Raw genomic sequence first — 57,671 nt, forward strand, 5'->3', positions numbered from 1 at the left:
AGAAGCCCACGCTGCATACCCCTGCAGGTCATAGGAGGGCAGGTCAGACGAAGCCGGGCCGAACAGGCCGGTGGCAGAGGCAGAATTGCCGCGCGACCTGTTCTGCTCAGGACCATAACCTATCACCGCCATCGCCGAGGTTGACGCGCCGCCAAACGCCTGGTCGAGACGGTTGTAGACTGCCGAACGCGCATAGTAGCTGTCGTTGACACGTCTGCCCTGCTCCGACGCATAGATGGACGGCGAAAGCTGACGCAGCCCAGATGTCACCGCCGTGCCGTCCGGCGCGGAAAAGTCGAGCGCCGCGAGAAGCGGGTGCAGCCCTATAGCCGCGTTGCCAGCTACTCGATCGAGCGCCGTGCCCACCTGGCGGCTGTTGGCATCGGCTCCATAACGCGAATAGGCATCGGATGGGCGGGACAGTGTCAAGGCGTAGGTGTTGTCGCCTTGAGCCGTGGCACTCGCCAGCAAGGTTGGCGATTGCAGGGCTGTCGTCACGTTCGCGAACGAGCCTGTGAGATTTGTTGCATTCAGCCACTGATCGGAGGAGACGTTAAAGCCGTTACCATACCAGCCACGCTGCGGGGTGATCGTGAGCGTACCGTCGAGCGTTGCATTACCGTTCACGATGAGGCGGCTGAACGCGCCAGCATCGTTTACGGCGACCTGCAAGCGACCGGTCGAGGTTTGCAGGTAGTCGCCATTCACCTTGATGCTGTTGTCAAGGCCGCCGATGAGGGGCGCGACAGCACCGCTGTTGGTGAAGCGACCATTTTCATTGAGCAGATAACTGCCGTTACCTGATAGCGTTGCGCCTTGCGCAACCGTTGCGTCGTACACCTCGTGATTGCCGGTAAAAGAAACGACGCCGCCGGAAACCTGCAGAGAAAGATTGTTGCGTCCAACGATATTACCGTCATAGCGGGCTGCAAAGCTTGCGTCAGGCTGTTGCGTTGAGTGACCGCTCGCGTCAGGCGTCAAACCGAACGTTAATCTGGTCAGACGCGGAGCACCGTTCTCGTCAACCTGGTTGTAATCAGACAGGATATCCCCTGACAGGATTGCGCCACGCATCACATTGATCTCGCCGACGTAACCATTGTTCGACATGTACATCGCTGCATGATTGCCGACCAGGCGCCCGGTCAGATCGAACTTGCTGACAAGCGGACCTGCGATCTCGTTCAGCATGGGGGCCGCGTTATCGCCAATCGTTCGGATATACGAGCCACGATATTCATAGTCATTGCCCATCGCATTGTTACCAAAATCGAAACTTGCCGCGATGCCATGCTCACCGAGAGCCTGCACATCCCCACGCTGAGTCAGTATGTGATCCCTGCCATAGGCGAACATGACGCCGCGCCCATAGGCGCCGTCGGCGTACACGCGGGTTCCGGGCGGGACCGTGATGTGATTGTTTTCGCCGTCGACGCGGATGCCGGCGCCCCCTGCTCCTTTCGAAAGCAGGTCGGCGCGCTGGACCACAGTGTTGCCGCTGCCATAGACGTGCAGTCCCAGTCCGAGCGTAGCTGTATTGTATGTATTTGGCAGATAGGCGGCACCCTCAGCACTGCGAGCGAAGAAGGGATTGTCGTTGACCAGATTCTGGCCGTTTCCGTAGATGGAGTACCCGAACAAACTGCGCCGATCGATACTGTAACCTATATCTTGAAACGCGGCGATCTCCGCCTCCATCGGGGCGGTGTAGTTCCGGTATTGCTGGTGGCTCAACAGGCTATTCTTCAATTCGCTGTGCGCCATAAAGTCCTTCGATCGCAGCGGAATACCTGGCATGGCACCGGCCAGCACTTCGCTCACATGCTCCCCTCTGAAATAGCCTTGATCACGTCGCAGATCGAAAACGTCGGCAGCTGGCTGGTTCGGGCATTGGGAACAATAAATCGCCTGCCCCGGCTGAGCCTGTTTGCCATTGTCATCGTACAAATGACTCGCCCACCGATTTATCGTTTCGGAAATATACAGCCCGTCGGCACGACCAATGAAGGCAGCACCAGTCATACCGAGCAGATGCGCGTTCTCGTGCACGCTAACGGCTGAAAGGTTTGTGCTCGGTGTCATAGACACTTGGGACGGGACGTAGGTGTACGGTGAAAATCCCATCTGGCCGATGCCGATCGCGCCATGAGCACCAGATTCAAGTTCGCCCGGATCCTGACCGGTGAGCGCAGCCTGCACCTTCGTGCCGGCTCCATGAGAAGGGGACACGCCCCAGGCGTTGTTATCGTAGTCCGCGCTGATACTAATAATCGCTGGCGATTGACCAGGGATGACCTTGATGATTTCAGCCCAATACCGAATCCCGGTAAGCACCTGATCTATCTCCCAACGAGACAAATTGCGCGATGAAGATCCCGGATCGGCCTCGTCGGCGCTGAGTATGCGAACCCGCATGAACGGCACACCGTTCGAATCAGCGACATCGTAAATTTCGACGGCCCTACTGGGCGACCTCAGCACCGCTGTAACTGTAAGCACGACGGCCGCGATTGTCTTCGTATTCATACTACCCATTCTATTCGAGGCGTTGATTGCAGCTGGTTGCCATCACACGTTCGACCATGCGCACGCGTGATGCGCTTGAGCAAAGCGCGCCTGCCGTTGATCAAACACTGGCTGTGCGCATTCGCGGCGACAACCTGACGGCCGCACCGCAATATCAAAGGAAGGCTCCTCCCGTGGAGGTGACCTGATGAATCCGGGTCAACTCACAGAGGCGCACTCGCTGATGACGTTTACTTCCATTTCCTGGAGCTCAGTGCCCGGTGCATGAAGTTCGCCATGTGCGTCCGGCTGAACGCGGCCCACCATGAGCGGATATCCTCGACGTCTGCAGCGCAGGCTGCGATCCGTCCTTTAGATTGTGTCGTCAACAATGCGAGCTCATGCTACCTCTGATCGTAGGAAGATCCCTGGGTTCTGCAGCGACATCCCGACAAAGTAGGTGGCTGCACACAATTGGTAAGCAGGGGAGCAAAAGCCGGGCCAATTGCCTGACGCTTTGCGCATACGCGCAGCCGGCTGAACCCTGCGTGCATGCGCGGTCATCTGTGTGAAAGCAGGCGGCTTCTGTTCGGCGCCCACCAATATTGTCGCAAACTCGCCATGCATAGAAGCACAACGAGCGCTGCGCCCGACAATTGCAACGCGCTTGCTCATCTTTGCCGGCGATTGCCGCGATCCGTTCAAGTTTTGAAACGGGCCGCAAGAGGCAGGCATTCTTATTGCATTCATCGTCGTGAGCTTCGTCCTGGCATGCGTCAGGAATGTAGGGCACCGGGACGCGGGCCCAGCCCACCTCAAGCTAGATGACGTGCAGAGCAAGTGAAGTGCAATGCGCCCGACCTCGCTGGTCGAAATGCTCAGGCCGGCGATCGTGCCTCAGACGGATCGAGGATGGGCAAGCAATCTACTCGGCAGAAACCGGAGCCGGTCCTCGTTCCGGCAGACGAACGCTTGACCGGCCGCGCCGTGTTAGGTGCAACGATCGGCAATATTCTCGAATTCTACGACTTTGGGACCTATAGCTTTTTCGCGATCCAGATCGGACAAGCGTTTTTCCCGGCAAGCGACCCGTTCGCCAGCCTCATGCTGTCGCTCGCAACCTTCGGCGCGGGTTTTGTGACCAGGCCGATCGGGGCCATCGTGCTCGGCTCGTATTCGGATCGGGCCGGGCGCCGGCCCGCGATGACCGCCAGCTTTGTCCTGATGAGCGCCGCGATCCTTGTGTTAGCGCTCACCCCCTCATACGGGACAATAGGAGCTGCTGCTCCGCTCCTGGTCATTGTCGCGCGTTTGGTGCAAGGCTTCGCGCTCGGCGGTGAGGTTGGTCCGACAACTGCCTATTTGCTGGAAGCGGCGCCGGCCGAGGGGCGCGGTCTTGCTGTCTCGTTTCAGCCTGCCAGCCAACAAATCGCTGCAACGGCCGGGGCGCTTGTTGGAGAAATACTCTCCCTGACCATGACAAGCGAGGCACTCAACGCGTACGGATGGCGGATCGCGCTCTTGCTCGGCGCCGCTACGCTGCCGTTCGGATTTTGGCTGCGGAGCGGCTTGCCCGAAACGTTGCACCGGCCCCAAGCGCCGACTCCGGGCGTTCACCCTGTAAGAAGATTGCCTGCCACTCGCCGTATCATGAGCTTGGGATTCGTCGTCCTGGCCAGTTGCACGATCATCACCTACGTCACGGGATATATGACCACCTATGCACTGAACACCCTACAAGTTTCCGCGCCTCTCGCCTTTGGCACCACGCTCGTTAGCAATACGGTAGGAATTGCTGCCGCGCTGCTGGGCGGCTGGCTCGCAGACCGCGCGGGCCGCCGGCACATCATGATATGGCCGCAGATCGCTGCGTTGTTGATGACCTATCCGGTGTTCTTCTGGATCTCAGAGAGCCGCAGTGCCCTCGCACTTCTCGGGGGTCTCGGCGCGCTCACACTTATCGGAACGATTCCGTATAGCGCCTTCTATGTGAGCATGGCCGAAGGTTTGCCCAAGAACATTCGTGGTGGCGCCTTCGCGATCATCTACGCTTTTGCGATAGCGATCTTCGGAGGCACAGCTCAACCAGTCGTCACCTGGCTGATCTATCTTACCGGGAGCGCGCTGGCGCCCGCCTGGTACATGCTTATCGCTAGCGCGGCTGGGCTCCTTGCCATGCTCATGATGCCGGAGACGGCACCGCTCAAAATTAACAGCGCTGTAAACAAGCAAAGCCCGCTATAGCGTGGCGAATGCGCTATTTTTCCAACGTGCAGCAGCGCGTGCTGGGGCTCATCTTCGGCAACCCTCAGCACAGCTTCTATACGTCGGAAATCTTTCGAAGCGTCCGTTCCAGCAACCGGCCTTACTTACTATTTGCGCGCCGCTGCAGAGCTTCACAGCGCTTCATGAGCTGCTCAAACGGCTCAGGTTCGCCGAGAAGTAATCCAGCGTCGATCGTCTTTTGATAATCGGCCTCAAGGTCCTTACGCATCTTTTCGTCAGGAACTAACTGAAGCTTGCCGGATACCGCGGCGTGATAGTCGATGACATTGCCGTCGCGATCTTTCTCCCGGAAGAACTTGCTCTTCCAATCGGCGACTTCCTGCGCCAGCACTTTGTCATCGAAGGCAGCTTGCGCAAATCCCTTATCATCGAGCTTCACGAGATCGTACCAATGGCGCGACACACGATCGCCCGCGATACCCTGAGCGCAAAGAACGTGGACGGCCGTTGCTTTCTCCCAAACGGTGCGCTTGGGAAGCATGATTTTTGGGGTCGCTACAGGAAACTCGAGCTCGGGCAGGGATTTCGCCGCATCGCAGGTGATCTCTCTCGTCTCGGACGGCTCACCGGTCGAGCGCGCACCGAATTCAAGCTTGATCCAGGGCGGAACATAGTCCGAGCCCTGGGTCAGCTTTTCATAGTCGACATAGATGACATCGTTCTCACCACGGAACGTGACGTCGACTCCTGTAGCTGCTGCGTGTTTCTGTAGGACAGGAAGGGTCTTGTCTTTGACCCAGGCGGTGAGCCGCTCGCGCGCAAGCTTTGTCCACTTGTCGGCCTCGCTTCGCGAAGCGGGTATGGGTGGGTCGCCCGTGGCAAGCTCAGGAATGATCCGGCGGATATCGTAAGTGAGATCGATATCCTCCGAGAACCGTTCGATGACGTCGTAACCTTTGGAGAGGGACGTACCTCCCTTAAAGACAAGATGCTCACCCAATTCAGAGTCAAAGAGTCCTTGCAGGGCCCAAACGGCCCAGATGTCCTTCTCCAAAAGATGGACCGGGCGGCCTGAGGCGGTGGCGGCGACGCCAAGTGCCTCAGGCCTCTCGTCACGAGAGAGCGTCAGGTAAAGTTCAGCCATGATTTAGAAGGGATTGGCTGACGGATTTCGACATCCACGGAGGCATCGCGCGACGCAGCGCGACGAGATCCTGCAAAGTGTCGTCGGGCAGCTTGCGCTTCAATACCTTAAGAGCCTCGCCCGCCTCTCGCTCGCCGAGCCAGGCAAGAGCCCGGATTGCCTGTCCAGCAATCGAGTCTGTCGGCAGAAGCATCCAGTGCGGTGCATGCCGCATCTCAACCGTCTGTGCTCCGAGACGAAACTGACGATCAGGACCGGAGGTCAAATAGACGAGCTTCGTCGGCACTTGCGTAGTGAGACCAAGTTTATTCGCGGCCGCGGCTCCGTGTGGAACGATCGTTTCCGCGTGCGTGGAAGCCAGCGCTTCGATGACCTTTTCGGCAGCCGGCGCGCGTATGCCAAAACGTGTTTTCACTGGCAGAGCGTAGAGCCCATGGGCAAGACGCATCAACTCGTTGCGTTTGGCGAGACGCTTCAAAGCTTGATCGACCGCAGCACGGCTTCCCAAATGCAAAACTTCCTTAGCACCGATCAAAGTGCCTTCTGGAAGCGCTTGGGCATAACTCAAAATACGCTCGGCGACGGTTTGTATGGCTTCCCTCCGTTGTCAGAAACATATGCCAATTTCTGACAAAACGCAAGGTTTATCGAAATAAACAATAAAAATCAATAGCTTATCCACTGCTTGATATTACTTGGCAGGGGCCAAAATCAGAACGGCAAGGGCATGAAAGGCCATGAGCGTGTGGGGTCTCATTGCTCGGGGCATCGAACGGTGGGCTCAATCCTCAAGCCCTCCGTCGGCAAACGAGATAGAGGCGGCAGAAGCGCGGCGTGGAGGGCCAGGAAAAAACGTGGGATCGGACATCGCGAGCGCGATTCCGGCTCTCCCTTGAACACTCTATTATGGGTGCTGGGTATCGAAGAACACGCACACTGAAAGATTGGCCGTTACACACTTCAGCGGTTAGCAGGGCACAAACTACAGATCACGACTACCTTAGCACCACGCCCGGCTTGGATACTCAACGGAGCCCTGCTCGTCCGGAGGCTTCCGTCCTCAATAGTTCTTCCCTAAGATCTCCGCGCCTACTTCGGCCGAATAGCGGGGCTTTTTTGTCTCATTGGACAACATAGCTTGCCGAAGTTCTTAGAACGGCCCTTCTCCGAAGACCCATCCCTCCCTGAAACCGCCGGCACGGAGCCCTGAGGCTCGACAGCTTCCCTTCGGCAAGCTATATACGAACATACAGCGAACAAAACCCTTCTAGTTGCGAGTGCCTCGCGATACATCTCGACTGAAGTATTTCCCCAGTAGATCATGAAGTTAGGGGCAGGCAGCTCGCCCCTTTTCTGGATGACGCCGACTCTGGAGTGGTAGCGATTGTCCTTGTTCCGTCATTTGCATGACGAGGCTTTTTTGGCCTTCTCGCGCGATCACAAGCACCTGTACGCGGCTTGTCTGCTCGACCTCCTTGAACGCTTCTTTTCAGGCGCGCCGTCGTTCCCGACTCCGCAGCAGGTCGTCCACGCGATCTACGACGTCATGCGCGCCAACCCGACCCTCTGGAGCGAAGGCGATGACTTCGGCACCCTGCCTGAAATGATCTCGGCAGGTCGCCGCCGTATCCGGAAGGCCGACGTCGCGCTCGCGTCCGAGAAGGGCGACAAGGCGCTCGGTCTGGCGCGGCAACTCTACGCGCGGCTGCTCGCCTGGGGTTGGCTTGAGGAGGAGGAATACGGGCTCCGTGTCACGGTCGACATGGCTATGGGACCGCTGCTCGTGATCCAGCGGCTCGCGAGCCTCAATAAGGATCTCTCGCAGCGGTTCGGCGGCTTGATTGTGCAGATACGCCTCAATCTCGAGGCTGTCGAAAAGCTGAAGCCCGAGATCACCGACCGCAAGCAGCGCGAAGCCGCGCTCGCCGTCCGCGAGGCACGCAACCAAGCCGACCAGTTTACCAAGAGCCTGCGGGCCATTCTGGCCGACCTGAAGCGGATCCGACGGACCGTCATGGAATCGAAGACGGTGGCTACCCGGCTGGAAGCCTTCTTCGAGGAGTTCGTCGACCAGCTCCTGCTGAAGGATTTCGAGTCCATCCTCACCGTCAACCATCCGTACCGCTTCCGCGATGCCATCGTCGATCTCGCACGGCGGATCTCCTATACACCGGACACCATGCAAGTCCTCGCCGAGGAGTACACCGCTTCCAGCATGGCCGCCGACGTCGAGGACGGTCGAATGGCGGCGGCGGACGATCTGCTCGCAATCGAAAACATCTTCGAACAGATCGGCGAGATGTTCGAACGGATCGAGGCCTTCCGCAGGCAGCTCGAAGCCCGGGTCCGCAACACCATCAAGTACGCCGAGCGCGGCGGGCAAGGACTCGTCGGCAGGGCCGGCGACCTGGTGCGGCGGCTGGACGCTCTGCTGCGAGACGGCAGGCACGACAAGTCGACCGTCGAGTGGAGCATCGAGCCGCTGCGGTCGCCCTGGTCGGAGCACCATCAGGCGCCAGCCAGGCAGCCGCGCCGCCCGGTCGAGGCAAGGGAGCTCGCCGGCCCGCCCTCGGACCCATTGTACGAGCTGAGGAAGAAGCTCCGTCTCGAGTACATCGCTCGCATCGCGCCCCGGCCCGAGGATGTCCGACGATTCCTTGAGGGCCAGGTGCCGCCATTCGCGACCAAGGAAGCTCGCTTCATGGAAATCGACAGCGTGGACGACTTCCTCGCCTTCGATTGCGCCCGCCGCTATGCGCTGACGGGCGAGGTTCCGCCGCAGGTCGCGGCCGGATTCGATCTGGAGCCGCGCCCAGACACGCCGCCACACGACAGCGAATGGCTTCGTTGCGCGAACTTCCTGGTCAGGCGGTCCGGTAGGCTCCGGAAAGCGGAGGCGCCCCATGCTCAGTGAGTTCGAACACGTCGAGCGCTCCTTCGGTGCGGAAAAGGCGGCCGACCTCCGCAAAGCGCTGCACTTCCTGCTGCGGCGGCAGTTCGTGTTCGCGGGAGATCCCAGAACCGGAACCGTCTACAACATGATCATGGACGGCCGCTTCCGCAATGTGGTCGATGGCTTCTTCGATAGTTGCGGATACCGCCTCCATCGCGATCCGGAGGCGCAGTGGGCCGGCATCGTCGCCATGGACGAGGACGTGCCGCTGCCCCGGATGAAGCTCGACGAAACCATCGTCATTTTGGTGCTGGCAGCGTACTGGCAGCAAGAGGTGAACGTCGGAGCGGTCGAAGACCGGGCCGTCGTGGTCGCCACCTTGAATGACTTGTTCGACCGCTACCGCGAGATGGCGCAACACGGCGGCGGAGGCGCGATCTCGGCCGCCCGCTTCCGCGACATTCTGCGCGAGGCTGCCCAGCGCAGCCTTGTCGAGATCGGCGACTTCGACGACGAGCAGCAGGACTGCGAGGTCAGGATCCGCCCGATGATCAAGCTGATCAGCGGCGGCGACGCCCTGCAACGGCTCGAGCGCTACGCGCGCAGCGAGGAGGCCCGTTTTCCGCAGCCCGCGGGAGACGAGGCATGATGGAGCTACGCCACCTTACGATGGTGAACTGGCACCTGTTCGACGTCGCGGACATCGACGTGACGGGGCACGTCGGCGTCCTTGGCGAGAACCGTTCCGGCAAATCGACGATCCTCGACATGGCCCAAGTCGTGCTCACCGGCGGCAGCCGGCGGTTCCTACGCCTGAACGCGGTCGCCGGCGACAGCGGAAAGTCGCGTAGTGGCTCGAAGCGCAGCGTCGTCGACTACTGTCTCGGCACGCTCGGCGAGGACCAGCGCCGGCGCGACGAGGCGCGCACCTACATCGCGCTCGGTTTTGAAGACACGGAAAGCGCGCGGCCGCCGGTCACAATCGGCATGGCGCTCGAGGCGCGGAAGTCAGACAGCAGGGAAACCGTGCTGGCGCTGTTCGTCACCGTCGGCGCCGTTCTAAGCTCCAAGGACTTCATCGAACAGCGAGGGAAGTTGCAGTTCCCGGCGCAGTGGGAAGACGTGCGCGCCCGGATCGTCGCGGCGGTTGGCGAAGGCAACTTCGTCAACCACCGCGATCGGGCCGGCGACTACGTCCGCGAGTACATGCGCCATCTCCTGCCGCATTCGCCCTACGGCGAGCAGAACGCAAGCGCCCTGCAAAAGTCGATCGTCAATGCGATGACGCTCGATCACAACCAGACGGCCACGCAGTTCGTGCGGAACTATATCCTCGAGGACAGTCCGATCGGGATCAAGGAGCTGCGCGAGTCGATCCAGACCTACCGCAATATCAGCGAAACGATCCGGAAAATGCGCCTCAGACTCGAAGCCCTGAGGGCACTTCGGGGGGTTCTCGCCGCACTCGAAGAGGCGCTCGAGACCAAGTTCAGGGAGGAGTGGATCGCCAAACGCGCGGCCTGGCTCGCGGCGCGGGCGATCAACCTGGACTTTAAGACCAAACGGCGTACCGAGATGGCGCGCCGAGATGCCGCAGCAAAAGAGCTCGAATTCATCGAGGAGGACGTCAAGGCCATCGATCAGGAGATCGAACGCCTGACGGCGGCGATCGCCGAGCACGATGCCAAGACCGGAAGAAAGTCGCTGCAGCAGAGCGCCGATGTGGCCGCGCAGGCGGCGCACCGCGCCTCGGCCGAGTTCAAGGCACGCCTGGATAACATCCGCAGCCTATATCCGCTCCGGGCGATGTGCGCGGACTCTTTCGAAGACTTCGTCCCTGCGCTGGAGCGTCTTCTAACCGCCGCCGTCGGGGCCGACATAGCGGGCGTCTCAGACGAGCTCTCCGCGGCCGAGAAATCCTTCGCGACCAGCGGTGCGAAATGGCTGTCGAAGATCGACGAAGCGCGTCAGGCGATCATCGCGGAGCTTTCCGGGCTGCGAGGCCGGCGCGACGAGGTGCTCGAACGGGTCCGACAGCACGCCTCCGGAGGGGCGCGGGCCTATCTTGGCGACGACACTGAACTCCTCTGCCGAAGGCTCCGGCAGAAGGGAATGGCCCCGCGCGTGCTCTGTGACATCATCGAAGTCGCCGAACCCGAATGGGTGGGGGCCGCCGAGGCGCTCCTCGGCCGCGACCGGGAGGCGGTGTTCGTGGACAGAGCGGACATCAGCGCCGCCACGGCGATGTTCAAGGAAGGCCGCCGCGAGTTTCGCCACGCATCCCTCGTGAGCCTGAACAAGCTCGAGCAGTTCAGGGCCAAGCCGGAGCGCGGCAGTTTCCCCTCCATCTTCCGGAGCCAGGATCCGGACGCGATGGCGTTCATCATGCGCCGCTACGGCACGGTCCGTCTCGCCGACACGCTCGATCAGTTCAATAGGCCAGGCCGGGCCATCATGAAGGACGGCCTCTACGACGATGGACTCGTCAGGACCCATCGCTGGATCGAAGCCTCGCAGCACAAGATCGGAAAGGCGGCCCAGGCGAACGCCCTGCGCTCCCTGCATGATCAGGCCGAGGAACTGGATCGGCTCCTGGCCGACAAGAGCAAGGAGGCCCAAGCCGCGGAGCAGGCCTTTGCCACTCTGAAGAACATCTGTGAGGGGCGTGACGACCTGAAGGCTTTCGCTGCGGCCTTCGCGGCCGCGCAGATCGAGATCGGCGAAGCCCATGCCAGACTCGATGCACTCGATGGCGCGGGCGACGGCGGCCTTCGCGACAAGAAGCGAGCGCAGCAGAAGCTGAAGGACAAGAGGCTCGACGAGAGAAGGACCCAGCAGAAGGCGTTTGGCGAGCATGACGGCGAACTCAGATCGGCCGAGAGGAGGCTCAAAGATGGGGAGAACGTGCCGGGCTCCGAGCTCAACCTGCGGGTCGCCCGATCGATCTACCGCAAGACCTTCCCGCTCTACTCCGCCGCGAAAGGCAGGCTCGTCTACCGCGAGCGCCTCGATGCCGCAGCAAAAGGCGGTTTTGCTGAGAAACACCGTGCCATCGCAGACAAGGCGGTTAAAGATGCCGACGCCTCGGACGTCGAGCGCGTCCGGATCGAGCGCCGGGTTCGCGAGTTCCTCTACGATTACTTCGACCAATTCGGGATGAGCTCGCAAGTTGGCGCCGAAAGCGAGCCGCTACGCGAGGTGAAGCCCTGGATGGAGCAGCTCATCTCGGATATCGAATCCAATGAGCTGCGCCAGTACGAACGGCAGGCCCGAGAAGCAGCAGAAAAGGCCTCGACGCTACTTCGCGGCGAGTTCATCAACGCGCTCACGGCCCGGATCGGCAAGATGGAGCGGGAACTGCAGTCGTTGAACCGTAGCCTCTACGCACATCCCTTCCACAACGAGAGATATTCGTTCCATCGCACCCAAGTGGTGGAATTCCAGCCCATCCTGAAGATCATCGAGATCGCCAAGACCTCTCCGGAGGCGCTCGACATGCTGTTCCGGGGCGATGTGCCCGATGACTTCCCGCACAAGGATACGATCCTTGCACTCGAGGCGCTGCTAGAGGATCCCGACAAGGACTTCACCCAGTTTGAGGACTACCGCAACTTCTACACCTTCGAGATCCACATGGAGGATGTCGCTACCGGCCGCTCGACCCGCTGGGAGCAGCGGCGCGGCACCGGATCGGGCGCCGAACAGCAGGTACCCATCTACGTCGCCATCGGCGCTTCGCTCGCCGCCGTCTACGGCAGCGCCGAGCGTCGTACGGGCAAGCCCGCCGGCTTCGCTCTCGCCATGTTCGACGAGGCCTTCTCGAAAATGGACGGCAAGAACCAGCGGCAGATGATGAGCTTCTATAAGAATCTCGGACTCCAATTCGTGATCGCGGCGCCGTTCGAGAAGCGGGTCGCCGTGCTCGAGCACATGGATACGATCGTGGAAGTGGACCGCATTGGCGAGCAGTCCAGAGCCACCGTGGTGCAACTGAAAGAGAAGGCCAAGCGCGAGCTGATGGCCATCGATCCGGACCTGATGTCCGAAGATGAGCTCGCCAGCCGTTTGGCCGCCGAGTAGCCATGGCGCGGCGTTTCACGGACGCGAACGGCCTCTTGAATGACCTGCTCGATCGCTTCGAGGCCGGTGCCGCAAGCCCGATCGCCCACCCGGATTATACCGCCTTCGCCTCGGTCGTCGCGGCGGACGGCTTCCTCAAGCAGATCAGGGAAGCCGAAGGTACCGGCGCGGTGTCCGTTGGCTGGGGCCGAGGCGCCAAGCGGGATCAGGTCACACACGTGCGGCTGGCCTCGGCGGAGATCCTATACCGATATCTCGACCGCACCCCCGCGTCGCGGATTGCGCAGGACGCTGCGGCAAGGCTTGCCGCCGGATCGGCGCTGCGCGACTCTCTGAAGAACAGCGCTTCCCAAATCGCCGAGGTCTGGGGACGGGGGAAGACGTGGCACGGATTCGCGTCGTCCGACGTCGAGATGCTGCGCGACGCCTTCGTTCTCGCCCAGGCCATCCTGGACAACAAGCATCTCGACGTCGACTACAAGACCTTCTCGCGACGGACGGTGGGTCACAGCAAGACGCTCGAACGCATCGAGGGGGCGGTCGTGCGGCTCCTGGGCGGCATCCTGGAGTTTCCGCCCGGCGCGCGGCCCCGCGAGGCACTGCGGGCAATCGGACTGGAACGCTTCGCGCCACCGCTGCTGGTCGCAGGAAAAATCGACCTCGAGGGAGCCGACCTCTCCAGGATTTCTCCACATTATCTCGGAATCACTCCCAACGAAGCAGATCGCGTCCGTTTTCGGGAGCCGCCGGCGTACATTCTGACGATCGAAAACTTCGCAAGCTTCAACCGGCACATTGCCGAGGCGGACCCCGGTCGACTGGGAACGACGATGTACGTCGGCGGTTACCCCTCGCTCGCCACCCAGCAGGCACTGCGGATGATCGCAGGGTCGGTATCCGAACAGACGCCAATCTTTCATTGGTCGGACATCGATCCCGACGGGACCTGGATCTTCCACACCATCGAGCGCGCCATCGGCCGACCGATCCGCCCCCACCTGATGAGCGCCGAAATTGCCGAGCGCTCGGGACAAGTGCCGTCCAAAAAATCCGCACCCGCCAGATGCTCACCACAGTCCGGTATCGCGCGGCTGGCAGCGTACCTGGCAGAAGATGGAGCCAAGACGCTTGAGCAGGAAGAACTCGATCCCGTTTTGCCAGAGCTTCGTTAGAAAATCCGTGTCGGTGTGAGGCCGACATCGCGCCGTCCGCAGTTCAAGGATCTCGGCCGGCGATGGTTGAACAACACCTGCGATCGGCAAAGCGGACGCCATGAGTAAGGCGGCTGCTTGCCGGGATCGAAAAACGCCGTCGGCACGCGCTCGACACGCCCCCAAGTACCGCCTGCTCTCTGAAAAGATCGCGTCCCCCGTTTTCCTGAGTTGCATACCCACCCTCGTGGTCAAGCGCATGCGCGCAAGGGCGACGCCTGCGATCCAGGTGACGGCGCAGGACCATGTCCATCTCGCCAATGCCCGCGAAGGCATCGTGGCCGATGTTGTCGTCCGGACGCAAGTAATGGGTAGTGGGGCGATGTCTACCTTGTCGACGAGCTCATCAATCGCGGCACATATGCGCAGAATTCCGTCTGGTGCAGCCTGAATTCAGGACGAAGGAGCCTGTTCCGACCGCAAGCCGGCCGATCGCCAATCTTACACCCGCCCCTGCCGACTGGCGTCGCAGATTGGCAATCGGCACCCTGGAATACTTCACGTCTACCGGAGCACAGGGCCCGATTCCATCATAGATACCGAGGATGGTCTCTATGACGTGGGCAGCTCCTTGAACGGCGAAGGCATCTCGTCCGGCGATGCACCTTCTGTGCGGCGTCAACGCGCCGGGCCGATCATTCACTTCGCCTATGTCACTGATAAGCCGCAGTCGGTCAGGTCGACCACGACGTCGCTTGTAGAAACGACGCCCTTGCGGTGAGTGATCGCCAGCACGGTCACATCTTTGGCTAGCGTACGGATATGGTTCATAATGTCCTGCTCGGTTTCTTCGTCGAGCGCGGAGCTGGCCTCGTCAAGAAGAAGGATCGCCGGCTCGCCATAAAGCGCGCGGGCAATAGCAATGCGCTGGCGCTCCCCGCCGGAAAGCTTCAAACCACGTTCTCCAATTGCAGTGTCAAATCCTTCAGGCAAGGCCTCGATCAAGGGGAGAATAGCGGCTTTTTCCGACGCAGCGCGAAGGCGCACCTCGTTGCGGGGCCGCCCTAGCAGGATGTTGTCGGCTAGGGACTCATTGAGCAACATCACGTCCTGCGGCACGACAGCAACTGCGGCATACCAATCCGCGCGTTCGATGCCCGCTATATCGGTTCCATCTACCAGAATACGACCGCGGTCCGGTTCAATCGATTTCAAGACGAGCTTAAAGATTGTCGATTTTCCCGATCCCGATTCACCGACAAGGAAGGTGATTCCACCCCGCCCGGCCACAAACGAGACGTTCGTAACGCCACGACCGTTGTCGTAGGCATAACCAATGCCCTCGAAAGAGAGCTGGCCAGCGGAGGGCGTGAAATCTTGAGCGTGAGATGGTCGCCGCTCTTCGGGTGCGGCCCATAGTCTAGCCAGAGGGATGAGGTCGGCTCGCGACCGCGCCGCGTCAGAGATGGCACGCGCAACCATCTCGAATGGCATATTGAGCTGAAGTAAAAGCGTGTTGAATAGCACCATATCCCCGATGGTGACCGCCCCGACCTGGTATTCAGGTATGAGAAGGAAAAACGTGACCGCAAATTGTAGCGCGACGGCTGGGCCGAGCACGGCGATGTAGGCAACGCGTTGCAACACATAGGCGCGCCAGTTATCACGCACCTCCCGCGCCGTTATCGTAAAGCGCTGGCTCATCCAGGAATGACTGCCGAAATAGCGCAGGGTGTCCATGGAGCTCATGACGTTGCCAACGAAACGCGCATTGTCCTGTCCGGCTTCTCTGGCTCGTTCCAGGAACACGTACGCCCGACGCGTGGAACTCCACGTCAATGTAATTAAGACTGCCCCATAGATGACGACGATTGCAGCGATCTGGATATTGAGGAGCGCGCCGAGAGTAGCGAACGTAAGTAGAAGTTGTGTTGCAGCAGGGATGAAGACGACGATCCCAAGCTGGACCAACGCCGTCAGGGCGCTGCGCCCGCGCGCGGCCGCATTCTGTATCTCTACGGGATTGTGCTCAAGAAAAAAGGCTGCGGTTTTCCTCAGGATGCGATCAAAGAAGCCCGTTGCAGCGATGAAGCCCAGGTTCTCGGCTGTCATGAAGGACAGATACTGCAGCATGCGCTGCAACGCGGAGGCTACCCCGAGTAGGACCGCATAGCCTGCGAACCCCCACGCAAGCACCGACATGTCTTGCTCGCGCGGGAGACGGTCAATGAGACATGAAAATACATAGGGCGCTGCGACGCTGGTCGCGCTTGAGATCAGCACCACTGCGACAACGACGAGAAGCAACCACCGATCGGAGCGCCAGTACGCATGCAAAATTTCGGAAACCGGTGATAACGTGCTGCCGTTCGACATATCTAGCGGATAGAGGAAATGCGCTTTGCTGAGGCTGAAAGAGCCGACATAGCCCTGTTCGCACGATGATTCCATGCGAGCTCACATGAAGATGCTCGATGAGGGCTCGCAGGACTTTCCTGTGTATCATTGCTTGGCTTCAAATCAATCGATCCAGCACGGTCATCAACTCACCAAGGCTGGTAGGTTGTCGTCCGCCTTCTCACATGAGAGATCATTTTTGTGGCGGGGTGGCTGAACGCCAGCTGCGAATTTTGCGATTCTTGTTTGGCGATTGACAACTCGACGGAGCGCTATGGATCTCACCTCGAAGCGCGCCGAGGCGACATTAGGCAGGAGGTCTGAACTCAACGATTTTACCCGCGTTTTAATCTCGTCCCGGCCTTGGTGACAAAGCGGAGCTCAGCAGTGCGCGTTGCCTGATCGTTGTTAAGCACCCGGTCCTTATCCGCGCGATCCCAAAGCTCCTGTGGCGAAACTTGAACAGCTTCAGAGACCGGAACGCAACGGCTTTGATCAAATCGCAGTTGGCTTGGCCTTTGAACATAGCCGGACGCACACATGTGCTCGGTAAGTCTTGATCTTTACCGGCAGGTGAGCCTTGGAGGCTTACGGCGAGATAAATGTATTCGGGCGTTCTGAAGTTCGCGGCTATATTGGAAAGTATTGCACCCGGTATGCTCAATCGCGAACACCGAGTAGCGACGTCCGCCCACATTGTCCGCCTGCCTCTTTGCCTCGGACGGATTTCGGAGTTGTCGGGATGCTCGCACGCACGCCGCGATCCAGCGCACTTCTTTTCCTGTCCGCAGTGCTCCTCACAGACCGGCTGGCCGCGTCATCAAGAGCAGATTCAGCCAGCTCGACCAGGCGAAGCCTCATATGGGACGCGCCGAGTCGCCTGCGAGTCCCAGACCGCGTTCAGCCTCTCAGACGGCTTTGCAGTGCCCGCCGATCGACGACGAAGTTCTAAGGTTCAGGTCTGGCTGCGGACCTGCCGCTAATCGACTGACCAGTGCCCGCGTGCCATCAACCGCGACGACGCCGCAGTCATACTCATTCCTCTGCTGGCTTATGGGCGCGTCTTGCAGGTTGACCGCGACTCGTTCAGCGATCCTGCTGCGTATCATTATATCCTAGAACTGAGTCATAGTGATAGGCAACGAGCCGAACGCGGCGATCCACCAGCAGGAACGACCAATGGGAGCCAAGGCGATTGAGGTCTGTAGCGCTAGCATCATTCACCGGCAAGAACAGGAAGTCGGCTGTAGCCGGAGGAGGAGGACGCGACCGCTGTCCAGCTAGCGGCCGGCGCCTCTATCCTCGTTCTATGCTTGGTTGTCTTCCGTCGTTAGTGCTGCACGCACGAGGGATCGGTCAAACAGAAGAATAAGTCGCAGATACCATCCAACGGGTCATCCGCGCATTGAGGATATGACGTATCGGCTACCTGCACCTTGGTGGCGACCGGTTGGGCGGCAACCTCAGCAACAAAGGTCGGCACCGCCGCCGTTCCAAGCGCGAGGGCGCTCGCAGTCACAATCACGAATTTCTTCATTCTAGAGTCGCTTCCCTAGGTTGGCCCCAGCCGTCCGCCACGTCTATATGACCTCACCGCAAGTGGTAAAATTGATTTTCTTGATTGGGTCTATCTACGGAATGGATACGTTTGGATATCTCGGCAGGGCCTCGCCTTAAGTCAATCGGAGTCAGCGGAGCCGTTTATGCTCGAGCTCTCGCCCAGCCATCGAAGCTATCGATACATCTGTCGAAGCAATCGAAGCATTGATCCTGGTACAAGGTGCGTTGCATTGGTTGGGACTGCACGGGGTTCCCGACGGCCCCTGCGTCACTTTCCGGATGAGCGTATACGCGATTTCTTCACCGCCGATACGACCGATTGCGGAGATCGCTCTACTAGTTCCTTTTTCTTATGGCTGCGCTGCAGGCCACACCGCAAGGCTTTCGTCAATGCAGAAATGGAGCCATCTTGGCTTTGATGTGATGAGCAACAAATGGCTCCATGAGGGACCGATGGATCTAGACCTTACGTGCCCCGCCGGCGGCTGGATGTTGTACGTGAAAGGCCGACGTGATTTCGATCCTCCGGAGGGCATGAATGTCGAGTCCATGGGGGATGGCATCGTGGTGTCCGTAACCTCCGAGATTTTCTCAGATGCCCAGCCGGAGCACGTCGACGCAGCAAATCGGCTGAACGAGGCTGTTGTTTCAGTGCGGACGGCGGAGAATGAATTAGCCTCCCAACCGGACAGCCGGCGGGTCAGTCCTATCCGGTGAAAAAAAAAGCGTCGGCACCCGCGAGTTTGCGGAACCTGCCCAACCATGTAAGGGGCCAAAAAGGGCCAAAACCGCGAAATTTTAACCTACTAGGCCTCCAATGATCGACTAATCGAGAGGAAAGTCTATATTTTGTCGATGGCTTACGTAGCAACCGAGGAGCACAAGACTAGTACGGCCGGGGGCATCTCGGCCGTCGACAAGGTTGTTTTGGCCACGGTCAACGCACCGTTCAAGCGGGATATCAGCGCGGCAACGCTCCAGCACTGCATTGCGCGGGCGGAGCTTCGCGAGTGGCCAGTCCACGTCGCGACGTTCTTCACCGACGTTTCGCCGCACTTGATTTTGAGTTTTGCTGCCGGTCACGGTATCTCCAAGTCCAAGCTTGCCGAAGCGTACGTGGTCATGAAGACCAAAACGGGCGAGCAAAATCTGGATTTGGAGAGCGATCTTGTCCCACTGGCGGCTGTTGCTCGATGGAGCAATTACCGGTTTAGAGCGCTTTCGATCCAACGGACAGCCTGTTCCTGATTGGGTGCTTGGAGGCGGTACCGCTCTGATGATTCATAGCGCGCACCGCCTCAGCAAAGCATTTGCGCTTGGGCTTGCCGTCGAGGACAGCTGAACGATCTCGATCGAACCGCAACACGCCATCTTGGCGGCGTCCTTGATGTTGGCCTGAGGCCACGGCAAAGGCGCTGCCCGACGCCGTCCAGGTCGCCGAGCCCACGCGAATCCTCGCGCTCCGTCAGGAATCCCAGTAGAGCACAATGTCGCTTCCACGCAACGCCAACCGGTCACGAGCCCGATGGCTGTGACAAGATCGGCTATTCCGACCAGAGCCAGCGTCTCGAGCGGCACGTTCGGGCATCGATTCACGATCGATGCAAGCCTGGCTCGGCAGCCTTCCTTACGCAACTCAAGCTCAGGATCGTTGCGCCTCCGCCGGGCTGCGTCTGCCAGACTTTCGCACTGCTGGATTTAGCGACGATGGCGCCATCTCGCCAAAATCAGCTCTGCGATGAACAATGGACGGCCAGCACAGTCGCAAGTGCTTCAATTTCTTCAAGCGATGAAACTCGTCAGCTGATCGACAGCTAAACCCTCTAGCAATGAGACCGTCTATATCCGGACAAGGCTGGGCTTGATGGGCTCAAAATCTGGAACAGAAGAAGGAGCGGGATCCCCTCAACATGCCGCCCCGTCGAGAACCAGATCCGCTCCATTTTATAGCCGTTTGTGCATGTCTCGGTTTCCGACCCTCGCGGCTCGCTCAAATCGGATCAACTTGTCCGATTGATATCGACAAGGCTACCAAAGGGAAAATGGAATGAACCCGTTTGACAATATCGGCCCGTCTGCGGCTTTTACGAATTGCGTCGAGCAGCAACCAGAAGAAACCGGGCAAGCAGACTTTGAGCAGCGGCTTGGAGAGCCTCAGCCGAGCCTCCAAACATCAGATGCGTCCGGGGCCGGATCGTCCCGGACTGACACGGAAGGCAATTTGAGAGCGCAGGCTATTCAGGGGGACGAACGGTGCGCAGCTACATCCTTTATCAGGACGCGCGCTCAGCTTGCCGCGACGCTGACCTGCGCAACCGTTGCGGAACTCAGAAGAGAAATCGAACTCGCTGCGCAAAAATCGGCACGATGGTCGAAAGCAACTGGGCCATCAGCCGGCGGCATCGATCGTGGCCTCGTTTACGACGAGGTGGTGGCATCGTCGTACGCTGAGCTGCAGCGCTTTCAGAATCACGCCAGCCATTGCAAGCCACATGTACTGGACCGTCAAAGCGCGATGGACCATTTGCGTTCCATGGCGGCTTTGCGTTACGACGTCGCCCCCTGGAATATTTGGGGAGGCCAACAACTTGATCTGGGTCGCGCAGCGGCAGCGCACATGAGAGGGGACACCTATTCTTCGCCTTTTGTATCACTGTCCGAGGAGGCCTCACAACTGCTCCTGTCGCCGGACGATGACAACGAGTATGGCGCCAAAGCAATTGCGGAAAGCGCGAACGAGTTGCACACCTACACGGTGCCACGGGTCACCACCTGGACGGCCGAAGAGATCGTCAGTATCCTTGAGGACGGGACCGAGAATGATGAACCCAATCTTGCATGGGTGAGCGATACCCCAACCGAGGAGCGCGAGGTACTGTTTCTGGGCGGGAATCTGGATGACTATCGGACCGCTAGCGAATTGAATCCATACAGAAAGTCACAGACGAGAGGATGAGGCTAAAAGGGTGCGAGAAAGCGCGACATCTCTTGTTGCGCTGCTTGGAAAAATCGGAAGCAGCGTTCGCGGCATCTATAATGCCTGATCGGAGTGGCCAGCGGGGGAGCTGACCGGGTAGCGCACGTCGACCATCAAAGTGTCCGCCGAGATCTGTATCGTCTTCAAACTCGTCGCACTTGTCGTCGGAGGGAAGCGAGGTATTTCGCTCGCCGATAGCCCAATATGGCCCCGTTATAATCGCCAGAGCTCCACGCTCGAGCCTGACAGCAATGCCGGCAGAGCACAACGAGCTTCCCGCCACGCCGACGCGGTCGTGGCCGTCACAGGATCAATGTTTGCAGAGAAGCAGCTCCGCCCTCACCGGCTGGGACACTCGGAAGAACGAAAAACCCCAGCATCTTCTGGGGGCCTGGAGGCCGGAATGCTGGGGCTCTCGTCGCCTTATCCAAGAGAAGCAAACGGATAGGCGGGCTCATTGTGCATTGCGAAGTCGATTCGTCAAACCAGAGCGCATAGTTTTCTTTTGGCATGCCAACCATCCGAAGCAATCCCTCTGGAGGTTTACTTGTCAGTTGGCGGCGCACATGCAGGCCTTTCGCGACGAGCGCGACGACATCCGGCCGTATCGTCTTCGGGATCACGCACATGTTTCTCCGGCTGCCGCGCTCAGCGGCTGGCTTCGTGCCCACGCGCCGATCTTCGGCGTCACCAATGGCCTCATAGAGAGCTTACTTGCCCGTGATTGGAAATGATCCGGCTCTCCGGCCGACGAGCGTCTCGTGGATTTGGTGCGTGTTCTCTTCCTCCGAGCTCCATCCTTTGGGAGATGGAGCCTGAGGAGGCCCGGTGCGGCTCAGGTAATCCGCCGAGCCGACTTGGAGGCATGAAAGCTGCCATCGAACGGCATGCTGCCGCAAGACAAGAAGCTCACTAGATTCCCAGTCGCCCTATCTGCGCTGACACGTGCCCAGCGTCGGGAAGGTGGTACAACGCCTGGCCACCGGCTGCGGTGCTCAACAAGGACTTGCAAAACGCAGGTGTGAGCTTGCCGCGGTGGATCACGACGTTGTTGTGCCCCTCGGCGGCTCGAGCGTTCTGCCAGTGCCGATTATAGCCGCGCTGTTCATCGGACTTCACGTGGCAAGCGGCGAAGTCACGGTCCCCCAGCATTGGCAATTGCCAGGCATGTACCGGCCGCTTGGTATGGATGTGCACCCACATCGGGCTTGGCCTCGCACCACTGCTCAGCGCCTTGGGCTGCAGCTTGACCTCGAACAGCTTCCCTGGCTCTCCCTGCAAGGCTCGCGGTGGATCGACTGGCGCCAATTCCCCCTCCGCCCGCAATTGTTCAAGGTACCTTTGCGACGGAAACGCATAGGTCTTCATGCAATCGCTCGTGATTGCCGCCTTTCGCCCGCTCAATGAGTTTGCCTGCCCCTGCACCTCGGACCACATCGCCCTGAGCCGCATTATTTTTTCGTGCACTTCGGGCAGTTGCGCCGGCGTGAGCAGGCCCCGGCGGCGAGGCTCCTCCAGCGCGACTACACAGGCCTCAATCTCGGCCGCCTGCGTCTGCAAGCGCTTACTGACGAGATCCAAGACGTGGTCGGCGTCCTCGGGCTTCATCTGGCGCGCCTGCGAGACGGCACTTTGCTGAGCCCGCAGATCGAATTGCAGCAGCTCGTCCAGTCGCTCGAGTAATCCCGCCAGCGCTTTCCTGGAGGGCGGAGCCTGCCACATCTGGAGGTGCTCGGTAGCAGAGGTTGACGCGCTCGCCCGTGCCTCCTCCGCGGTCGCGAGTTTTTTGGTACCGAGGTCCGAGAGCACGATAACCTTGCCGGTCGGCGCCGTGGCCGCATCGGGCCTGGCGAGTTGCGGCTCGGGCGGGCGCGCCGTCGAACTCCCCTCGCCTGCGGCCGCTGCGCGCCTTCCTTTGCCCTTTCTGCGCGCTCTGCTGCTTTCGCCCACCATGGCGGTATTTTCCGGCAACGCAGCCCAAGCCGGCGGTTCAATTGTGGCTGCCAACTTTGGCTGCACTGCCAGCAACCGCATGACTTCGTTCGCCGTAAGCCACGCACCTTCCACGATCTGGTCCAGCAACTGCAACGGAAGGTCAGCTCCTGATCCGGCTTCCCTCAGCGTGGCAACCATGGAACTCACTCCTGAAGCGAATTCCGAAAGCCGCTCCATGACACCTTCCAGAACGGCGCGATGCTCGGCGTCGAGCGATGCCCCGTTGCTGTACATTACGGCATGGCCGGTCGAGACGAATGCTGGAAAAACATCTTCGATGAAGGTCCCGAGCAGATGCACCCGCCCGTTCTCGTCCATGAGGGCTTCGTGCGCGTCTGGCTCCAACGTGCTCGCTTGCGAGTCAATCAAGAGCTCTGCGAGAGCTATCCGGGTTTGCAGATACATGCACTTCGTATTGAGCGCATGGCCGGTATGCAGCCTTAGTGCGGCCTCTTCGGCCTCGCGCATCGCGGGCGTAGCGCTTGGCAAGTCCGCAGTAGCCGCGCAGACGGATTGCATCCGCTCCAAGCGCAGTGTCTTCTTTCCCCACCACTCCATGTGGGCCGCATAATGTTCCGCCACGCTTGCAACCGAGCGGCTCAGCTGGTGGGGCGTAGCGATGCCTTTCAACCTCTCGAGGCATCTCAACGCTTCTTTTCTCTTCGTCTCCAGTTGGTCAACAATCTGCCTGGCCACGGTGTTACATTGGGTGGCTGCGTCAAGCACGTCATCGCGGAGAAGGCGGGCCCGATCGTCGGGCAGAATGCGACGCGCCAAATTTGGGGGCAGATCGGCGTAGTAGTCCAGAGCTGCTGAGCCTGCCCTGACGACTTGGTCGATCAGCTCTTGCGCCTCGGGCAAGTCCCGGGCGCGCATGGCCGCTCGACGACAAGTTTCAAGCTCCTCAAGCAGGCTCTCCAATCTTTGCCTTGCTGCTCTGATCTCGTCCCGCGTTGGCACCACCACATCTGAATCTGGTGGCTGGTGCGCGAGTGGCACGGCTCGCTCCTGAGGCCCGGAGCGCATCCGCTCCACGACGGCGTCGAAGGATCGACTGCGTTCTCCAGGGAGGACGCCGAGTTCCACGGTGCTGTCGGCTGCTGCCGCCCCAACGTGCGATTTCCCGGATCGGCCAATGCCCGTCATGCTTTATCTCCGATTAAGTCGACGATGTGCAGCCTGTCTGGATAGACCGCTTGGCTGACGAGTAGCTGACCAAGAGCGTTCTCCAGGGATGCGCAAAAAAGCTTATGTGGCCTGTGGCTTCATTTCCCGTCGCAGCTCCTATGTTGCTGAAGTGCGGGGATGACCGCGTAGGTTGCCGAATAATCAGCTGAAGCACATGACCGCGGACTGACCTGTCCTGGTCGTGATCTGCTTTTCCGAATGCGACAGTACCGGCCGCGAGGCGATCCGTGATCATCCTGCCTCCAGAGCAGTGGTGTGTTCACACGAACTGGATCCAAATGCTGGAGAACACCAGGCAACGACTGTGGTCAGGCAGAAATTGGCCAGCGTAGATCGATCAAGATCTACGACCCCCGCACGCGTCTCACTATCCGGCAAGGAGACTTCGAGAAGAGTTTACGAAGCCAATGGCAACGCACCGACCGTGATGAAACGTTGAAAGCCGATCAGCAACAACATTAGCCCCCGTGCGAAGCGAGCAGAACCGACGTTGCGCAGGTCCCTTTCAAACTACATCTCGCCGAAGCCAGCACCCATCCAGGCTCAATCAGAATACCCTCATAGACATATGGCAGCGAGCGTACCAAGCGCACCGAGCATCAGCCCGATCAGCGAACCGGTTGTCGGAACGTCTCTAAAGAGGAGAAGAGTGAGTATCGGCTCCACCACCAGAATAGCTCCCACCGATATTGCGACAATGATCCAGATATTCTTCAGATGCATGTAGCCCAGCGCGTATCCGAAAACGAGAAGGATGCCACCGAAAGATATCAGCAGAAACATCGGCAGGAGCATTGTCACATCCCCGCCGGCTTTTCCAAACCGCCTTGAGGCAATCAACTCGGCGATGATCGAAATCGCTTCTCCAAGGAAAATCGCTGCCACCGCTACAATCTTCAATATGAAGCTCATCGGCCTTTACCGTTGCAGCTATCCAGGAGGCCCGGAGATAGGGCATTTGGGGGGCACCGTTGGCGTTGCCTTTTTCGCTTGTCCGGCGCCTGCACGGCGCCGGGCCGGCTCAACTGTCGCTCCTTACACGGGCTCGTCAACGCCCGCCTGATTGCCGACCGGCTCGCGACATGCAGCGATTGTTTGGCGCCGATCAAGCCGCTTTCGCTAGCGGCGTCAACGAATGCGGTTCAAGACGAGCCCAACCGCACCGCGTGCCGCCTGCCGCCGACGCGATCAGGGACTAGGCTGCAATCCGCACTGGGAGTGAGGAATAGCCGTGCACGAAATTAGATGCGATTCGCTCGGGTTCGCCGACAACGCTTACGTCTAGCCCTGCACGCAATATTTCGTCCCAGAGGATATTCAACTGCAGTTGTGCAAGATGCCGACCAACGCACCGATGGATACCAAATCCGAACGATAGATGCTGCCGCACATTCTTGCGGTCGATCACAAAGCTGTCGCCATTCTCGATGACTTCTTCATCCCGGTTGCCAGAGATATACCACATAACGACCTTGTCGCCCTTGCTGATCTGCTTGCCACCCAGAATGCAATCTGCCGCGGCGGTGCGGCGCATATGGGCGATCGGTGTCTGGTATCGAATAATCTCCGACACGGCGCTCGACACGAGCGCAGGGTTATCGCGCAGTTTTCGCAGCTCGCCGGGGTACTGATTCATGAATAAGACGCCGCCGGTCATCGAGTTGCGGGTGGTGTCATTGCCTCCGACGATCAGCAGGATCAGATTGCCGAGAAACTCATCCGGCTTCATATGGCGCGTGTCGGGCGAATGTGCCATCAAAGAAATCAGGTCCAGGCGCGGCTCGGCATTAATGCGCTCGTTCCAAAGTCGCGTGAAATACTCAAGACATCCGGACAGGATTGTCCTTCGCCTTTCCCAGCTATCGATGGGATGGCCGGCTCTCGGAGGTGTGACAGCTACATCTGACCAATAGGTCAGGAGCCGTCGGTCTTCGAAGGGAAAGTCGAAGAGCGTGGCAAGCATCTGCGTCGTCAGCTCGATCGAGACCATATTCACCCAATTGAACGGATCATTGCGCGGCAACCCGTCCAGAATCACCCTGACCCGCGAGCGGATCAGACTTTCAAACTTCGCCAGGTTATCCGGTGCAACTATCGGACTTACGGTATTGCGCTGCCCGGCGTGTTTTGGAGGACCCATCTTAATGAAGCTCGGGGTCCAATGCTCGTCAGGCACATCGACGATCGTGACACCCTGTTCTGACGAGAATGCCTTATGGTTTGTATCCACCGCGACAATATCGCGGTACTTCGTGACGGACCAATAGGGGCCATAGCAGCTGTCTTGGCAGTAGTGAACGGGATCCTCCCTTCGCAGCCGCTCGAAGTACCCCCATATGCTATCATCCTGAAAGCGCTTGGCTTCGCTAACATCCAGCTTGCTCAGCGGGATACTCGACGCCTCATCGGCTCTACGTGCCGATCTCGCTTTCATGATGGTCTCCACAGATTTTGTTCATTCGAGAGCATACGGGTCCGCATAGTCGCTCTCCACGACCGCCCTGATGTGTTGGTTGCGAGCGTGTCCTCGCTCCAACAGAGTATCTCAAAGCGCGAGCCGGCCTCTCCTACCATTTCTGGCAGGACAGATCGCATTGACTTTCCAAGTCGATCCAATCCAGTGGACCTTAGAACCATCACGGCAACGCTGGCATCGCCTGAGATCGGCTATATCGTTGCTCGAAATCAAATAGCTGACATGCCACCACAGCTCTCCAGGTCTTGAAGATCTCAAATGCGAACCTCTTTGGCTCCTCACGGCCGCATTGAAGCTATTTTTGGGCCGCAGCGCGTGCGGCGACAATCATTAGCGCTGCTCATCCTCCATGACACCACTTAGCCGCAGCACCACCGAGAGTACGCAAATGTTCTATTCGACCCGACAAACGCCTGCTTGATCCAACATCCTGGCGGGCAGCCCAGCAACTGAACGAGACAGGAGCTCTCGAGGACGATCGTCTCCAAGGCTACGATGCTCAATCGCTATCCACCCAGTTCATGGCCGCGGAACCATTCGCAAGGGCGATGGCTTGCGCGACAAGTAAAAGGGATGGTCCGGACCTGGCACCGTCATCGGCAGAACTCCAAATAGCCGTTTCGCCCGGCCAGCTTCTGATCAGCATCGCCGCTGCTCGGCAAGCTCTGCGCAGACCATTGTGACGAGGAGGCCAGGCCTGGCGCCCGGCTCACGCGAAAGCTAGACGAGGATGTCAGTGACAGCGAACGGCACTATGCGCAGTCAGCACGTAGAAAGCGGCATTCGACCCCGAGAGATCGGCGCCACGTTCAGCAAACGCGTTGTTGAACCCGGCGCATTGCCGACCGCCCCTTGCTCTCCTTCCAGCAGTTCCACCTGAAAGGATCAAAGAGAATGACGGCATACCCGACGACGTTGCAGAATCTGCGCGCGGCCGATCCTGGTAGCAAGATATTGGAGATAACCACGACCACCGGCTGCATCGTCAGATGTTCTTATTGCTCCCAGGACAAGTTTGCAGATCGCCAAAGGCTCGTATCCCAAGCCAAGCATCTGGGTGTTCAGGATTTCAAGCAATGTCTATCACGCGTACCGACAGCTACCGGCATTAGTTTTGCCGGATATTCGGAGCCCTGGTTGCATCCGCATTGCAGCACGATGGTTGAGCATGCTTACGCACGCGGCCACGACGTCCGGATCTTCACGACCCTTGTTGGAATGAACGGAACTGACGTTCGGCGCTTGCAAGTGCTCCGGTTCAAGACTTTCGTCGTTCACGTACCCGACGACGGCACCTATATGAACAGCCGCCTCGTCGGAAAAAACTACATCAATGTCATGCGCCGACTGATTGAGGCAAACATTCCCTCGATTCAATTTGTGGTCCTGGGTAAAATCCATCCTGATCTAGCCGACGTAATCCCCGCCAAAATGCTACAACGCTTGCGACCGCTGAGTAGCAGGCGAGGACGTATAGATCCGAGAATGATCACCTCCCGGCAGCCGATCGGCGGCACTCTGACATGCAATGGGAAACAGCAGCATCGGAATGTCCTTCTTCCAAACGGCGATGTTACTTTGTGCTGCATGGATTTTGAGCGGCGTCATGTCCTTGGGAATCTTTTGTGCGACGAGTACGAAGATCTGTTCGAAGGCCGGATATTTAGCGAAATCGCCGACCGCATGAACGGTACGGATGGCTTTCTGCTTTGCAGGACGTGTGAATTTGCCAAACCGGAGCCGGAATGCTGTAGGACCCCCGCCCGCGCGCTGTGAGGAATGGCCATACCGATGGAAGCTCGCCGCACCAGCTGGACTAGTACCAGAAGGCGGATCAGAGCCGCGCTTCGGCGAAATGCACGAGCCGGGACCTGCCCGTAAGAGAGCTCAACTGGTGCGACTGGAGGTGGTAGATGCTTTTTCCGCAAGATGCGCGGACGATTCGGCTTCGCCGTTGATCTCGTGCCTCTCGATCGATCCAAAAGCCCTTGCCGTCTTCAGTAATTCCAACGAGCCGCTCTCAAATGGGAGTTCGAGCGTACAAGAGAGCGTAACGGGCCTGACCCACATGCCCGCCATGACGAGACCAACGTTGCGCTTGCAATTCAGCGAGGTGAGTAGCTGCAGAATATTCCATCCACGATCGATTACAACGACATCGACTTGCCGATCTTGCCAGGAAAACCCGCACACGGCGGCGCTGGTGCCCTCCCACAAACCATGCGACAGACTCGTTCGCCAGGAGGTCATCACCTGCACATCGTGAGAGCTGCTGCAGAATCAACTGCGACATTGTGCGCTGATCTTTTAATTGGACGCTCATAACGCAAAACGTTTTGTGCCGGCTGCCGTTCTCATGAGGAGGGGACTATCCAGCTGCGTTGAAGGAGCTATCCTCCGATCGATCGAAAACTCGGCCAATAGCAGACCGATCATCACGATGACAGGCGCGGGATCGTTGCGATCGCGAGCTGAGCGTTGGCTGGAGATCCTCGTCATCGCATTGCAGCTCCAAGTTTCGTTGAAAGGTTTGTCATCCTGCGCTCTCCTTTCGCGGCACGCGAACACACTGCATCGCGTTGGGTAACCGCCCTTGCTAGCTATCATTCTCTGTCTTGCTTGCGGGCCACGTCAGGTTTTGGACAGCTAACGTTAGTAGCGAGCTAGCTACCGAGACCGATGCAGGCGAAGACGCGGCCATGGAGCGATTCAACAACATCAACCCTACCGACAATCGTTCCGCTGTGTCCGAGACAACCGTGGAACAACCGCAACCGCAGCAGGTCCACTTTGAGCAGCAACTGGCAGACGTGCAACAACTGGGGCCAATATATGCTCACAGGCAAAAATACGATGTCAGTGAGGAAGACGATAGCCTGATCCAGGCAGCGTCTGGCGCCGCCCTCGAGCAAAGACTACCGCCGAGTTCGGCAACCATCGAGATTTACGATCGCCGCCTTCGCAAATTGGCTCAGGCGCTGAAGCAGGATGGCAAATCAATGGCGGCGCTCGATGATGATACGTTGCTCGATTGCGCCAAGAAGCTCTTGCCAACGGATAAGGTTATCGCCCCAGCATTGTTGATGGTCAGCCGCTACCGCGAGCCCGGCGCCACCGCTCGGATCACCACGACACATTACCGTCCATCGAACGAAGACGAACGCCTCATTAGGAAGGCCGCCGAGGCAGGCTTCGGTCGAGGGATCGATGCGAAAACGGCCGGAAATTACGCAAGCAGCCTCCGGAAGCTGGCAACAGCTCTTCGTCCCCTATCCATTGCCAGGCTCAGTGCCGACAAGTTGCGCGGTCACGCCGATACCTTGTTCCCGGGTGACAAGAGATTTCGCTACGCCTTGAGCAGACTCCGTGACTATCGCGCGATCATCGTTCAGGACAATTTGGAAGGACAAGGAGATGGCTCGCATCCGCCAACACAGCCGGCCGCGCGTTCGTCCATGCTGACTGTCGAGAACCAGCCTTTGGGGAATGCTGCGGATCAGGGCGTATTGCTGGCTGGCAACTTCAATGCTCCGCAGATTTGGGGTGAAATGGATTTGGCCGCTCGTTCTCCCCTACAAGGTGTCGCGCAGGATGTGCTTTTCGACAACGCGGCGCGGAGCGGAGAGCTTGCGGTCTCCGGCTTCGATGCACCGTTACTTTGGCAGGGAATGCGCGCCCCCGCTTTCTCGTCCGTACAGAGTTTTGCTCAGGAAGAGCTTTTCGATGCTACGGATCGCGAGAGCCTGCTGGCAGCCGCGCCTTACGATCGATCGTCGCTTTCGCGAGCGATGAGCTCAGCCTCTCATTCGGACCTGCAAAGTGCCGACCAGGCGGAGCTTTTCCAGGGCATTGATCGAGATGATCTGCTGCCAGGGATGACCTTCGATGCACCGGAACTGGCATCGCGGGTGAATCCGGTCGTCCCTTCGTCCGTGCAAAGCGTAGCCCAGGAAGAGCTTTTCGAAGCCGCCGGTCTGGAGGGCTTCGCGGTCGCGGACGATCTTGTCGTTCCGGAGTTTTGGCGGGAACCGGACTCTGCTGCCAACCTGCCCATTGAGAGTGCCGGCCGAGAAGAGTTTCTCGATGCTGCAACCTCACCGCCGAACCCGCGATTGCAGAACCTTGCCTCTGAACAGTACTTCCCACGGATGATGGACCAAGGCGGTGCCGCCCCGGCCACAACGCCACTTCCAGTCAGCGAAAGCTTTGATGCTTCTTTGGTCGTTCCAGATGACTTCTCCCACGGCAACCAGCCCGCGCCGGATATGATGCGCTCCAAACTGGGCCATTGGGGTCTGTTACCTGACGCGACGCAGCCGGTGAAGACCTACGACATTCACGGTGAACCCTATACTGCTGTGTTAGGACCCGGAGGGCGCAATGATATTCAGCTTATTCATCTGCGCTCTCTCGCCGTCGGCGACACGTTTGATGTTTCATTCGCCGTGCCGAAGGACTTTTCCCATCACACCCAGCCAGCTCCAGACATGATGCTTTCTAAGTTGGGTAATTGGGACTTCTTGCCTAATGCGGAATATCCGGTGATGAACTATGAGATTGCCGGTGAACGCTACACGGCTGTATTGGGACCGAAAGGGCCCAACGACGTTCAACTTATCCACCACCCTAGGTTCGCTTTGCGGGGTGAAGCTGCCCTTGCGACGCCGACGGCGCCCCTGCATACCTATGGCGGCCCTGTACCCGGGTTTAATCCATCCGCCACGCTCGAATTACGAAAGGACGCCCCTTCGGCACCGGGGCCAAACCTTCCACTTCCGTCTGCGGCTTCGGCATGGAGCCATCAGCCAGCCCCGCAAGTGCCTGAACTTGGAGAGTTGTTCGGCCAAGACTGGAGGCACGGCCCCCGAGAGGCTTCGCCTCTCGTGATCGACATGCTCCAAGACCTGGGCCTTCTGCCGAGCCAGGGCGTCCCCATGACCTGTTTTTTGATCCACGGTCAGCCCTACACGGCCGAAAGCCTGCCCGGAGGCCGCATTCTTCTGTTTCATCGGCCGCAATTTGACTGAGTGAGGTGCTCGTTGGCACCTTGCACGGCTACTCAGGCCGCCGAAACCACATCGAATCGTTTGCTTTCAGAGAACTTAAAACGGCAAGCGCATCAGAGGAGAGCTCGGCAAACTTGTCTCCGCGAGCGCGGAGAAGACCTTCAAAGACGCCGCTGGACAGCTTCACCTTCAACGTCGGTGACGGCCAACATGTCCTTCATATTGAGAATGTCGGCATAGAGATGGACGCCGTCCACGCGGTAGGCGATGTTCGTCGACAGGTTGGCAAGGTTGGTGTCCCGGACATACTCCTTGATTTCGATATCCTTGAGCGGCAACGCGTCGATCTTGGCGCCAATGCGCTTTGTCGCCCGATCCTTATTCCAATTGCGGCCTGCCTCTAAAGCTCCTGTTCAGCGCCGAGCGCCCTTTCGGTAATAAAATCAGATGCAACCGCAAATGGTGTGTCCCTGGAAGTTCCGCCAGCCTCGAACGGGAACAGCTTTATAGAACATATCAGGAACTCACGGGAGGCCCTGGCTAGCGATACCTACCAAGATCCGGGTCGTCGGGTGGGCTCGCACGTTAACTAGATTATTCTCATCATTTTTTGACGAGTAGCTTGCAGATGACGAGGATACCCCCATAATCTCTTCATAGGATGCAGAGATTATGCCGTATATTCACAACACTCCCGGCTGGCCCAGCTTCAACTGGAACGTTCAAAGCATTGCTGATCGGCTCGCCGCAGTCCGCCACAAGCAGGGGCGCCTCATAGGCCGCATGGAGCGCCTAGGCTTCCCACTTAAAGCAGAAGCAACACTTCAAAGCCTCACCGAAGAAGTCGTGAAGTCCAGTGAGATCGAAGGCGAAGTCCTCGACCGCAACCAAGTGCGCTCGTCAATTGCTCGCCGATTGGGCGTGGACATCGGTGCGCTTACACCGGCTGACCGGAATGTCGAAGGCGTCGTCGAAATGATGCTCGATGCCACAGAAAAATATGCCGATGAGCTGTCAGCCGAACGCCTCTACGCTTGGCATGCGGCGCTCTTCCCCACCGGACGAAGCGGCATGACCAAGATCGTGGTCGGTGCCTGGCGCACCGAGAAGTCCGAGCCCATGCAAGTCATCTCTGGACCCATAGGGCGAGAGCACGTGCATTACGAGGCTCCCGCCGCCGCACGGCTCGAAAATGAAATGCGCGCCTTTCTGGCCTGGTTTAACAGCCGGGCTGACATGGACCTCGTTCTCAAAGCCGCAATTGCCCATCTATGGTTTGTAACCATACACCCTTTCGAGGATGGAAATGGACGCATCGCGCGAGCCATCGCCGATCTAATGCTGGCGCGTTCCGAGAACATCACGCACCGCTTCTACAGTATGTCGGCCCAGATCGGTCGCGAAAGGAACGATTACTATGCGGTTCTCGAAAGAACCCAAAAAGGCGACCTGAATATCACCGAGTGGATTAAGTGGTTCCTAGATTGCTTGGGCCGTGCCTTTGACGGGGCCGCGGTGGTCCTCGCCAGCGTTCTGCGGAAGGCTACTTTCTGGGACGAACATGCGGGAAAGCAACTCAATGAGCGTCAGCGGGCCGTTCTCAACCGGCTTCTGGATGGCTTCCATGGAAAAATGAGTTCATCCAAGTGGGCAAAGTTGACAAAGATTTCCCAAGCCACGGCTTCGAGAGATATTGATGAACTCGTTGCACTCGGCATCCTGAAGAAAGACGCAGCAGGCGGCAGAAGTACCAGCTATTCTTTGATCGAGCCGATGGTAGAAAGCTCATGAAGGACAATCAAGAAAAAGCCTTCGAGAAGACTCTCTCCACGCAACTTGTCCGAACCATCGATTTCGTCAAGTTCGCCGAAATCAAGAATGCCGCCCTTCTTACGTTCTCCTCGGCTTGGATCATCGGCACGATCAACTTGCTAACGAGCCAGGCCAGCTTGCCACTGGGTTACAACGTCGCATTCTGAGCGGCGCTTCCTCTTCGCTGTGGGCGGTCTGGTTTGTATTCTGTCGTTTGTCCCGCAGGTGTTGCCTCAGTTTTTCGAGACGGATGACGACTCCATCAGCTTACTGTATTGGGGCGCCGCGCCGGGCACACATTCAGGCGCTGCCTTTGACCTTATTCCATATGCGAGGCGCTCCAGACCCTGAGGACCCGGGGTGCCAGTCTGGTATCGACGAGTTTGCTCCAGGACTTGCCTACTTCGATCCAGCGGCATTTTCGCGCGGGCAAGGTCTCCAGCACTTTTTGGGCAATAGGTGCGAGACTCGCAGCTTCGGAGGTTGGGTCAAGCCCAGCATCTGCAAGGATTTTTAGGGCTGCCTCTTTGGATCGCATCCACGCCGCTTCGGTGAACCTGCTCTCCGAGAAATACTCGAAACAGGTGCGAAACGTCAGAGCACGGCCGACGACCTTATGGTTTGGTAATCCCGTCTCACTGAGCCATCGGCGCAAATGGTCGCACCATTCCTTGTTGCTGAAGTCGAGAAGATTGCCACCTTCGAAAATCAAAAGCGCCGCCATGCCGGCGATCTCACATCGCACGTCTTCATCTTGTTTTTCGAACCAGTCGCGGATTGCTTGCAAGGGCGTCCTCGGCATCTCGGCCGCGCCGGTCCGCTTGAACGGGACGACGTTTTCCAGTGGGGGCATGCGCGGCCAAGGCTTCCCGTTTGCGTCCCATAAGACCCAACGCTCTGCGATCGCTTTTGCTTCTTCCGGTGACCTGGTCCGCCAAAGTTCCTTGAGCGCCTCGTCGACGTAATATGAAACATCCGCCTTCAAGCCACATGTACGCGCGATTGCTGCTAGGCGTCCGGCGTCAAGGAGCCGGGCCGCGAAGTTGTTCTCTGCGTTCATTTTCCGAGGTCTTTCGCGCCCTCTCCAGCGCGTCCCGTTCATTCTGCTCTAAACGCGCCACTAACCCGCTATTCACGCCGTTGAAAGTTAGCGGCGACGTGACAAGACGCCCGTCGGTATCGGCCGAGCAGGCGCCGTCTGCCTTATGTCACGCGCCACTAACTTCAGTGGCCAGCCACGGCCGCAACTTGCGATGGTAGCCATGCCCCGGAAAGCTCCTAGGCACGGCTAGGTGTGTGCATTCTTCGTGCCAAGCAATAGTCGACAGTTTGGATGACGTTTGTGCTGGGTTTGTCAGCTTCCCGACATACTAAGGTCTCGATCCTAGCAGTAGAGTTTGTCCGCAGCGGGCTCAATCTTGATGCTGCCGTCTCCGCAACCACGCGAGCGAACCTCGCTGGTGGATCAAAAAGCCATCCCGTTTTCGCTATTGGCGCTTTAAATTGGCACCCCTGCAGCAACGCTGGGCTCCCTCATGGTTAGTTTAGTCCGTCCAGTTCGTACAAAATTCCTGCTCCAAACTGGTTGCGGTCACTCTTTGACACACAACCTGCGTTCGAATCATCTCAATAGCAGTCTGGCCATTGGTGATTTGTGCTTTCTGTCTCAGGCGTCTTCAAAATCTTTCGACAACGACGGCAGTTTAACGTCGCCGGCACGTGCATACGAGAGAGATGCACTGATACTCAGTTAGGACAATTTTCATTCGTCGAATTTTGGACATCTTAATGAGCGTATCGGGTGCGGAGACTCTAACAACAGATCGTTCCTTTCCGAGGAAGATCATTTCTTTCTTCCATCGCCAAAAAGGGAATGGTTGGCTCTCAACTCTTGAGGAGGTCGATCGGCGCCGTGTTGTGTTTGCCTTAGTCGAACAAGCAATTTATCGAGTTGGCGCGTCGGCTTCGCCGACTTGGCTCGACACGCGCCGAGCCTCCCATCCCGGCCTTCGATCACGCCCCTCGCGCGGGGCTCCGCCCCGGCGCCCACGAGGACCGTTCGCTCGCCGCGGCCATCTCCCCAGCTTTCCGCGCTGCGCTTGTGCAGGCTGAGTGATCCCCTCGGCAGCGATCGTCCCTGCGCGCGCCCCCCTGTCTCAGTGGGCTGGGCATGACGATTCAGCGTGGAAGTCTGCGCTGAATCCTCACCCCAAAAGGAAAACTGAAAAATCAAGAACTGCGTCAAAACGACAGCTTAAGGGTTTGCAAACCCCACCCGCGGCAGTGCCGGCACGATCTTAAGCGGGATGGTTCAATCACTGTGACCGCATTCGGAAGCACGGAACCTTCAGATGAAAGGACCAAAAAGACGCGGGATGCATGATACGAGCGCATTGTCGGGCGGCCGAGGCGTAAGCGCCATCATTGCGGGGCCAGCAGCTTGATCGGGTTGAGCAATAGTCCTCATCGGATCGCGGATCAGGCGCGGACGTACTTTGGAACAGCCCGTATGGAATCTTCAAATGACGGGCCCTGTCTCCGAACAAAATGAGGATAGCCGGAACCGCAGATCTTCCGACAACTGAGGTTCAATGAGGATCGATGGCCGTCATACGGTACTTTGGGACAGCAAGTTCGTGCACTCGATGCGCCTCAGGAAACGACGGCCAGAAACAATCTGGCCGTCTCTCACGATCGAAACCATCCGTCATGACCTGCGAAGGTGTTTGCACGGTTAAAGGATCAAGGTTTCGAAGCGCGTCCCCCTGCGCTGTTCTCTTCGTTTACCAGATGAACTTAGCGCCATCCGGCAGTTCGCAGATAAATTCGCCCTGGTTCACGAGTTCGGTGGTCCCGACAACAAGCTTCGAAGCCCGCACCGTGAGCCTGCCTTCGCGGCTGAGGCTATGGCGGATGTACTCGGTCACGGCATGTCCGGAGCTGTCCACCGTTTGGTGAGCATTGGCGAAGCTAATGCCGTTCTGGGGGGTCACCCTGAAGGCATTGATGACCAGACCAGCCTGAGTTGCCGACGCAGCTTTGCCACCCTCCGCGGCGGTACAGCGGCTCATGTCCAATACGAGCTTCACATTCTTGCCGGTCTGCAGGGCATTGAGCACCTCGATGTATTTCGGCGAGGGCTCATCGGCTCTCGCCATCGTGCTCACGCCTGCGGTCGAAAGCAAGGACAATACGATCGCCAGTCCTTTGCCAGTACACTTCATACGCTCTTCTCCCTCAATAAGTACCACAGATCGCACGTTGCAAGACGTCGTGTAAGCCGATTGGCGGATTTAAGACATCAAGCGCCTACGACAAAGACAATTTGCCGCAAATAGACGCAAGTGGGTGTGACGGCTATTCCGACGTCACAACCTCGTAGGTCAGGTTTGCTAAAGCGGCTCGCCCCCGTGCGAAATCGACTAGAACGATTTGATCGAGCGTCGGCTGCTTGGAAACCACAAAACGGTAACCGGTCGCGCTCATCCATCGCAAGTTCGACGGCCGAGAGGATGCCGTACTTGCGTCTTTGTAAGCAAACGACTTGAAAAGAACACGTCGGCCCGTCGCATCCGCCAGCTTGTCCATGTGATAGGCGGGCAATGACTGCTGACCCAGAGGGCGTGCCCGCAACGAGGTGGTGGTGGAGCGAACCTGACGCGGCGGTCCGAACAAGTTCAGTCAAGGGACCTGATCTCGGCCCATTCGAAACAGCAACGACAGAGAGCACAAGACAGCGCCGACTTGTGATCCCTGGCTTTTCGCGCCTTCCTTCTGGCTGACGATCGCCTCACTGATAAAATCCATCCGGCTCCCTCAAAGGCCAAGGCAAATGGCTTCCTTCCTGGTCCGTCAGCTTCTCGAAAGCTCCGCCTGCAATAGTCTGCGCCAATAGCCGGCACTCGAACGGAGACTGAAATGAATGTTGATCCCCGGAATGCCGCCGACACTCCATTCGAGGTTCACAACGTGCTGCAGCAGCCGAGCCGGATCGACAGGCAATCAGACGAGCTTAGCGCCCAGTCCAGCGCACCCGCACACAGTTCCGAAGATCAAGCAAGCTTTGAGCAGCAGCTGTATGACCTGGACCTCAATGACCAGGATTCGGTTTTGCCAAGGTCGGATTCAGTCTCGTCGGTGGCAAGCTCCGCAACCGGCACGTCGTCGTCTGCGTCGAACCAGGCGGCCCCGGAAGCCGGTTGCTATCCAGCCTCATCATTTGTCAGCGCGCGCGCCCAACTTGCCGCAACACTGACAGGTGCCACTCTTGAAACGCTCCGGAACGAGATCAACCTTGCCGAGCAGCAATCGGCACGTTGGTCACCGGCGACCGCACCTCCCGTCGATCGGGACCGCGTATTCGAGGACGTGGCGGGCTCGTCATATGTCACACTGCGGCGCTTTCAGAATCAGAACAGCGATTGCAAGCCGCGCAAGGAAGAAAACACTAGCGCAATATCGCATGTTCGTAACACGGCTCGGGATCACTCTTCCGTTGGATACCCGCTAGAGCGCTATCCTCTGGACCGGGCGCGCCAAGCTGGCTGGCATATGCGCGGCAAGACAACCGCATCTGCCTTCGTATCGTTGGTCGAGGATCCGGAAAAACTCGCCGTTTCGCGCGACCCTTGGGCAAGAGCGATCGCCAACCATGCGGACGCGCTGCACACCTACACGGTACCGAAGTCCGCGGTCTGGACGCCTGACGACGTGCTGAGCAGCATCGGTCTTGGAATGAATGCCGAAGATCCGGACCACGTCGACGGGGACGTCGATTTGATGTGCTCACTCGGCAGAACTCCAACCCGAGAGACTGAGCGCCTGTTCCTGGGCGGCAATTTGGAGAGTTACCGAACCGCAAGCGAAGCCAATCCCTACAAGCGCGGGAGTAATGAATAGATAATCTGTTGACCGCGCCATTTGGCAGGTTCGTTTGGGTTCATGCGCCGAGACGACCACCTCAAGGTAGACCTGGAGCACGGCACATCTCACGCGTTACAATTTGAGCATAGGGCGTGGCACGACCGATGTCTGATTAACTCGTCGATCGAACGGGGCAGCCCTCTACGCAGTGCGCAACAGGCGGTTGAGGGCTCCGAGACGGAAAGTCGCACTACGACGGCCAGGAGGAGCTGGCCGTTTGGGGCATCCTGGTATCTTGACTGCGTTCTGACATCGCACGGCATCAATTTGTTAATGGCCATCCCGCGTGGCCGAAGACGTGATGAAATAAGCCGCTGAACGCGAAGCATCGCCCCTTTTAGCTAGCTTGACCTGACATTGAACGGGCGATCAACGCTTTGGCCGCGATCGCATCAGCTGTCCACTCGTCCGCGGCAAGCGATACTGTTGCAGCAAGGCCGATCCGTCACTTGGATGTGTTCCATCAAAACAATCGATTTTGCCGGGGACGGCTAAACGGCTCATAGTCGACCGCGATCTATGGAGGCAGCATTCAAAAATGACGTCTGGCAATCGATTCTCTCCTCAATCTCTTGATGATCAAATTGGCTCGCGCGATCACTCGTCCGCATCTCGGCTGTTAGCCCGTGACCGTCACGTGAACGCATACCCGCCCCGGTCTTCCCGCAAAATTGCCACGCATGTGGCGGATCCGTCGATCGTCCGATTGTGACGCCATGGCTTTGCTCAAAGCCTGGCACGAACGACTGGCTCTTCGTGCACATCCATGGCTCTGGCGCCAAGCTTGATCGGACGACGAAATGGTGACGACCTAGACAGCGCGAGACAAACCGCCATGCGCAGGTCGATGGTCTGGTCCAAACTGTGTCACCGTTAGCTCACAAGGCTTTCGACTTTGATGGCACCGCCACAAGCAGTCGAAGGCCCTTGAATCTTACCTAGCGTCAGATTGTAGGATTTCCGACAGTCTCGCGACAGAATCCGCTCGCGTGAACTCTTCCCGACAGGTAGCAAGAAATGCGAACGTCTCAAAAACTCAATGCTCGGTGGCTCCGCCTCGTTACGCTCCTCGATGGCTTCTCTTCAGAGCGGACATCGTGCGTCGCCTCTGCGCACAGCAGAGGACGAAGCACCCCACGCGTAACCAGGGCAGGATCCAGCCGGCGAGAAGAACGGGGGCAGTCGCAATTTTGCTCATGCCGGTCACACACCGAGTTGGAGATCAAATCATTCATTCGCCGTTCATCCCGTGTGATGACACGGTGCCAGCGTAAGCACCTTAGGCGATGCGCGATGACAACACCGGATTCGATTCGTTCTTTGTTCGCAGCATTCGCTCCGCGGCGTGGGAGGACTTCAGCGCGTCCCAACTTCGGGACGCTTGGCACCTCGCGTGGCAATCCAGCGAGAGGATGCCTATCAGGCCGCTAGACGTACTGATCTTTTGTCATGCATCTCGGCCCTATCCAGCACTCGGCCAGATGCAGAGCGCGTGAACCGTCTTAAATGCGCAGGAAAACTTGCATTGTCGTGGCTTGACGACACTACAGGCTCAACAGCCTTGCAGGACCGACCGCGGATTAAGACGAATTGGGGGAGTTTCCAAAATGTCAACTTCGCTTGTCTGTTCGGCCAATTCCGCCGCTCTCGCCTGCGATTTCGTTTCGCTCGTGCGGTTTGGCGCAATCGCTCCTGCAGGCGGCGGGCTCGGCCCACAGATGCATCAGCGCGCTGCCAAGGCTTTCAACCTTGTTGGAAATCGCAGAGCTCTTGCCGACATACAGGGTCTTTTGAACGGTGTCGCCGGCGGAGATGCGCGGCAGGCCGCCTATCCGATGACGATAGACCGGCAGACATTGATCGCCTGCCACTATGCTCCACCCTGGCATTTCCGACTTTTCGAATTCGCGTCAAAGCGGCCGCCTCTCGGATCCACCGAGCTTCATGGTCAACCGTGACACGCTCAAGTCCTGCCGAGGATGGACGAGAGGCAATGAATGCGAATTCTCCTGGTTGATCATCATGCGGACTTTGGCCGCGCCGTGAAGGAAGCGCTCTTGAATTGCGGCTTCGCCGTTGATGTGACGCGCACCCTGGATGAGGCGTCGGCCGCGCTGGAATGCGCGAACTACCACATGGTCCTGCTCGAATCTGTCTTGCCCGACGGAGACGGACTGGACTGGCTGAAGCAGTTACGGCGCGAGGGACGATCAATGCCGGCGATGATGATGAGTAGTCTCAATGATCTCAGCCGCCGAATTGCAACTTTCAATGCAGGTGCGGATGATTTCCTGCCCAAGCCCGTGTCTATCGACGAACTCATCGCCCGCATGCGAGCTATTCTGCGGCGGTCGACGCAAATGACGGCGCCGGTGGTGACATTCGGCAATCTGCATTTCGACCCGATCGCAAGGCAAGTCTCGGTTGGCGGCCGGATACTGAGAATTGCGCGGCGCGAAGTCTGCATTCTCGAACATCTGCTCAACCGCGCCGGCCGCACCGTACCGCGCACATCGTTGGAAGATAGCTTGTATGCGTTTGACGACGAGGTCTCGACCAATGCGCTGGAAGTCGGGATCTATCGCTTACGCGCGCATTTGAACCAGGCCGGTGCGACGCTCAGGATCAAGACCGCGCGCGGGGTCGGCTACACCCTTGAACTCGTCGGCGCAGCATCGGCTGCCTAGCAATCTAACTTGAAAGCAACAATCCCTTGAAGGTCGTCAAGAATGCTGCCGGCGCCAGTTTGCCGCCGATGGTCATCATCTCGCAACGCTCTGCCGCCCTGCCCCGCTTGTGCTACGCCCTGTGCGGACTTGCTCTGCTATTTCCACTTGCTGGCGCAGCCGAGACAAAACGGGACGGCAAAGGAGAGCCGCCACGTGCGGCGCCTGGCAGCACCACCGGCACGCTCAACCTCACCTCCTCACAGGGCAAGACGGTTCATCTGAACGCGCCGGCAGCGAGCATTTTTGTTGCCGACCCGGCGATCGCCGATTACCAGGCGCCATCGAGCAGCACGATATTCGTATTCGGCAAAAAATCCGGACGAACCAGCCTGTTCGCCTTGAACGAGAACGGCGAGGCTCTCGCCGAGCTGCGCGTCGTTGTCACCCAGCCGATCGAGGACCTGCGTGCCACGCTGAAAGCTGAGATCGGCGATTATCCGATCCAGGTCAGCTATACCCCACGCGGCGCAATCCTTGGCGGTACGGCTCCCAACGCCGATATCGTCGAGACGGCCAGGAAGGTGACCGAGCAGTTTCTCGGTCCGGGTGCGCTGGTCGTCAACAAGATCCAGGTGGCAGGCTCGCTGCAGGTGAATCTGAGTGTGCGGGTGGCAGAAGTCTCCCGCAGCGCCGTCAAGGACCTCAATATCAACTTCACGGCTTCCGGTCCGAACGGCGCTTTCCTTGTCACCGGAAAAGGTGGCGGTTCCGGGCCGGCCCGCGGCGGCGGCACGATCGGCATCGGGTACAGCGCTGGCAATACCAACCTGAGCGCGGTTCTCGACGCACTCGCCAGCGAACACCTCGCCTCGATCCTGGCTGAACCGAACCTGACCGCCATGTCTGGGGAATCCGCAAGTTTTCTGGCAGGTGGCGAATTTCCAATTCCGGTGATGCAGGACAACCGGCAAGTCTCGGTCCAATTCCGACAATTCGGAATCAGCCTGGAGTTCGTCCCGACCGTCCTCAGCAATAATCAGATCAATATCCATGTGAAGCCTGAAGTCAGCGAACTGTCGAAAGAAGGCGAGGTCAGCGTCAACGGAATATCGGTACCCGGTCTCTCCACGCGTCGTGCCAGCACTGTCGTCGAGCTTGCCAGCGGCCAAAGCTTCGCCATTGGGGGGCTCATCAGGCGCAATTTCAGTACCGACATCGGCACTTTTCCTTGGTTAGGAGATGTTCCGATTCTTGGTGTGCTGTTTCGCTCCTCTTCTTTTCAGAAGCAGGAGACTGAACTGGTCATCATTGTCACTCCCTACATCGTCCGACCGGGATCTGGCCCGGGCAAGATGAGCGCTCCAACTGATCGCATCGGGCCGCCTTCGGACGCAGGGCGCACCCTGACCAATACGCTGGCTGGTTCATCGAAGGGCCGTGAGGCGGCGCCCGCCACGGCCAGATCGGGTGCAACCATCGGTGCCGGCTTTATCATTGAATGAGGACTGCCAATGACCTTGCGACACCTATGTCTTTTGATCGCAGTTGCGGCTGCCCTTGGCGGATGTGCAAATGGTGCTGCGATTTCTTCCGGACCGACTGGACAAGCGGCTCGGGTGGAGCAGAAGACCAGTGTCCTGCTGCTTCAAAATCTTCGTCGCAACGAGAGGTACAGCCTGCGGGATTTCATTGCCAATGCCAGCCGCGGCCGGCGCGATGCACTCCAACTCGACGTCGCCGGCTCACCGCGGCTCGTAGCGCAGGTTGCCCATGAGGCGCGCGCGATGGGCATTGCCCCCTACAATATCCGCCTGTCCGCCTCTCCCGTCGATCTACCCGCACATTTCGGGGTCCGGATCGAGGCAATTACCTACGAAGCACATCCTGCGGTCTGTCCGCCGCTCGCTGTCGCCGGCCCTTCTCTAGGCGACAATTCGTTCGATCCGACGCTTGGCTGCTCAGTTCGTAATAACCTTGCAGTCATGGTCAACGATCCTGGCGACCTGCTAGGCAATGGCGCCGTCATGCCGACCAGCGGTGATCGTGCAGTGCTTCCCATCACAGTCCGCGGGCCCGCGGCGACGGGCAATCGCAGCAATTTGGAGGATGGAACCCAAAACAAGGGGGCGCCAGAAACCCAATAATATCCGGCCAGGACCAACGACGCTGGGCACTCTGGTTTCCATATCAGTCTTGCGATGGGCGGACGAGGCTCCTGGCATCCTGTCTTTGCTCGGCCGTTGTTTTTGGATCGCGCAGCTTGTACCAGGTTCTGCGACAATAGGGGCTTTGACCGTAGGTCTGAGCGTATCGACGCTATACAAGACCGGCGGCAAACACCGCCTTTGCGACCCTCTCGAAACAATCCATCGGAACGGCCTTGCCCATCGCACCTTTACGGATCAGCTGACGCGCCAACACATGATCCTCGACAATGCTCAGACGCTGGGCCCGCGCCTGCGCCAGTAACTGTGACGCCACCTCGCCTTCACCGCGGCACACCAGGACCGGGACGCCTGTCTCGCCCCGAACGTAGCGCAGCCCAATCACCGTCGCCGGCCCACTCAGTATTAGTGTTGCCCGGTGGATTCCCAGCGGAGACTCGTTCGCCGACTCGCGACGGATCCTGCGGTGTTCACCCTTGATGTGCGGATTACCATCCTGTTCCTTGGACTCGCGCTTGGCCTCGCTCTGCGTCATGCGCATGTCGCGCAGGAATAGCCAACGCTGAATGAGCAGATCGGCCAGCCCACCAATCAAAAAGGCGCCGGCAGCAATCGTTATCAGTACTTTCAGCTCGTTAATGACAAAACCAAGGCAGCTTAAATCGCACACCGGCAAATAGACCAGAGCCCTCCAACCTGCGAGCACAGTGAAGAGGAACGTGGCACCAAGAACCAATACTTTGACGAGGGACTTTCCAAGCTCCACAAGCGAGCGCTGGGAGACAATCCGCTTCAGCCCTTTGACCGGATCCAATTTCTCAAAGCTAGGTTTCAGTGGCTCGACGGAAATCGTCAGCCCGCCGTTGGCCAAGATGCCGGCCAAGATGGCCGCAACCAACGCCGCACCCAGAATGGGGGCTACGGCTGCCATAGAAAGGTCCATCAATCCGACCAAGGCCTGCCGGACCGCACTGTTGAATGGCTGGCCCTGCAGCTTGTCGATGAGCCGCACCGCTTCGCGCCATCCGTCTTCGATCGGGCCTGCCCTGAAGCACAGGCAGCCGAAACCAGCGCAGAGGCTTGCCGCGGTCACAAAGTCGGCGCTGCGCGGGCTCTGCCCTTTCTTACGCGCGTCCCTCAGCTTCTTGTGACTCGGTGGAAGCTTTTTCTCTTCACTCGTATCATTCATTTCAAGAACTTCTCGAGCCACTCCAGCACACCGTCGAACTGAACGATCTCGGCGCCCATATATTCGATCAGGAAGACGGTGTAGCTCACCATGATGATGCCAAAGGCAGCATTCTTGATGGTCGGAGAGAGATCGTTCAGCTTGATTTGCGGCGCAAAGCGCCCAAGCAGCATGAGGGATACGTCAATCAGAAGCAGCAGAGCCAGCACAGGCCCGGCCACCACGAGCGTCGCATGCATGATATGGTCGAGAAGCTTGATAAATTCCATTGCCCCCTGCTGGGTCAGGGGCGGTAGCAGCCGATACACGGGCCAGATCAGATAACTCCCGTAAAGGCATCTGACCATTGTCTGCAGGCCTCCCGATACGACGAAGATCGTAACCGCCGCAGTTCCGAGAAAGAGCCCCATTGCGGAGGTTTGGCTGCGTGTCGCGGGATCGTCTACCTGACTGGAGATGCCGCGCTGGGTATCAATGATGTCACCAACGGCTTGGATGCTCCAAAGTGGTATGCTGAGCAGAAAGCCGAACAATAGGCCGATAAATATCTCCTTCACACCGAGGAGCGCGACCGCAATCATACGGGTGCCGGGATCCAGCGCCTGCAAGCCGCTCTTGACTTGCATCAAGCAAGGCAATCCAATTACAACCGTCGCGCTTGCGCGGATCATCCCGCCAATGTGCGGCCGCGTGAATACCGGATGAACCAGCATAATGCCAAGCGCACGGGCCGCGCTAAGTCCAGCCGCAACGACGAATTCGACGGCAGTCTGAACCAGACTTTGCGTCTCGGTGGGTGACAACGCATCCATTTGAGCTCAGCTCACCGCTCGCTTCAAGCTAATCTAATCGCCCGGGCGCCTCGCCATTATGCGAGTCGTCAACTCTGCTGGTCATCTACCTCGTGTCCGAGCGGCTGCAAATCGACATACCTAGCGCTAGGGCCACGTCACTTGCGCTTCCACTCTCCGCAGCCACGGCTGTCCACCAATAAGGTATGACCATCTCAATGATAGGCCCCCCCGAATAGCGCCGTTACCGGGCCAGCAAGCCAAGCTCCTTTGGCTGTCACCGGCCCGTAGGGCGGTTTCTGGTGACCTGGAGCTTCGGAGCTTGCATCAATTCAACAGTTCGCGGCGATCGGTCTCGGCCGGCACTTCATCGCGGCTTGATCCATCAGATCGTCAAAACCCTGCGCCCACTTGAGATCAAATCGGTTCGCCTATCCACCTAGTTAACAACTCGCCAGGTTATGCATCGAGGGCCAGGCCTCACAGCAGATCATTTCATCGTGGAGCCAGACTCGAATTGAGTGGATGGCAATTTCAGATGAGGTCATTCCTCCTTCGAAGGCCGATCGAGCCGAACAGGACAGTCCGGACATCTATCTGTCCCATGATAATGAGGCGAGCTTTCGGTAAGCTGACGAAACTCGTCTCTTCCATGGTTCAAAATGAGGACAGACAAGCGCGACGCCATAGCTGCAGGCTTGGTCCGCCTTGCGTTCCCCGCACTAATACCTCGCTGTGAGCGCCGGGAACTCGGTGAAGATGTGCTGTGCTTGCTCGATCAGTGGCGCGCTCAGCACCGGGGCAAACAGAACGAGAACCGCGACGACGACGAGGAGCTTCACTGTCAGTGGCAAGGTTTGATCCTGGAGCTGGGTTGCTGCCTGCACGATGCCGATACCCAGTCCGGCCACGAGCGCTGCCAGGAGCGGCGGAAGAACCCAGATCATGAACAGGACAAGTGATCGGCTCAGGTGGGTGAGGATGCTGGCTTCGTCCATCTCAACCTCCGGGGGATGCGTAGCTTAACACCAGTCCGTGCATGAGCCGCGACCAGCCGTCGATTGTGACGAACAGAAAGAGCTTGAAAGGAACGGATATCATTGTTGGTGACACCATTGACATGCCCATGGCCATCAGAATTGTCGTCACGATCAGGTCGATCGTGATGAACGGAAGGTAGAGAAGGAAGCCGATCTCAAATGCACGCTTAAGTTCCGAGATCAAAAACGACGGCACGAGAATTGCCAAATCATCGGCTGTTGCGTTGCTGCGCATCTCGTCCGACCAGATATGTTCCGTCGATGACAGGAAGAACGTGCGCTGCTCCTCAGTGGTGAACTTTTTGAGGTGGGCGCGCAGCGGCTCGCTGCCCTCCTTAGCGGCGGTCAACCAGTCGTCGGCGGTTTGGTAGCGAAGTTGCGGATCGGTCACGCGGTTGTAGGTCTGCTCGAACACTGGAGCGCCTATGAACACGGTAAGAATCAATGCAGCGCCATACAGAACGATATTCGGTGGTATGGACTGAGTCCCGAGCGCGTTGCGAACCAGGAACAGAACGATAGAAACCTTTATGAAGGCGGTCGTTGTGACGACTGCGAACGCCAGCAGGCCAAGGCCGACCGTCGCCGCAAGAAGCGCAAGGATGCTCGGTTGAATGTCAACCATTGACCGCCAACCTGCTACGCAACCGGATCCCAAGCGCCTCACCGATGCGCACGATGTCGCCCCGGCCGATCAATTGACCGTTGGCTACAATATCGACCGCACCGTCCAGGGACCGCCCAAGTTCGAACACGTGTCCCTCGTTGATGCTTCTCAACGTACCCAGCGGGATAGGCCAGCGGCCGCATTCGAACACAAGCGTGATCTCAACACTGTCGATGTCGGCTTCCGAGGGCGGGATTGCTTGTTCCGTTTGGGGGCGTATCGTCATATTTACATACCTTAGAGGATGGGGCTGCAGGCGGAATGGTCCGCGAAGGACAAGTCTGTCGTCCACGGCCTGCGCCGGCGCCCACAACTTGTCCGCCGTGAGGATCAGCTGGCTATGGGCAAAGGGAATGACGTCGGGCAGCAGTGCGTCGCCGGGCTGTGCTTGGCGAAGTAGCCTGACAGGCGCCCGCAGCGAGCCGATCTCTGTCTTAAGCACGACCGGAAATTCCGACGAAATCTTGCCTTGCTCTCGCGGTAATTGACCAATCAACTCGCCTAGCAAGCGAAACGCAGAAGGAATCAGACCGTCAAGCGGCGCGAACAAGAACAGGCGAGCCTTTCCCGCCAGCGCTCCGATGGCAACATCGAGCTCCAGATAGGGGTCTTTGGCCGTTGCGTCTTCGATGCGGATCAGCTGCACATTCGATGCGAGAACGTTCTCTAATCCAGCGATCCAGGGTTCCAGTGCGAGCTCGAGAACGAGCGAGCGGGTTGGGTCGGAAGGTAACGTAAGGCCCTGCTGGACCGTTGAAATCAGTGTCTCGACGAGAAGACGAGGCAAGGACAAAACAGCTGTCTCGCCGCCGGCGCAAAATACGCAGTCGAGCATCGACATGTCATATGGCTCCGCCTGCCAGACAAGCCGGCTCACACGGATGGATAGTGGCTTGTCGCCAAGGCGGCTCTGCAAGATGGTACGCCGTGCGGCAATCTCGTTGGCCCACGAGACCACTTCATGCGCCAGCTTCACCGCTGGCTGAAATAGTGCGGGTTCAGCCACGGCGCTTACCGACAGGTTGCACAGGCGCAGTTCGCGACGTCATAACAGAACCAGCCATTAGAACGCCCCGCCGATCGTCTGGCTGCGCGAACCACCCTGATATCGGAGCAAAACCTCATCGTCGGCGTCGATTTCGGCCGCAGACTCCGAACGGACGGCGCTCGCGCGCTGGACATTGCCCTCAATCTCTTGCCATTTCTGGCTCGCCGCCGAACGCCCGGCCCATAGTGCCCGCGCCTCACTCACCGCCCGCTGTGCCTCCTCATGCGCGATGCGTGCCTGCTCAAGCGCCTGACGCGCCGATTCGATCTCTGCTGCCAGTCGCCCAATGACGAGTTGACACCGTCGATCGAGCTCGGTCACGGACGTTGTCTCGAGCTGCGCCAGTTCCCGATAAAGTTCAGCTTCGACCTTGGCGCGATGCTTCTGCGCGGCTTCAAGACCCTCAGACGCCCGCTGCAGCGCATCGGCTGCAATTCGGCGCTTGGCTTCCATGTTCGACAATTCACGAAGCGCGCTTCGCTCCCTCATGTCTTTCACCAGCCGCAATTTCGACGCTTGCACGGGATTCAGGCCGTGAGACGCGACATCCATGAAACGGTCTCCTCAAAGCTGGACGGCTCGTCCTGTCCCTGGCGCAAGAATGCGCGCAGTTCCTCGATTGAATCGATTGCCCGATCAGTCAGTGGGTCGCTGCCGGGCTTGTATTCACCGACCTTGATCAGAAACTCAGCCTCATTGTAGCGCGAGAGCAGATCGCGGAAGACGGAGGCCGCCTTGCGATGTGGCGCGGAGGCGACCGCATCCATGACACGACTTCGGCTCGACAGCACATCGATGGCGGGAAAATGCTCGCGCGAAGCCAGCGCGCGCGAAAGAATGATATGACCATCAAGAATGCCGCGCGACTCTTCGGCAATCGGATCGCCCGTGCCGTCACCTTCGACAAGCACTGTATAGAATGCCGTGATGGAGCCCCGCTCTCCCATACCGGCACGTTCCAACAGACCGGGCAGCAGCGCAAAAACGGAAGGAGGAAAGCCGCGTCGGGTGGGAGGTTCTCCCGCGGCGAGGCCGATTTCGCGCATCGCGCGGCTAAAGCGCGTCAGCGAATCCATCATTAGCACGACCTGCAGTCCTTGATCCCGAAAATACTCCGCGAGTGCGGTCGCCATATGAGCGCACTGCGCCCGCTCCATTGCGGATCGATCGGATGTCTCAACGACAACGATCGTGCGCGCAATGGCATCTCCAATATGACGTTCAATGAATTCACGCACCTCGCGGCCGCGCTCTCCTATGAGTGCAACTACGGTGACATCAGCGGCCGCCCCTTTTACAATTTGCGACATCAGCGTCGACTTACCGCACCCAGCATCTCCATAGATTCCGATCCGCTGACCTTCGCCACACGTCAGAAGCCCATCCAACACGCGAACGCCGAGAGGAAATGACTGCTCGATGCTACGCCGTTTCATCGGGTTGGGTGCCCTGCCGCGGAGCGGACAAGTGTGGACCGTCTTTATAGGCCCCTTGCCGTCGAGTGGACGGCCGAAGCTGTCGATCACGCGACCGAGCAGGCCGGGCCCGACCGACACTTCCTGCATGCGCCCGGTCGGGACCACTTCCGCGCGGTGTGACAGGCCCACCATATCGCCGATAGGCGTCAGCAGAACCCCATCCGGCAGCAAACCGATGACTTCCGCCTCAAGCGCCCATCCGGATGCGTGATCCTGCAACAGGCAAAGTTCTCCGACACGGGCCCCTGGTAATACGGCATGAAGTAACGTGCCGATCGCCCGCGTGATCCGTCCCCGCACAGCGCGCGTATCGACATCCTTTGCTGCGGACCTTACAGATGCTAGCGCCGCATGCAAATCTCCTTCTCCGGCTGCTTGATCAGGGTCTGATCGTTGCATCGTCACGATTCGCCTTCCTGAGAAGATGGATCAAGGCTGAGACGCAGTTTGCGGAGCTGTGCGGCAAGTCCTAAATCCACATTGCCAAACTCGCTCCACAGAACGCACTGGTCAGGCCCCATAGCCGGGTCCGGATCAATTCTGACTTTCGGCCGACCATCCGTCCCGTCGAACGCCTGGAATTCATGTCTTAGTGCATCAGCGTTCACAGGAGACACGTGAAGGCATACTTCTGCGCTGCCATATCTTTGCTCGACGGCGTGACGAACGGTCCTTACCAGCATCTCGCCGGGATCAAAGGAGCCCAGCAGGTCGGTCAATATCTCAAGAACGAGCTGTGGCAACTCCTGTTGCAGAACGGCTTTTCGCCGGGCCACATCGGAAGCAGCTCGGGCGATCAGCTGTGCCATTTCATCCGATCCTGACCTAAGACCCTCGCTGTGGCCGCGCTCCCGCTCTTGCTGATGGGCTTTGCTTGCCCAGCTGCGAACCTGCCGCAGATAGCGGTCGGCTAGCGCACGCGTCTGCACCGCATCGTACCAGATGCCGAGTTCCGCGGCTGGTATGAGTGGACCAAGCGGCCTTATCCGTGGGCTATCTGGCCGGGCTATTTCATCGGCCGTCATGCCGCTGGCGCCTCGCTGGCCAAGTGGGCTACCACCAAAGACAGCAAACGACTCGCTGCGTTGTGGTGTTCGGCTGCTGGGGATTCGGCGGCGGTCCCCACAGGTAAACGGAAAAGGACGCGCACACGGTCAAGCTCTGATGCGTCCTTGAGCCAGGCACCAAGGCAGGCATGTCCGTCATGTTCAATCTGGCTCGATAGTTTATGCGGATCGACAATCGATGTGGTCGCGACTGCGCCAGATAAGTGTCGGATTGCGAAAGCATGTGCTTCCGCACCAATATTTTCGGTCAGAATCGCCACATCATGCTTTGACACAAGCTTCAGCACCGAACGGGCATGCCAGATACTGCCAGCGAGCAAGGCCGCCCGACGCGGATCATGCCCGAACAGAACGTCCCTGCCCCAGTCAGTTACATTCGATGCCAGTTCACTTTTCAGCAGCAATTCGGCCAGTCTTTGCTGCAGCCTCGGAGTCTTCTGCAACTGAAGCACTGTGGCCTCCGACAGGAGCCCATCAAGATGGCCGGCCAAACGGCTGGGATGGATCAAGACGGCAAGCTCGCGCAGGCGATCGGAATGCGCGTTGAGTGAATGATTTTTGTCGAGGGATACCATCTATACGGACCTGAATGTCCGCCTATTTCGCATCGGCGGAGAGCTTTTTGCCAGCGGACTGGACCGCTGGCTTGCTAGCACCACTGCCGAGATTTATCAGCTTACGCCAGGATTGGCGAAGTTGCCCCCCGCGTGCGCTCAGCAGCAGGCAAGATACGATGCCCAATACGGCGAGCGCACCTCCTGCGCCGATCGCAATGGGAGCCGCAACGAACCTGCTTGGCTCGTTTGAAGCTGCCGCTGGTGTAACCGAGACCTCATGCTGAGTCCGCTCAACGGGCACAAACACGACCGCCACCTTGTCGTATGATAGACCTTCGATGCTGTTGGCGACGAGCATCTTGATTTGCGGCAGCAAGGCTGAGAGCTTCGCGCTGGAGGCGTGCCGAATGAAAACCGACGCCGAGGACGGGGTTGCATCCTGCCGCAGAAGATCATTCTTCGGCAGAACGACATGAACACGGGCGGAGAGAACCCCATCAATATCGTTGATCGTGCGCGACAATTCTTCACTTAGGGCATAGACGTAGCGAGCCCGCTCCTCGACCGGAGAGGCAACGAGCCCCGACCCCTTGAACACCTCACCAAGGCTCTTGAAGGGCTGGCGCGGCAAGCCCTGGTCATTTAGCAACTCGATGGAATAGGCGAGCTGCTTTTTCTTCGACCTGAATGGTGCTCGTCCCATCCTTGCCGACGACCCGGATGGCATCTACGCCCCTGCTCAGCAGCAGCCCAAGCATCTCGTTGGCGTCCCGCTCCTGAACTTTGGTATACAGATCCGTTTTGCAACCGGTGAGGATCGGTAAAAGCAGCAGCAGAACAAGAGCATGAAGCCGCTTGCTCGCGGGCCGACCGTTACCGATCTCACCTTTCGTCAAGACAGCCAACGGCTCGCTCAGCCTGCTGATAGAAGTTTATTCAGAGATGAACTGACGGCACCTGTACCCTTGGAGATGAGCGAAACCTGGACGACGCCGTTGTAAACATCGCGCAAATTCGTCAACGCCGAATCGAAATGATCAGCACCTTCCGGCTTGCCCGCCGGATGCACCTCGACTTGCTGCGGCCGCAGGAGCGGTTGCGCGGCCGGCCCAAGCTGGAAACTCTTCGCAGGATCAAGGTCGCCGACGAGCGTCGGCGAAACTGCACCTCCAGGAAATGGTTTACCCTGGTGGATAGCAGAAATGCTCTGAAGGACGCGATCGCCAAGCGGGCTTGCCGGCGTGACTGCGCGCTGCACTTCCGGCACCGATGACACTGGCGCGCGCTCGGTCACAGAAGAGGCGCCCCCCTGTTTCAAGGCGGCCTGCGTGAGACTCTCGTGAAACTGAGCGTCTGCCAGCGAACAGCCGCTGGATGCACACTCGACGGGGTTGGCGGAGACCGACGCAATTCCAAGCAACATGGGAGAAATCATTTCTGTCACGTGGTGAGATTAGCCATTCGCTCGCATGAATGGGCTGGCACCCTAGAGACGCAAGCTGACCAAAAGCTGACGAGCATCTGTCATCTAATGATCACGGTTGGCTTCCAATTTCGGGCGAAGCGTCGGCCTCCAAATTTTGGGACGAATTCCGGTGCTTGGTCTTAAGTAGAAGAAAATCGCTGGAATGCTCATCCCGTCTACAAGGCTGCATATCTTGAAGAAAGTTCTCTATCTTGCTGTTTTCATGTGCTTGGGCGCCATCAAGGCGCTCGGCGCCCCGCTGGCGCTGCCGTCGACGCCGTATAGTTACACAGTGCTGGATCAGGACCTCGCGGCCGCGCTGCAGGAGTTCGGCAACAACCTCAATATCAGAGTCAATATCAGCACCGGGGTGAAGGGACGAATTCGCGGGCGAATGCCGGATCTCCCACCGCGGGAGTTTCTCGAACGGTTGATCAATCTCTACAATCTTCAGTGGTACTACGATGGGCTGGTGCTCTACGTATCTGATGCGCATGAGGCGCAAAGTCGCCTTCTGATACTGGATCCGATCAGCTTTGACGCGCTCAAGGCGGCACTCGATGCACTCAACATCTCGGACGAGCGCTACATCGTGAGAGCCGTGCCGGGAGATGGGCTCGTCTTCGCGTCCGGTCCACCTCGCTTTATCGCGCTTGTGGAGCAAACACTCAAAGGAATGGTGACGGAGGCACAGGCGCGACGAAACCCAAACGGAGCCGAAAAGCCACCGCATGAGTCGGTCTTGATGCTGTTTCGCGGATCTTCCAGCGTGGTCGTTCGCGGAGGACGCCCCAATGACGCTCCTTCGCCCGAGCTTTCACATCAAGACGGCATGGTTCACGCACCTGATACTGGCAAGAAATGAACGGATGTAGCAGATGGGTTGGAAGAGATGTAATTTCTACTCTACTTATGTCCTCTGTCAGCTTTTCGAAAGCTGCTGCTGTCATGATTAGAGGGCGGCTGTCCAGCGGCGATGCCGCAAGACAGGCGATAAACGTCCGGGCCCGCACCACGGATGCTCGAGCCGGAAAGGACAAGCAGTATCCGTGACCTGCTTTGCATCCTTAGCGCTTCATGCGAGCCTTTGAAAAGCTCTAGGAAGTCCGTCATGAACTTCGCCGCATCGGTTGAGAGCCGCTTTGTTGTGCAAAAGGTAGGAACAGGATGGACTTCAATGCGCTAGGCGGAGCAGACAAGAGCCCACCACCCCGCTCGGCCTCATCGCCAGCCGATCGAAGTGAGTTTGAGCGTGAACTGATGGCATTGCATGAAATGCCCGAATACAACCAGGACCTGATTTGGCAGGAGCTGGGAGGCCAATCATCGCGCGGCGAGCCGTCATTGATCGACGGCGAGCAGTCCAATTCCCAACAAGCGGCCGCTCAAGATCGCGCGGACTCCTCCGATTTCGGCAAGGACCCTGTTTGGCAAGATCTTGAGCCTGGACTCATGCAGGCGGGGTCGCCTCACGCCGGACGGTCCCAAGGGCGGCCCGCGCTGCCCGCACGCGTCGCGCCGCCGGAACTTGGCGATTTCGTCATGGCGAACGGATATCCCGCCAGGGACAACTGGGTCTTCATCGGCCAAACAGCTACGCCTGCTCAGATCGAAATGCTGAGAGGCCGTGACGTCATGCCGAGCAGAAATGTCCGGACTACAACGTTCACCATCCTGGGTGTGCCTCACACGGCGCAATGGCGAGCAGAAGGGTTCATTCGTCTCGAACCGTCGCTGGACGCCGCCCTTGGGCCCGCAGGTTCGAGCGAACACCCGCCAGGTGACGAAGCACAATGACATTGACAGATGCAGAGGTGCATCTGAGATCCGAGGTGTCCGGAGTACCATGCACCGCTCAACTTTTTGGGCGATGGATTGATTCGTGCGGCCACCCCAGCAATCTGATCCGATCATGCTGCATCGCCCCGATCGGGCAGACGCCAACAACTTGTTTGACACGCAGGCGCGAGCTGGCTGAGCGCTGGTGAGTTGCCGAGAGATGTTGCGGAACCCGCGATGTGTTGCATGAATCAGCGCACGCGAATCCTGCGAAGAGCGGCAGACTCGTTGACCTGGCTGTCGCAGAGGCGAGCGACCGAGCACCGAAGCAAGCCGATGCCGAATTGAGGACCCGTCGCCGCCTTGAGCGACGTCATTTCTCAACTCATTGTGAAATCCTTTGAGCGCCGTCAGCTTCTCGAAAGCTAATCGCTCCTACCATACGGCGTGAATATCTAGACGGCGATATGCCTATAGATTGTAGCCAAACTGAGCGCTGGGAGCGCTGTGCAATCGGAAGCAAGCGGTAGGAGCCATTGAAGCCTATCGACCTCTCTTGCTCGTTGTTCGCCGCGATCTCAGGCTGCGCCACATAGCCAGCTTGTGGTGCGATCTCAAATCAGAGGACGTATGATGTCAGTCAACAATCTGCCGCTAACCACCAGCTCGAATTTGGCTTTGTCGGGGCTAGCTTCCGGGCCCTCGCCGGCGCGTGACTTTTCAAGCTTCGAGGCGGTGCTGGTCAGTTTGTCGTTGAAGGGCGCGACTGACGAGCATTCCCCACCGCAAGGTCCGGCGACCGAGGACTCGGCCAAGCAACTGACGGAGGAACTCACGCAAGAGGTGCGGAACATCATCCCGCCGGAGATTAAGGCCGCACTGGACGCATGTCAGGAGACCCCCGAGCCGTCCTCTGAGGAAGCCTCCTCCGCTGCGAACGCCCCAAAGATTGCAGAAGCCCCCGTACAAAGCTCCAGAATTACGTGGAACAGCGGCACCCCGACTGAGGCCGAGCTGCAGATTGTGTCGGTGCTGATCCGACACAAGGACAAATGCCCGCTGGATTGGAAATCTCTGGGAGATTTGGCCAACGATCCCTCCACACCGCCGGATCTGAAGGCGGCGATCGAGGCACTGCAGCGAGACCCCGAGCTCTTCTACGCGATAGGCTCGCAAGGCGACGGCCGCTGCGGCGGTAAAATCAAAGCGGGTGATCTCTCCGGCTTCTCCGATCACCACCCGCAAGTTGCTGAGTTCCAGGAGCAGCGGGCAAAGAACTATACGCAAAACTACATCCCCTCCGACGGCAGCGGCAATGGCGAGCCATCGGTTATGATGCTGAGCGATGCATTGCGCGAGCTCTATCGCTATTCCGACAACCTGCCCAAGAACCTAAGCCTTTCCGATTTCAAGCAGATCGTCGACGGCGAAGCGAAGACGGGCAAATGCCCGCCGCAGGTTCTCGCGGCCGCTCAATACTTCCTCGACCATCCGAATGAATGGAAGCAGTTGTATGGCGGCTCGATAGACAAGGTCCACAAAGAGGACTTTCTGCAGGTTGCTTCATCATCGGTGAATCTCACGAAAGCCGAGCTTGATACGCTCGACACGATCAACAAGAACCAAAGCGCCTTTTTCGGGAAGGGCGACCTGACGCGCGAAAAGCTGGCGAGCATGGCCGACGACAAGAGCCTCGCGCCCGAGGTGCGAAAGGCGGCATCCCAGCTGCTGTCCGATCCTGTGCTGTTTGGGTTAATGAACAACGCGATTACGGGCTACAAAACCCACCACAAGTTCTTCGACTTCGGCGGCGGCCATACGGTCGATTCCGGCAATATCAGCAAGAGCGACTTCAACCAGTTCTTCAGCAACATGTCCGGTGCGAACCGCACCGTTCAACATGTGAAGACGCATGCCGCCCGAACGGCCGCCGATAAGGACGCGGTTGCGGACATGACGATGGGCGTGGCAGACCAACCCGACGTCAAGTCCCCCAAAAAGAACGGTGGCGCCTTCATGCACGCAATCAATGACGTGCTCAAGGTTGGCTCTAAGGTACTCGACTGGGCTGCGACAGCAGTCGGTGTACTTAGCTTCATTCCAGGCTTGGGCGAATTGGCCGATTTGGCGTCAATGGTGCTCGAAGCCGAAGCGCAAGCTGCAAATCTTCTTCACACGGCGATCAGCGGTGGCAACATAAAGCAAGCGCTCGAAGAAGCTGGCCTAAACCTTGCGGCACAGGCGGTAGGCTGCATCGGCGGCCCTGAGGTCAAATTGGCAATGCGAGAGGGCTTGGTGAAGCAGGCAATTCAAGAAGCGGCCACGGCGGGGGTCAACCTCCCGGTTTCGGTAGCCCAGTCCTACGCGGAGGACTACCTGAACAACTTGAAGGCTCGCATCGAGTCCGAACGCATGCAAGCTGCAGGCGTTAACGCCTAGTCGGATCACACTATCTGTCAGGATCAGGCTGAAAACGCCAGTCGAGCTTGTGCGGCTTACGCGCGGTCGGGTCTCCCTGCCGAGCAGTCGGTCGCGCAAGCTCTACCATCCTCGATACCGTCCGCCGGATCCGAGGAACTTGCCTCGCTCTTCATGCGCACAATTTATGTGGGCCGCGCTCGATCGCGCGAGGCCGACCTCAAATCCAGTCTGCCGCTGCGAAGGTCGATCGACTGCATACGCAGCCCGGCAAGAAGGTCGATGCATTAAAACCGCGCGACAGAACCGGTCAGAGCCGCGGAACCTGCCGGCTTGCGCAAGGATCAGGAGCACGCGGATCGTAGAGCGCCAGGGCGAAGGACCGCTTCTCGAGCGGCAGCCCGCTGTTCGCTCTGCATGAGGCGGGCCTCGATTGACGGATCCTTCATAAGCCCTCCAGGACCGAGGGATCATCCTTGACCGCTGAATCGCCGTCAATCTCGCTTTTCGCCCCGCTCCCGACCAGGTCAAGCTCCGTCCCGCTGCGCCCGGCCGCAAGCAAATTGTCGAAAAGACCCCGCAGACATCGAAAGTGATGTCAGCCCGGGATTGCAACCCGTCAACTTCAGAACGCGATCGATTGATGGTTGCGTTAACATTCGCGTGTTGAAGCTTTCGACTTGATGAGCAGACCAACCCGATCAGCTCCACAAACGAAGGTTTGTCCTGGTTCACACCATCTGATCTGCAGCTTTCGCAGATCCAGCATCGGCTCATGTCATTTTCCAGAACTCGTCAGCTTCTCGAAAGCTAACGTTTGCACATTGGCGGGCGGAGACTGCCTCCATTGGCACGATCGAATTGACATAGGAGAACCCGATGCGCGTTACGAGCTCTAGCGGCGCTGGGCACGTTGATGCCGACCTCCATGCGGCTGGCGGCAAGAGCAGCGGCAAAAAAGGATCACACAAACCTGATGAGCGCGATGATCATGGCCGATCGCCA

The 57,671-nt window shown here is 58.7% G+C and carries 45 protein-coding genes and 1 pseudogene (2 of these 46 only partly in view); 22 read left to right on the forward strand and 24 right to left on the reverse strand.

Going from position 1 to position 57,671, the window contains the following annotated elements:
- Nucleotides 1-2,526 carry the 5' portion of an autotransporter domain-containing protein gene (locus ACVWZM_RS09480; protein WP_456852859.1) on the reverse strand. 822 nt of this gene lie to the left of the window's left edge, so 2,526 of the gene's 3,348 nt are visible here — the first part of the coding sequence; it begins with the start codon at nucleotides 2,524-2,526; its stop codon lies off the left edge, out of view.
- 26 nt (nucleotides 2,527-2,552) lie between these two features.
- Here ACVWZM_RS09480 and ACVWZM_RS09485 point away from each other — a divergent pair, with 26 nt between their 5' ends.
- The gene (locus ACVWZM_RS09485) at nucleotides 2,553-2,714 is read left to right on the forward strand and encodes a hypothetical protein (RefSeq protein ID WP_253624671.1); all 162 of its coding nucleotides are present in this window, start codon (nucleotides 2,553-2,555) and stop codon (nucleotides 2,712-2,714) included.
- A 703-nt stretch (nucleotides 2,715-3,417) separates the two neighbouring features.
- Entirely contained in the window at nucleotides 3,418-4,749 is a 1,332-nt protein-coding gene (locus ACVWZM_RS09490; protein WP_456852861.1) for an MFS transporter, read from the forward strand.
- A 121-nt stretch (nucleotides 4,750-4,870) separates the two neighbouring features.
- On the opposite strand, the gene ACVWZM_RS09495 is transcribed toward ACVWZM_RS09490, so the two are convergent.
- Complete coding sequence (locus tag ACVWZM_RS09495) at nucleotides 4,871-5,875, reverse strand: nucleotidyl transferase AbiEii/AbiGii toxin family protein (RefSeq protein ID WP_456852863.1); 1,005 nt, start codon at nucleotides 5,873-5,875, stop codon at nucleotides 4,871-4,873.
- Nucleotides 5,868-6,467 (reverse strand): DUF6088 family protein, encoded by a 600-nt coding sequence (locus ACVWZM_RS09500; protein ID WP_050420737.1) that lies wholly within the window; start codon nucleotides 6,465-6,467, stop codon nucleotides 5,868-5,870. The genes ACVWZM_RS09495 and ACVWZM_RS09500 overlap by 8 nt, the downstream gene beginning before the upstream one ends.
- 828 nt (nucleotides 6,468-7,295) lie before the next feature.
- Here ACVWZM_RS09500 and ACVWZM_RS09505 point away from each other — a divergent pair.
- Genes ACVWZM_RS09505 through ACVWZM_RS09520 form a run of 4 tightly spaced genes read left to right on the forward strand, consistent with a single transcriptional unit; the run spans nucleotide 7,296 to nucleotide 14,020 of the window.
- Nucleotides 7,296-8,789, forward strand: coding sequence for a Wadjet anti-phage system protein JetA family protein (locus ACVWZM_RS09505; protein ID WP_456852865.1), 1,494 nt, complete (start codon nucleotides 7,296-7,298; stop codon nucleotides 8,787-8,789).
- The gene (locus ACVWZM_RS09510) at nucleotides 8,779-9,417 is read left to right on the forward strand and encodes a DUF4194 domain-containing protein (protein WP_456852867.1); all 639 of its coding nucleotides are present in this window, start codon (nucleotides 8,779-8,781) and stop codon (nucleotides 9,415-9,417) included. Before ACVWZM_RS09505 ends, ACVWZM_RS09510 begins: the two co-directional genes overlap by 11 nt.
- A complete protein-coding gene (locus tag ACVWZM_RS09515) occupies nucleotides 9,414-12,848 on the forward strand; it encodes an SbcC/MukB-like Walker B domain-containing protein (RefSeq protein ID WP_456852869.1) in 3,435 nt (1,144 codons plus the stop codon). The genes ACVWZM_RS09510 and ACVWZM_RS09515 overlap by 4 nt, the downstream gene beginning before the upstream one ends.
- Before the next feature lie 2 nt (nucleotides 12,849-12,850).
- Nucleotides 12,851-14,020 (forward strand): Wadjet anti-phage system protein JetD domain-containing protein, encoded by a 1,170-nt coding sequence (locus ACVWZM_RS09520; RefSeq protein WP_456852871.1) that lies wholly within the window; start codon nucleotides 12,851-12,853, stop codon nucleotides 14,018-14,020.
- Nucleotides 14,021-14,707: 687 nt separating this feature from the next.
- On the opposite strand, the gene ACVWZM_RS09525 is transcribed toward ACVWZM_RS09520, so the two are convergent.
- Together ACVWZM_RS09525 and ACVWZM_RS09530 are read right to left on the reverse strand one after the other, a co-directional pair.
- On the reverse strand, nucleotides 14,708-16,450 hold the full coding sequence (locus ACVWZM_RS09525) for an ABC transporter ATP-binding protein (RefSeq protein ID WP_253624678.1): 1,743 nt from the start codon (nucleotides 16,448-16,450) through the stop codon (nucleotides 14,708-14,710).
- A 1,276-nt stretch (nucleotides 16,451-17,726) separates the two neighbouring features.
- Nucleotides 17,727-17,933 carry a hypothetical protein gene (locus ACVWZM_RS09530; protein ID WP_253624679.1) on the reverse strand — a complete coding sequence of 69 codons (207 nt, stop codon included), beginning with the start codon at nucleotides 17,931-17,933 and terminating at the stop codon, nucleotides 17,727-17,729.
- Between the two features lie 413 nt (nucleotides 17,934-18,346).
- Between ACVWZM_RS09530 and ACVWZM_RS09535 the strand changes: the two genes are divergently transcribed.
- From ACVWZM_RS09535 to ACVWZM_RS09550, 4 genes are all read left to right on the forward strand, one after another.
- Nucleotides 18,347-18,673 (forward strand): Imm52 family immunity protein, encoded by a 327-nt coding sequence (locus ACVWZM_RS09535; RefSeq protein WP_253624680.1) that lies wholly within the window; start codon nucleotides 18,347-18,349, stop codon nucleotides 18,671-18,673.
- Nucleotides 18,674-18,805: 132 nt separating this feature from the next.
- The gene (locus ACVWZM_RS09540; RefSeq protein WP_456852873.1) at nucleotides 18,806-19,204 is read left to right on the forward strand and encodes a hypothetical protein; all 399 of its coding nucleotides are present in this window, start codon (nucleotides 18,806-18,808) and stop codon (nucleotides 19,202-19,204) included.
- Nucleotides 19,205-20,003: 799 nt separating this feature from the next.
- Nucleotides 20,004-20,912, forward strand: a complete 909-nt coding sequence (locus tag ACVWZM_RS09545) for a hypothetical protein (RefSeq protein WP_456852875.1) — start codon at nucleotides 20,004-20,006, stop codon at nucleotides 20,910-20,912.
- A 587-nt stretch (nucleotides 20,913-21,499) separates the two neighbouring features.
- Entirely contained in the window at nucleotides 21,500-21,667 is a 168-nt protein-coding gene (locus ACVWZM_RS09550; RefSeq protein WP_456852877.1) for a hypothetical protein, read from the forward strand.
- A 178-nt stretch (nucleotides 21,668-21,845) separates the two neighbouring features.
- Here the strand turns inward: ACVWZM_RS09550 and ACVWZM_RS09555 are convergent, their stop codons facing one another.
- The 3 genes from ACVWZM_RS09555 to ACVWZM_RS09565 form a co-directional block, all read right to left on the reverse strand.
- Nucleotides 21,846-24,074, reverse strand: coding sequence for a hypothetical protein (locus tag ACVWZM_RS09555; protein ID WP_456852879.1), 2,229 nt, complete (start codon nucleotides 24,072-24,074; stop codon nucleotides 21,846-21,848).
- A 600-nt stretch (nucleotides 24,075-24,674) separates the two neighbouring features.
- A complete protein-coding gene (locus ACVWZM_RS09560; RefSeq protein WP_456852881.1) occupies nucleotides 24,675-25,028 on the reverse strand; it encodes a hypothetical protein in 354 nt (117 codons plus the stop codon).
- Between the two features lie 283 nt (nucleotides 25,029-25,311).
- Nucleotides 25,312-26,550: a cytochrome P450 gene (locus ACVWZM_RS09565; protein WP_456852883.1), complete on the reverse strand. Its 1,239-nt coding sequence runs from the start codon at nucleotides 26,548-26,550 to the stop codon at nucleotides 25,312-25,314.
- 936 nt (nucleotides 26,551-27,486) lie between these two features.
- Here ACVWZM_RS09565 and ACVWZM_RS09570 point away from each other — a divergent pair.
- The gene (locus ACVWZM_RS09570) at nucleotides 27,487-28,368 is read left to right on the forward strand and encodes an SPASM domain-containing protein (protein ID WP_456852885.1); all 882 of its coding nucleotides are present in this window, start codon (nucleotides 27,487-27,489) and stop codon (nucleotides 28,366-28,368) included.
- Nucleotides 28,369-28,479: 111 nt separating this feature from the next.
- On the opposite strand, the gene ACVWZM_RS09575 is transcribed toward ACVWZM_RS09570, so the two are convergent.
- A complete protein-coding gene (locus tag ACVWZM_RS09575) occupies nucleotides 28,480-28,845 on the reverse strand; it encodes a hypothetical protein (protein WP_456852887.1) in 366 nt (121 codons plus the stop codon).
- A 446-nt stretch (nucleotides 28,846-29,291) separates the two neighbouring features.
- Between ACVWZM_RS09575 and ACVWZM_RS09580 the strand changes: the two genes are divergently transcribed.
- A complete protein-coding gene (locus tag ACVWZM_RS09580) occupies nucleotides 29,292-31,619 on the forward strand; it encodes a hypothetical protein (RefSeq protein WP_456852889.1) in 2,328 nt (775 codons plus the stop codon).
- A 140-nt stretch (nucleotides 31,620-31,759) separates the two neighbouring features.
- Here the strand turns inward: ACVWZM_RS09580 and ACVWZM_RS09585 are convergent, their stop codons facing one another.
- The gene (locus ACVWZM_RS09585) at nucleotides 31,760-31,936 is read right to left on the reverse strand and encodes a hypothetical protein (protein ID WP_456828199.1); all 177 of its coding nucleotides are present in this window, start codon (nucleotides 31,934-31,936) and stop codon (nucleotides 31,760-31,762) included.
- A 334-nt stretch (nucleotides 31,937-32,270) separates the two neighbouring features.
- Between ACVWZM_RS09585 and ACVWZM_RS09590 the strand changes: the two genes are divergently transcribed.
- Nucleotides 32,271-33,389 (forward strand): Fic family protein, encoded by a 1,119-nt coding sequence (locus tag ACVWZM_RS09590; protein WP_456828198.1) that lies wholly within the window; start codon nucleotides 32,271-32,273, stop codon nucleotides 33,387-33,389.
- A complete protein-coding gene (locus tag ACVWZM_RS09595) occupies nucleotides 33,386-33,577 on the forward strand; it encodes a hypothetical protein (RefSeq protein ID WP_253624690.1) in 192 nt (63 codons plus the stop codon). The genes ACVWZM_RS09590 and ACVWZM_RS09595 overlap by 4 nt, the downstream gene beginning before the upstream one ends.
- A 152-nt stretch (nucleotides 33,578-33,729) precedes the next feature.
- Here the strand turns inward: ACVWZM_RS09595 and ACVWZM_RS09600 are convergent, their stop codons facing one another.
- Together ACVWZM_RS09600 and ACVWZM_RS09605 are read right to left on the reverse strand one after the other, a co-directional pair.
- The gene (locus tag ACVWZM_RS09600) at nucleotides 33,730-34,470 is read right to left on the reverse strand and encodes a hypothetical protein (RefSeq protein ID WP_456828196.1); all 741 of its coding nucleotides are present in this window, start codon (nucleotides 34,468-34,470) and stop codon (nucleotides 33,730-33,732) included.
- 1,723 nt (nucleotides 34,471-36,193) lie between these two features.
- Entirely contained in the window at nucleotides 36,194-36,634 is a 441-nt protein-coding gene (locus ACVWZM_RS09605) for a VirK family protein (RefSeq protein WP_456852891.1), read from the reverse strand.
- A 694-nt stretch (nucleotides 36,635-37,328) separates the two neighbouring features.
- Between ACVWZM_RS09605 and ACVWZM_RS09610 the strand changes: the two genes are divergently transcribed.
- Nucleotides 37,329-38,309 carry a hypothetical protein gene (locus ACVWZM_RS09610; RefSeq protein ID WP_456852893.1) on the forward strand — a complete coding sequence of 327 codons (981 nt, stop codon included), beginning with the start codon at nucleotides 37,329-37,331 and terminating at the stop codon, nucleotides 38,307-38,309.
- Nucleotides 38,310-39,943: 1,634 nt separating this feature from the next.
- Here ACVWZM_RS09610 and ACVWZM_RS09615 read toward each other — a convergent pair.
- Nucleotides 39,944-40,204 (reverse strand): hypothetical protein, encoded by a 261-nt coding sequence (locus tag ACVWZM_RS09615; protein WP_253624694.1) that lies wholly within the window; start codon nucleotides 40,202-40,204, stop codon nucleotides 39,944-39,946.
- Between the two features lie 126 nt (nucleotides 40,205-40,330).
- Between ACVWZM_RS09615 and ACVWZM_RS09620 the strand changes: the two genes are divergently transcribed.
- Genes ACVWZM_RS09620 through ACVWZM_RS09630 form a run of 3 tightly spaced genes read left to right on the forward strand, consistent with a single transcriptional unit; the run spans nucleotide 40,331 to nucleotide 43,146 of the window.
- Entirely contained in the window at nucleotides 40,331-41,020 is a 690-nt protein-coding gene (locus ACVWZM_RS09620) for a response regulator (RefSeq protein ID WP_163152289.1), read from the forward strand.
- Nucleotides 41,021-41,046: 26 nt separating this feature from the next.
- Complete coding sequence (locus tag ACVWZM_RS09625; RefSeq protein ID WP_456852895.1) at nucleotides 41,047-42,504, forward strand: type II and III secretion system protein family protein; 1,458 nt, start codon at nucleotides 41,047-41,049, stop codon at nucleotides 42,502-42,504.
- Between the two features lie 9 nt (nucleotides 42,505-42,513).
- A complete protein-coding gene (locus ACVWZM_RS09630; protein WP_456852897.1) occupies nucleotides 42,514-43,146 on the forward strand; it encodes a CpaD family pilus assembly lipoprotein in 633 nt (210 codons plus the stop codon).
- Nucleotides 43,147-43,318: 172 nt separating this feature from the next.
- On the opposite strand, the gene ACVWZM_RS09635 is transcribed toward ACVWZM_RS09630, so the two are convergent.
- From ACVWZM_RS09635 to ACVWZM_RS09685, 11 genes and pseudogenes are all read right to left on the reverse strand, one after another.
- Nucleotides 43,319-44,356, reverse strand: coding sequence for an EscU/YscU/HrcU family type III secretion system export apparatus switch protein (locus ACVWZM_RS09635; RefSeq protein WP_456852899.1), 1,038 nt, complete (start codon nucleotides 44,354-44,356; stop codon nucleotides 43,319-43,321).
- Complete coding sequence (gene sctT / locus ACVWZM_RS09640; protein ID WP_456852901.1) at nucleotides 44,353-45,168, reverse strand: type III secretion system export apparatus subunit SctT; 816 nt, start codon at nucleotides 45,166-45,168, stop codon at nucleotides 44,353-44,355. Before sctT ends, ACVWZM_RS09635 begins: the two co-directional genes overlap by 4 nt.
- 701 nt (nucleotides 45,169-45,869) lie before the next feature.
- A complete protein-coding gene (locus ACVWZM_RS09645) occupies nucleotides 45,870-46,145 on the reverse strand; it encodes an EscS/YscS/HrcS family type III secretion system export apparatus protein (RefSeq protein ID WP_025038819.1) in 276 nt (91 codons plus the stop codon).
- A 1-nt stretch (nucleotide 46,146) separates the two neighbouring features.
- Nucleotides 46,147-46,812 carry a type III secretion system export apparatus subunit SctR gene (sctR, locus tag ACVWZM_RS09650; protein ID WP_456852903.1) on the reverse strand — a complete coding sequence of 222 codons (666 nt, stop codon included), beginning with the start codon at nucleotides 46,810-46,812 and terminating at the stop codon, nucleotides 46,147-46,149.
- Nucleotides 46,805-47,860, reverse strand: coding sequence for a type III secretion system cytoplasmic ring protein SctQ (sctQ, locus tag ACVWZM_RS09655; RefSeq protein ID WP_456852905.1), 1,056 nt, complete (start codon nucleotides 47,858-47,860; stop codon nucleotides 46,805-46,807). Before sctQ ends, sctR begins: the two co-directional genes overlap by 8 nt.
- A gap of 57 nt (nucleotides 47,861-47,917) precedes the next feature.
- The gene (locus ACVWZM_RS09660; protein WP_253624700.1) at nucleotides 47,918-48,454 is read right to left on the reverse strand and encodes an HlyD family secretion protein; all 537 of its coding nucleotides are present in this window, start codon (nucleotides 48,452-48,454) and stop codon (nucleotides 47,918-47,920) included.
- Complete coding sequence (gene sctN, locus ACVWZM_RS09665) at nucleotides 48,430-49,779, reverse strand: type III secretion system ATPase SctN (RefSeq protein WP_253626046.1); 1,350 nt, start codon at nucleotides 49,777-49,779, stop codon at nucleotides 48,430-48,432. The genes ACVWZM_RS09660 and sctN overlap by 25 nt, the downstream gene beginning before the upstream one ends.
- A gap of 2 nt (nucleotides 49,780-49,781) precedes the next feature.
- Complete coding sequence (gene sctL / locus ACVWZM_RS09670) at nucleotides 49,782-50,405, reverse strand: type III secretion system stator protein SctL (protein WP_456852907.1); 624 nt, start codon at nucleotides 50,403-50,405, stop codon at nucleotides 49,782-49,784.
- A complete protein-coding gene (locus ACVWZM_RS09675; protein WP_456852909.1) occupies nucleotides 50,402-51,022 on the reverse strand; it encodes a nodulation protein NolU in 621 nt (206 codons plus the stop codon). The genes sctL and ACVWZM_RS09675 overlap by 4 nt, the downstream gene beginning before the upstream one ends.
- 22 nt (nucleotides 51,023-51,044) lie before the next feature.
- A pseudogene (gene sctJ, locus ACVWZM_RS09680) lies at nucleotides 51,045-51,885 on the reverse strand (type III secretion system inner membrane ring lipoprotein SctJ).
- Nucleotides 51,886-51,917: 32 nt separating this feature from the next.
- The gene (locus tag ACVWZM_RS09685) at nucleotides 51,918-52,439 is read right to left on the reverse strand and encodes a nodulation protein NolB (RefSeq protein ID WP_253624703.1); all 522 of its coding nucleotides are present in this window, start codon (nucleotides 52,437-52,439) and stop codon (nucleotides 51,918-51,920) included.
- Between the two features lie 253 nt (nucleotides 52,440-52,692).
- On the opposite strand from ACVWZM_RS09685, the gene ACVWZM_RS09690 reads away from it, so the two are divergent.
- The 4 genes from ACVWZM_RS09690 to ACVWZM_RS09705 all read left to right on the forward strand — a co-directional run.
- Nucleotides 52,693-53,334, forward strand: a complete 642-nt coding sequence (locus ACVWZM_RS09690; RefSeq protein ID WP_305884428.1) for a secretin N-terminal domain-containing protein — start codon at nucleotides 52,693-52,695, stop codon at nucleotides 53,332-53,334.
- A gap of 395 nt (nucleotides 53,335-53,729) precedes the next feature.
- A complete protein-coding gene (locus ACVWZM_RS09695) occupies nucleotides 53,730-54,266 on the forward strand; it encodes a hypothetical protein (RefSeq protein WP_456828186.1) in 537 nt (178 codons plus the stop codon).
- A gap of 615 nt (nucleotides 54,267-54,881) precedes the next feature.
- A complete protein-coding gene (locus tag ACVWZM_RS09700) occupies nucleotides 54,882-56,687 on the forward strand; it encodes an HrpF/NolX family T3SS translocon protein (RefSeq protein ID WP_456856663.1) in 1,806 nt (601 codons plus the stop codon).
- An 858-nt stretch (nucleotides 56,688-57,545) separates the two neighbouring features.
- Nucleotides 57,546-57,671, forward strand: the start of a protein-coding gene (locus tag ACVWZM_RS09705; RefSeq protein WP_456852911.1) for a hypothetical protein. The gene runs 171 nt beyond the window's last position; only the first 126 of its 297 coding nucleotides appear in the window; the start codon lies at nucleotides 57,546-57,548; its stop codon lies beyond the right edge, outside the window.

It is taken from the genome of Bradyrhizobium sp. USDA 4501 (assembly GCF_054062115.1).

What these genes read in the sequence shown, in the direction of transcription:
- ACVWZM_RS09490 (WP_456852861.1), top strand. Translation starts at nt 3,418, where the DNA reads ATGGGCAAGCAATCTACTCGGCAGAAACCGGAGCCGGTCCTCGTTCCG.
- ACVWZM_RS09495 (WP_456852863.1), bottom strand. Translation starts at nt 5,875, where the DNA reads ATGGCTGAACTTTACCTGACGCTCTCTCGTGACGAGAGGCCTGAGGCA.
- ACVWZM_RS09510 (WP_456852867.1), top strand. Translation starts at nt 8,779, where the DNA reads ATGCTCAGTGAGTTCGAACACGTCGAGCGCTCCTTCGGTGCGGAAAAG.
- ACVWZM_RS09515 (WP_456852869.1), top strand. Translation starts at nt 9,414, where the DNA reads ATGATGGAGCTACGCCACCTTACGATGGTGAACTGGCACCTGTTCGAC.
- ACVWZM_RS09520 (WP_456852871.1), top strand. Translation starts at nt 12,851, where the DNA reads ATGGCGCGGCGTTTCACGGACGCGAACGGCCTCTTGAATGACCTGCTC.
- ACVWZM_RS09525 (WP_253624678.1), bottom strand. Translation starts at nt 16,450, where the DNA reads ATGGAATCATCGTGCGAACAGGGCTATGTCGGCTCTTTCAGCCTCAGC.
- ACVWZM_RS09530 (WP_253624679.1), bottom strand. Translation starts at nt 17,933, where the DNA reads ATGAAGAAATTCGTGATTGTGACTGCGAGCGCCCTCGCGCTTGGAACG.
- ACVWZM_RS09535 (WP_253624680.1), top strand. Translation starts at nt 18,347, where the DNA reads ATGCAGAAATGGAGCCATCTTGGCTTTGATGTGATGAGCAACAAATGG.
- ACVWZM_RS09545 (WP_456852875.1), top strand. Translation starts at nt 20,004, where the DNA reads ATGAACCCGTTTGACAATATCGGCCCGTCTGCGGCTTTTACGAATTGC.
- ACVWZM_RS09550 (WP_456852877.1), top strand. Translation starts at nt 21,500, where the DNA reads ATGCAGGCCTTTCGCGACGAGCGCGACGACATCCGGCCGTATCGTCTT.
- ACVWZM_RS09555 (WP_456852879.1), bottom strand. Translation starts at nt 24,074, where the DNA reads ATGACGGGCATTGGCCGATCCGGGAAATCGCACGTTGGGGCGGCAGCA.
- ACVWZM_RS09560 (WP_456852881.1), bottom strand. Translation starts at nt 25,028, where the DNA reads ATGAGCTTCATATTGAAGATTGTAGCGGTGGCAGCGATTTTCCTTGGA.
- ACVWZM_RS09565 (WP_456852883.1), bottom strand. Translation starts at nt 26,550, where the DNA reads ATGAAAGCGAGATCGGCACGTAGAGCCGATGAGGCGTCGAGTATCCCG.
- ACVWZM_RS09570 (WP_456852885.1), top strand. Translation starts at nt 27,487, where the DNA reads ATGACGGCATACCCGACGACGTTGCAGAATCTGCGCGCGGCCGATCCT.
- ACVWZM_RS09580 (WP_456852889.1), top strand. Translation starts at nt 29,292, where the DNA reads ATGGAGCGATTCAACAACATCAACCCTACCGACAATCGTTCCGCTGTG.
- ACVWZM_RS09590 (WP_456828198.1), top strand. Translation starts at nt 32,271, where the DNA reads ATGCCGTATATTCACAACACTCCCGGCTGGCCCAGCTTCAACTGGAAC.
- ACVWZM_RS09595 (WP_253624690.1), top strand. Translation starts at nt 33,386, where the DNA reads ATGAAGGACAATCAAGAAAAAGCCTTCGAGAAGACTCTCTCCACGCAA.
- ACVWZM_RS09600 (WP_456828196.1), bottom strand. Translation starts at nt 34,470, where the DNA reads ATGAACGCAGAGAACAACTTCGCGGCCCGGCTCCTTGACGCCGGACGC.
- ACVWZM_RS09605 (WP_456852891.1), bottom strand. Translation starts at nt 36,634, where the DNA reads ATGAAGTGTACTGGCAAAGGACTGGCGATCGTATTGTCCTTGCTTTCG.
- ACVWZM_RS09610 (WP_456852893.1), top strand. Translation starts at nt 37,329, where the DNA reads ATGAATGTTGATCCCCGGAATGCCGCCGACACTCCATTCGAGGTTCAC.
- ACVWZM_RS09620 (WP_163152289.1), top strand. Translation starts at nt 40,331, where the DNA reads ATGCGAATTCTCCTGGTTGATCATCATGCGGACTTTGGCCGCGCCGTG.
- ACVWZM_RS09630 (WP_456852897.1), top strand. Translation starts at nt 42,514, where the DNA reads ATGACCTTGCGACACCTATGTCTTTTGATCGCAGTTGCGGCTGCCCTT.
- ACVWZM_RS09635 (WP_456852899.1), bottom strand. Translation starts at nt 44,356, where the DNA reads ATGAATGATACGAGTGAAGAGAAAAAGCTTCCACCGAGTCACAAGAAG.
- sctT (WP_456852901.1), bottom strand. Translation starts at nt 45,168, where the DNA reads ATGGATGCGTTGTCACCCACCGAGACGCAAAGTCTGGTTCAGACTGCC.
- ACVWZM_RS09645 (WP_025038819.1), bottom strand. Translation starts at nt 46,145, where the DNA reads ATGGACGAAGCCAGCATCCTCACCCACCTGAGCCGATCACTTGTCCTG.
- sctR (WP_456852903.1), bottom strand. Translation starts at nt 46,812, where the DNA reads ATGGTTGACATTCAACCGAGCATCCTTGCGCTTCTTGCGGCGACGGTC.
- ACVWZM_RS09660 (WP_253624700.1), bottom strand. Translation starts at nt 48,454, where the DNA reads ATGGATGTCGCGTCTCACGGCCTGAATCCCGTGCAAGCGTCGAAATTG.
- sctN (WP_253626046.1), bottom strand. Translation starts at nt 49,779, where the DNA reads ATGCAACGATCAGACCCTGATCAAGCAGCCGGAGAAGGAGATTTGCAT.
- sctL (WP_456852907.1), bottom strand. Translation starts at nt 50,405, where the DNA reads ATGACGGCCGATGAAATAGCCCGGCCAGATAGCCCACGGATAAGGCCG.
- ACVWZM_RS09675 (WP_456852909.1), bottom strand. Translation starts at nt 51,022, where the DNA reads ATGGTATCCCTCGACAAAAATCATTCACTCAACGCGCATTCCGATCGC.
- ACVWZM_RS09685 (WP_253624703.1), bottom strand. Translation starts at nt 52,439, where the DNA reads ATGATTTCTCCCATGTTGCTTGGAATTGCGTCGGTCTCCGCCAACCCC.
- ACVWZM_RS09690 (WP_305884428.1), top strand. Translation starts at nt 52,693, where the DNA reads ATGTGCTTGGGCGCCATCAAGGCGCTCGGCGCCCCGCTGGCGCTGCCG.
- ACVWZM_RS09695 (WP_456828186.1), top strand. Translation starts at nt 53,730, where the DNA reads ATGGCATTGCATGAAATGCCCGAATACAACCAGGACCTGATTTGGCAG.
- ACVWZM_RS09700 (WP_456856663.1), top strand. Translation starts at nt 54,882, where the DNA reads ATGTCAGTCAACAATCTGCCGCTAACCACCAGCTCGAATTTGGCTTTG.